Genomic DNA, 56,678 nt, shown 5'->3' on the forward strand with positions numbered 1-56,678 from the left:
AGGGCGGCCAGCACCGCGCGGTCCAGCAGGTCGGCGGCAAGGCATTCGATGCCCCAGGATTCCATCCGTGCGCGCAGCGCGGGCTCCGACCAGCGCGCCACGGCGATGACGCGCCGGGCCGGGTCGGCCCGCTTCGCCTGGCGGCACAGCGTCGGGCCCATCTTGCCGGCGGCGCCGAGCACGAGAATGTCGCCCGGCACGCTGGCGAGATCGGCGGCCAGCACTGGATCGGGGCGCGAAAGCACCTCCTCGAGCGCAGCTTCGTCGGCGATGGTCGGGTGCGGCACGTCGGTTCCTCCTGCCGGCATCCTTGCGCCGGGCAGGAAGCGTGTCCATCGAAGGGGGGCTCAGCGTGCCGCGGCGGCAACCGGTGCGGCGGCGCCCGTCTGGGGGTCCGGCGCGACCGCGACCTCCGTCTGTCGGGGCAGCAGCACATAGACCTCGGCATCGTCGCGCATACGGCCGGCGCGTTCGCCCGCCTCGTTTCCCCAGCCCCAGAAGAAGTCGGTGCGCGCCGGGCCACGGATCGCCCCGCCGGTGTCCTGGGCAACGACCAGCCTGCCGGCCGATGGAGCATCGCGCCGTGCCATCGGGTCGCGCACGGTGACGAACATCGGGGCGCCGAGCGGGATGAAGGCGCGATCCACTGCGACGCTGCGCCGCGGCGTCAGCGGCACACCGAGCGCGCCGATCGGCCCCTGTTCTGGCGTCAGGTTATCGACCAGTCGAAAGAACACATAGGACGGGTTGCTGCGCAGCACCTCGGCGGCGCTGTCATGGCCGGCGCCGGCCAGCCAAGCGCGGATCGCCTGCATCGACATCTGGTCTCGCGTCAACGCGCCGCGTTCGATCAGCACCCGGCCGATCGGCACATAGGACCGCCCGTTCTGCCCGGCATAGCCGACGCGGAGCAGCCGTCCGTCCGGGAGCACCACGCGGCCCGAGCCCTGGATGTGGAGGAAGAATGCATCCGCCGCATCGTCCACCCAGACCAGTTCCAGCCCCCGTCCCGCCAGCGCGCCGGTGTCGATCGCCGTGCGGTCGAAGAAGGGTTCGAGCTTGCCCTCAACCATCATCCCGTAGCGCCGCCGCAGCGGATTGCCGGGGACGGACTGTTCCACCAGTTCCGGCGGGCGCGCGAGGAGCGGGGTTCGGAAGGCCTCGCTCGGTTCGGCTGAACCTCGCAGGATCGGTTCGTAATAACCGGTCATCGTCCCGGTGCCGGCGGCGAAGGGTTCGAAGCGGGTCTCGAGAAAGGTGCGGACGGTGGCGTTATTGGTGGCTCGCCAGGCATTCATGCGGCGTTCGAAGGCCGGGCCGGGGCGGGCATTGCCGATCAGGCGGGGCGCGCGCGGCAGGCTGCGGCTCAGGTCACGGAGATCGGGACAGACCGCGAGCCAGGCAGACGCCGTCCCGGCCCGGAGCGCTGCCTCGCCGTCGCCGCCGAGCACCGCGTCGGGGCGCATCGGCCGCATCGCGGCGCAGGACGCGAGCAGGGCGGGCAGTATCTCGGCATGGGCGTCCGCCTGCCAGCCGGGCAAATCGGCGAAGGTTACCGCGCGGAGAAGCGGTGGCGGTGGGGGTTCCTCCGGACGGGGGGCATCGGCTTGAGGTGACGAGGCGGGCTGCTGCTGCGCTGGTGCCGGCCCGCACAGCAGCAGGCCCATCAGCAGAGGCAGCGCCGCGGACCAGGCCGCGCGGCCGTGTCGGCCCTTCCGGTGCATGGCGGATGTATACTCCGGCCCGGCCGGCGCCGCGACTCTCCGGGGGCTAGAATGGAGGAGTCGCCGGCGCCCCGGTCCCGGGCTAGGCGGACCGGGTTCCCACCAGCTTCCAGGTGGGATCGGATGCCCGAATATCCCGCTGGAACGTCCAGAGGTCGGTGATTTCAGTCACAGCCTCGGCGCCCGCGCTGATCGAGCCGTCCTTGGCGGTGGTCATGTTCACCTGGTCCGAAACGATACGCACGGTGATGTCGGCGACGCTGCCGCGAAGTTCGGCGCTTTCGATGGCGAGGTCGTTGATGGCGCGGAGCTCGGTGCGCTGCGTTTCACCCGCGATCTCGCGCGCCGAGATCGCCTGGTCGAAGCCGGCGAAGGATTCCTCCGACAGCAGGTCCTTCAGCGTCTGGCGGTCGCCAGCGGCGAAGGCCTGGACGATCATCCGGAAGGCGCCCTCGGCGCCGCCCAGGAAGGCGGCCGGGTCGAAGGACGGGTCCATACCTCGGATATTCACCAGCGCCTGGCCGGCCGGCGAGCGCGGATCGGGCAGCGCGCGGGCGGGCAGACCGGCCTGTGCTGGCGGCTGCTCGGCCTCCCGCGCCGGCACGGGCTGGGCCACGCCGGGTGGTGTCTCGCCCTGCGGCCGCTCGAAGCCGGTGCGGCGGCCCAGCACGCTGCGCAGGCGCAGCACCAGGAATGCCGCGACCATCGCGAACAGGATCAGATCGATCGGCAGGCCGGTACTCATGATCACTCTCCTCGGACCCATTCACTTAGGGCTGACGGGTGCCAGCCGCAACATCGCCGAGGCCAGGTTGCCGGCGGCCCTACGGGAAGCTACGCCTTGGTAAGTCAGCAGGGACGCGCCGAATGATCCTCCTTCGCCACGGACAGAGCGAGTTCAACCTGCTCTTCACCCAGAGGAGAAAGGATCCCGGGATCGTGGACCCGGTGCTGACGCCGCTGGGTCATGAACAGGCGGCGGGCGCGGCGGTTGCGCTGGCGGCGGAGGATATCCGGCGGATCGTCGTCTCGCCCTATCGCCGCGCGATCCAGACGGCGATGCCGGTGGCGCTCCGGCTGGGCCTGAAGCTGACCGTCACCCCGGTGGTCCGGGAACGGTACGCCTTCACCTGCGATGTCGGCAGCCCGCGGACGGCGCTGGTGGAGGCCTTCCCCGAGGTGGACTTCGCCCATATCGAGGAAGTCTGGTGGCCGCCCCAGGAGGAGCCTGCCGACCAGGTGGAAGGCCGCGCCGGGTTGTTCCGGGCGGAAATGGCGGCGCTCGACGACTGGAAGCACACGCTGGTGGTGTCCCATTGGGGATTCATCATGGCGATGACGGGCCAGAGTGTGACCAACGGCCAGATGCTGCGGGTGGACCCGACGGCACCGGGGCCGGCCCTGGTGCCGTGGAAGCATCACTGACGGCCTCATTCGGCGCGTACGACGGCCAGCTTAACGATCGCCCGTGGAGCAACGGCTGGGCGGACATGGCTCAGGCTCTGGCGAGCCACCTTGATGGCCCAGCGTCCTTACGCCCAGGGATTGCGGCGCTCGCCGTTGCTCCAGGGGCCGGGCGCGGGTTGCGGCGCCGGCGCCGACCGCCCGCCGCCCCGGCCCATCCGCCCTGCCAGTTCCTGTAGCGCCGCGACGCGGTTCTCGGTGCGCGGATGGGTCGAGAACAGGTTGTCCATCCGCGCCCCTGACAGCGGGTTGATGATGAACATGTGCGCGGCGGCCGGGTTGGCCTCCGCACCGTAGTTCTGGATCTGGTGCGCGTAGCCCTCCAGCCGCTGCAGCGCCGATGCCAGGCCGAGCGGATTGCCTGTGATCTCGGCACCCACGCGGTCGGCTTCATATTCGCGGGACCGGCTGATCGCCATCTGCACCACGGCGGCGGCGAGGGGGGCGAGGATCAGCATCAGGATCATGGCGATCGGGCCGAAGGGGCTACCGTTGCGCTCCCGATTCGCGCCGCCGAAGATCATGCCGAAATTGGCGAGCATCGAGATCGCGCCGGCGACGGTCGCCGTCACCGTCATGATCAGCGTGTCGCGGTTCTTGATGTGCGCGAGTTCGTGCGCGATGACCCCGGCCACCTCCTCCTCGCTCATCAGGTTCAGCAGGCCCGTGTTCACCGCGACCGCCGCATTGGCGGGGCTGCGGCCGGTGGCGAAGGCGTTCGGCTGGTCCTCATGAATCACGTAGAGCGCAGGCATGGGGAGGCCGGCGCGCTGCGCGAGCTGCCCGGTGATTTCATACAGCCGCGGCGCATCATGCGGCCCGATCGGCTGGGCATTCTGCATTCGCAGCACCATCCGGTCGCTGTTCCACCAAGCGAACAGGTTCATCGCGCCGGCGAACAGCAACGCCAGGATCATGCCTTGCTGCCCGGCGATGGCGAAGCCGAGCCCGCCGAACACCGCCGTCAGCGCCGCCAGCAGCACCGCCGTGCGAAAGTAACCGCTCATTCGTCCACCCCCACCTGCTGCACCCGAGGCCGCGACAGACTACATGGTCCCGCATCATGACCGAGACGACCCCCGACGACACCCGCCCCGCGCCCGCCACCGCGCCTGTGACCGATGCGACGCCCCCGAGGCCCACCGCCCCGAAGCTGCCGAAGGAAATCGGTGGTCCCGCCGGGCCCGAGCCCACCCGCTTCGGCGACTGGGAACGGAAGGGCCGGGTCAGCGACTTCTGATGCCGCCGCTCGACGAAGGAGCCGTTCGCGGTTTGCCGCCACGCCCACAGGCGCGCAACGTGTTGGGCGGGGCGTTGCTGCCCTGTTCGGTAGCGCCGCTGACAGGCTTCTTTCGCGACGGCTGCTGCAACACGGGTTCCGGCGACCACGGCCTGCATGTGGTTTGCGTCGAGGTCACCACCGCCTTCCTTGCCTTCAGCCGGTCGGTCGGCAACGACCTGTCCACGCCTCGGCCGGAATACGGCTTCGCCGGGCTACGATCGGGCGATCGCTGGTGCCTCTGCGCCGACCGGTGGGAGGAAGCGCGCCGCGCCGGGATGGCGCCGCCCGTGCTCCTGGAGGCGACGCATGAGGTCGCGCTGGAGCGCTGCCGGCGGGAGGATCTTGTGGCGCACGCGTTGACGGACGGCGACTGACAGGATCTCGAGGGACGTGGAGTTCCTCGCGGCCGCCCCGGCGCTCCCCGATGGGGTTCAGTTCCGCGTCGTCAGCGCGACCCGGTGGCTGGCCCGCCATGGCGTCGTCGCCATGGGTCGGCTGCGCTGCGCGATCGCCGTGATGCGCCCGAGCACCAGATCCACGTCGTAAGGCTTTCCGATCAGTTCGAATTCGCCGGCCCCGCCGTGCTTTGCCAGCGCTTCCGCTGCATAGCCCGACGCCAGCAGGATCCCCACGGCGGGGCGGAGCTTGCGCGCCTCTCGCGCCAAATCAACGCCGCTCATGCCACCGGGCATCACCACGTCCGAGAAGATGACGTCCGCCGGCACGCCTTCCCGCAGCAATTGCAGCGCGGTCGGCCCATCCGACGCGGCGAGGACCGAGAAGCCTGCATCGGTAAGCATCTCGACCGCCACGCCGCGGACGGCGGGTTCATCCTCCACCACCAGCACCGAGACGCCGGCGCCGGAGACGGGCGTGGCAGCGGCGGCCGGTGGCGGGTTGCGGCTGGCTGCGGCGGTCGCTTCGACCTCGGATCCCAGGGGCAAGTAGAGTGTGACCGTCGTGCCGCGCCGAGGCGCGGACTGGATCGCCACATGCCCGCCGATCTGGCGCATGAAACCGAACACCTGGGACAGGCCGAGGCCCGTGCCCTGGCCGTCCTGCTTCGTGGTGAAGAAGGGCTCGAAAGCCCGCTCGCGCACCTCGGGCGGCATGCCCTCGCCGTTGTCACGCACCTCGATCGCCACATAGGGGCCGGGTTGTGCTTCCAGATTGCCGGCGAGGGCCTGTTCCTGCAGCCAGGCGCGGCGGGTGACGATGCGGATGGTCCCGCCGCGCGGCATCGCGTCCCGCGCATTGATGACGAGATTCAGAAGCGCCGCCTCGAGCTGCGCGGCGTCAGCCCGGCAGACCGGCAACTTCTGGTCCAGCGTCAGGTCAAGCACGACCGATTCGTCGAGCGCGCGGCGCAATAGGGGACGAAAGTCCCGCAGCAGCTTGTTGGCGTCGACGGTGGCCAGCACCAGTGGTTGCCGACGGGCGAAGGCCAGCAGGCTGGCATTCAGCCGGGCCCCCCGCTCGACGGCGGCGCCGGCGGCGCTGAGCAGCCTCCGTGTACGGTCGTCGGCACCCTGCCCGAGATGCCGTTCGAGGGCCCGTACCGTACCCAGGATCGCCGTCAGCAAGTTGTTGAAGTCATGCGCGACGCCGCCTGTCAGGCGCCCGAGGCCCTCCATGCGCTGCGCGTTGCGCAGCCCATCCTCCGCAACCTCTCGCCGGGCGATCTCGGCATGCAGGTCGGCGGCGTTCGCTTCGAGCCGCGCGAAGGTCTTCAGGTCCTGCCGCTGCTGCCGACGGTTGGCGAAGGCGACGAGGGCCAGCAGCACGCCGCCCACGGCGCACCCGATTCCGATCACTGTCGCCCGGACGAACGAACCGTTCTCCTCCTTCAGCGCCGGCGCGGTGTAGACGATGCTGAGCGGCAGCGAGTCGAGCCGGCGCCAGGAGACGTATTGCGGCTCCGGGTCGCCGAAGGGATCGGAGGCGCGCCAGGCGGCGCGGCTCGGCTGTGCCACCAGGGCGCTGCCTAGCGTGTCGCCCGGCGGCAGCACGATGGGCCTGCCCGGCGGCGCACCCTCGCGTAGCAGCACCGTCCCGTCGTCTCGTACCAGCGCGAAGCGGGCGCCCGGCCGGCGGCTCTCCCGCGTCCAGGCGGCGAAGAAGGCCTCGGCCCGCAGCGCGGCGACCACGACGCCGTCGGCGGGCCGCCCCTCACCGGCGCGGCCGCGGGCGACGAGGAAGCCGACGCCCTGCGCGGCGAGGTCTTGCGGCGCCGGCTTGAAGGTGACGGTGCTACTCGCTTCCCGCGCAATGATCGGCACCGCGAAACCGCCGGGTTCACCTCCAGGCGCGGGATCCGGGCCGCCGGCGACAGCCACGCGACCATCGGGCCGGATTCCGGCGAGGAAGGCGATGGCCGCCGGCGGCGCCGCCTCGATCCGCCGCAAATCGGTGTGGATGGTGGCGCGGCGCGACTGGACGTGTGGCCAGCTCAGGCCGGCCATGGCGTCCTCCGCGCGATCCAGCGCGCGAATCGCGCCGTCCAGGATGCGCAGCGTCTGTTCGCCGGCAATCAGGGTGGCGGTCGTGCCTTCGTTGCGCAGGGCGGCGCGCCGGTGCTCCTGGTCGACATGCATCAGCCCGGCGAACAGCAGGCCGGGCAGGATGATGGCAGCGGCGAGGATCGCCCCCGGCGCCACCGGGCGGCTCACCAGTCGCGTCTTGACGGGTCGGCTCACCAAACGACCAATCCCCTGCGTGATCCGTCGGCCGTGCGGCCATCCGGCGCGCGGCTCCCCCTCGGGCAGCGCATTATGACACGTCTGTGCTTCACGCGCAGGTGAAGACCGCGATCACTCCGCCGGGGCGGCGGCCGCCACCGCGCGGCGCCGGCGCAGGCGCCATTCCTGCGCGAGTGCCATCACCGCGGTCATGAGCATGAAGGAAGCGGCGGCGAAGAAGATCAGCATCGGGCGGCCGCCGTCGAGCATCCAGCCATAGAGCAGCGGGGCCGCCATGCCGCCGATGTTGAACCCGGTCGAGACGATGCCGAACACCGCCCCCGCCTGGCCGGGGGGCGCGGCCGCCCGCACCAGCATGTCGCGTGACGGCATGATCATGCCCGACATGAACCCGGCGAGCGCCATGACAGGCACCAGCAGGAATGCAGGGAGGGCCAAGCTGCCCACCAGCAGTACCAGCGCCGCCGCCGAGCCGACGCCAAAGGCTGCGACCAGCCCATGGTTGCGCGTGCGGTCGGCGATTACGCCACCGGCGAGGACGCCGAAGGCGCTCGCGAACAGGAAGAAGGTCAGTGCCAGATTGGCCACGGTAAGCGAGAAACCCTGGCCATCGACCCAGGCGGCAACCGCGAAGTTCTGGATACCGCCATTCGACATGGCGAGGCTGATGAAGAACAGCATCATCGCCAGCACGGCCGGGGACAGCACTGCGAGAGCACGGCTGCCGGAGGGGCCGGCGGCCGGCTTCGCGGCAACGGTCCGTGGCGCGGCCTCCGGCGCACGGGCGAACAGCAACGGCGCGGCCGCAAGCGGCCCAAGCAGACCTGCGGCGATCAGCGCAGCGCCCACGCCGAGCCAGGCGCCGATGCCGAGCACGAAGGCCGGCGCAATTGCCCCACCCATGAAACCGGCGAAGGTGTGGATGGAGAACGCGCGCCCGACCCGTTCTTCCGCCATCGAGGCGCCGAGGATCGCGTAATCCGCCGGGTGGTAGACGCTGTTCGCGAGCCCCGCCAAGGCGGCGGCGGCGATCAGCCAGGCATAGGTGCCGGTCAGCCCCAGCATGATGAAGGCGAAGCCGCCCAGCATCAGCGCCGCGACGAGCATCCGTCGCGGTCCGGCGCGGTCGACGATGAAGCCCATCGGCGCCTGGGTGAAGGCGGAGACGACGTTGAAGGCGGTCAGCGCCAGGCCGAGCTCGATATAGGAGACGCCGAGCGAATCCCGCAGCAGCGGGAACAGCGGCGGGATCGTCAGGATATGGACGTGGCTGACGAAATGGGCGCCGCAGATCTGCGCCAGGGTGCGGCGTTCCTGCGCCGTCCAGCCAGCAGCCATGGTCAGTGGGCCTCGGCCCAGGAATGGCCGGTGCCGATCTCGACCGACAGCGGCACGCGCAGGGTCGCGACCGATTCCATGATGTCCTTCACGATGGCGGAGGTGGCGGCGATCTCGGCGTCCGGCACCTCGAAGACCAGTTCGTCATGCACCTGGAGGAGCATCCGGGTCTTCAGCCCCGCCTGTTGCAGCGCGCGGGGCAGGCGGACCATGGCGCGCTTGATGATCTCGGCCGCACCGCCCTGGAAAGGGGCGTTGATGGCGGCGCGCTCGGCGCCGGCGCGGCGCACCGGGTCCTTGGTCGCGATGTCCGGGATCCAGAGCTTGCGGCCGAAGGGCGTGCGGACGAAGCCGTGAATGCGGGCTTCCTCCTTGCAGCGCTCCATCTCCTGACGGATGCCGGGGTATTGCGCGAAATAGGCGTCGATGATGCTGCGGCCTTCCGCCGGCGGGATGCCGAGGCGCGCCGCCAGGCCGAAGGCCGACATGCCGTAGATGATGCCGAAATTGATCGTCTTGGCGCGCCGGCGGGCTTCCTTGTCCACCTTGCCCGGTTCCAGGTGGAAGATTTCGGCCGCGGTCCGCGCGTGGATGTCTTCCCCATTTGCGAAGGCCTCGCGCAGCGTCGGCACCTCGGCGAGATGGGCGAGCAGGCGGAGCTCGATCTGCGAATAGTCGGCCGAGAGCAAAACGTGCCCCGGTTCGGCGACGAAGGCGCGGCGGATGCGCAGCCCTTCCTCGGAGCGCACAGGGATGTTCTGCAGGTTCGGGTCGTTAGAGGACAGCCGGCCGGTCGAGGTGCCCGCCATCCCGTAGGAGGTGTGGACGCGCCGGTCGATCGGATCGATCTGCGAGGCCAGCGCCTCGACATAGGTCGATTTCAGCTTGGCGAGCTGGCGCCAGTCGAGCACGCGTCGGGCGAGGTCGATGCCCTGGTTCGCCATCTCCTCCAGCACCGAGGCATCGGTGGAATAGGCGCCGGTCTTGCCCTTGCGCCCGCCGGGCAGCTTCATCTCGTCGAACAGGATCTCGCCGAGCTGCTTGGGCGACCCGACATTGAAGGCGCGGCCGGCGAGGCCGTGTATCTGCTGTTCCAGCACCACGAGGCGGGAGGCGAAATCCTCCCCGATACGGGCGAGTTCCGCGCCGTCCACCTTGATGCCCGCGGCTTCCATGCCGCGGAGCGTGCCGACCATGCGGCGTTCGACCTGCTCATACAGCGCGAGCGAGCCTTCCTCTCGCAGTCGTGGGTGCAGCAGTAGCCACAGGCGCAGCGTGACGTCGGCATCCTCGGCGGCGTAGGCGGTCGCCTTGTCGAGCGGCACGCGACCAAAGGGGATGCGCGCCTTGCCGGTGCCCGTCACCTCGTCGAACTTGATCGGCTGGTGGTTGAGATGCGCCACGCACAACTCATCCATGCCATGGCCGCGACGACCCGCCTCCATAGCGTAGGAGATCATCATCGTGTCGTCGATCGGGGCGATCGTGGCGAAGCCGCCATTCTCGGCGCGGGCGAAGACTTCCAGATCGTACTTCGCGTGCTGGAACACCTTCAGCACGGTCGGGTCTTCCAGCAGCGGGCGCAGCAGGGCGAAGGCGCGTTCAGGGGCGATCTGCACGGGCGCCGGCTCGGCGAGCATGTCGCCCTCGCTGCCGTGGTGCAGCGGCACGTAGCAGGCCTTGCCCGGAGCGGTCGCCAGCGAGAAGCCCACCATCGTCGCGCGGCGGGCGTCGAGGCTGTCCGTCTCGGTATCCATCGCCACGACGCCGGCAGCCGTCGCCGCGGTGATCCATGCGGCGAGCGCCGGCTCGGTCGTCACCGTCTCGTAGGACCCGAAGGGCGCGGCGAGGTCGGGGGGGACCGGGCCCGGCGCCGGCGCATGGGTGATGGCGGCCGGGACGCCGACGCGGCGCGGCGCTTCAGCGCCGTCCCCGAGCTTGCCGAGCCGCGCGAGCAGCGACCGGAAGCCCATGGCCTTGAGGAAGCCTTCCAGTCTGCCATCCGGCGGCGGCTTCGCCGCCATGTCCGCGATCGGGCAGGGCATGGGGGCCGCATCGTCGAGCGTCACCAGCCGCCGGGAGACCCGCGCCTGCTCGGCATTCTGGATCAGCGCCTCGCGCCGCTTCGGCTGCTTGATCTTCTCGGCATTGGCCAGGAGCGATTCGAGGTCGCCATACTCGGTGATGAGCTGCGCCGCGGTCTTGATGCCGATACCCGGCACGCCAGGGACGTTATCCGTCGAATCGCCGGCCAGCGCCTGAACCTCTATCACCTTGTCCGGCGTCACGCCGAACTTCTCGAAGACCTCTGGCTCGCGGATCGGCTTCTGCTTGATCGGATCGAGGAGCTGCACACCCGGGCGCACGAGCTGCATCAGGTCCTTGTCAGAGGAAACGATCGTGACCCGCCCGGGGCCTTCTTCCAGGAATGCCTTGGCATAGGCGGCGATCAGGTCGTCGGCCTCGAAGCCCTCGGACTGGGCGCGGCAGACGCCGAGCGCATCCGTCGCATCGCGGATCAGCGCGAACTGCGGAATCAGATCCTCGGGCGGGTCGGGGCGATGCGCCTTGTAGTCAGGGTAGAAATCGTTGCGGAAGTTAAGTCGCGCGGCATCGAACACCACCGCGATGTGGCTCCCGGCATGGCGCGTGAGGAACTGCGACAGCATGGAAGTGAAGCCGTAGACGGCGTTCACCGGAACCCCTTCCGGGTTCGTCATCGGTGGCAGCGCGTGATAGGCGCGGAAGATGTAGCCCGAGCCGTCGACCAGGATCAGGTGGCGCTCGCCGGGCGGCACCGTGGGCAGCGCCTCCCCGCCGGCCGCCGCATCCGCCGCCGCCGTGCCCCGCGGCCTGCCGGCCTCGGGGGGGCGGGTCGAATCAGTGTCCATGATCCTCGCCCGCACCCTCGGCGAGCACATAGGTGATGGAGCAATAGGGGCAGCAGACCTCACGGTCCTCGATGGTCATCCAGATTCGCGGATGGCCGAGCGAACCCGCCGCCTCGCCATCGCAGGCGACCTTGCGGGACTGCACCTCAATGCGCTGGTCCGGCGTCACGCCGGCCACGGGCGTCGGGGTGTATCCGGTCATCAGGGGATCGCGCATCGCAGGCCTCGTCTTGCTGGCGCCAGCATAGTCGGGACGGCCGGGCCCGGCCAGGGGCGGGCCGGTCCGAGGCTGGAACGCGCCGCGGCAAACGCGCCTCAGCCCTGCGTCAGGGAGGCGTCGATCAGCAGCGCGGTGGTGCGGCGCAGAGCATCGGCGGCGCGCTGTTCGCCAAGATAGCTGCGCGTGGCGATGGCGCCCTCGATGGCGAGCGCCAGATCATCCGCCAACTCGCCAGGATTGCGCGCGCCAGCTTCTTCGGCGAGGCCGCGAATGCGCTCACGGCAGCCACGCTTGAAGTCCGTCACGACCTTATAGGTCGGGTGCTCCGGGTCGCGGAATTCCGCCTGCGCCAGTAGCATCGGGCAGCCGCAGACGCCGGGCTCCGCCACATCCACCGCCGTCACCTCGATCATCGCGGTGAGCTTGGCGGCCGGGGTTTCGGCAGCCGCGAGGGCTTCGTCGATCCAGGCATCATACTCGGCGGCGTCGTCGGCCAAGATCGCCGCCACCAGCGCGTCCTTGCTGGGGTACGCGCGGTAGAGGCTCATTTTTGTGGCGCCCGCCACGCGGCAGACCTCCTCGACACCGGTGGCGCGGATGCCCTGGCGCTCGAACAACTCGCGCGCGGCCTCCTGGATCCGCTCGGCAGCCTTCGGTTTCGCGACGACGTCGCCCGGCATGGTGGTTGACCTCCTTCACGCAACTGGTGCGGTGCAGAAAAAAACCGCTTGATGATACCGACCGGTCACTCTATTTGGCGGCGAGACGAACCGGTCGGTAACATCGCTACCAGGAGATAGGCCATGCCCTCCCCCTCGCGCAAGGCTTCCGAACAGACCGAAGGCCTCTGGACGTCATGGCTGGCCCGCTTCCAGGGCGCGGCCGTCGGCGTCGCACTCACCGCCGTTGCCCCCGCTGCCATGGCCCAGCCGGCCCCGCCGCCTGTGACGGTTGCGGCGCCGCTCGCCCGGCCGGTGACGGAATGGCAGGAACATACCGGCCGGGTGGAGCCCTCGGCCCGGGTCGATATCCGCGCACGGGTTTCGGGCCAGGTCGATGCGGTGCATTTCACCGATGGCGCCATCGTGCGGCAGGGCGATCTGCTGTTCACGATCGATCAACGGCCTTTCAGCATCGCCCTGGATACGGCGCGCGCCGACGTCGCGCGCAATGAGGCACGCTTGCTGCTCGCCGAGCAGCAGGTGGCCCGTTACGAGCCGCTCGCCGCCAGCCGGATCGCGCCGCAGGCGGAACTCGACGCAAGGCGGTCGGCGCTGCGCGAGGCCCAGGCCGGCCTTGCCGCAGCCCGCGCTGCGGAGCAGCAGGCGGCGCTCGACCTCGAATTCACGGAGATCCGCGCGACGCGCGCCGGGCGCATCAGCGACCGCCGCGTCGATGCCGGCAATCTGGTCCAGGCCGGCCAGACGCTGCTGACGACGCTGGTGGCACTGGACCCCGTCTACGTCACCTTCGACGCCAGTGAGGCGGAGTACCTTCGCCAGGCCCGCGCCGCCCAGGGCCGGTTGCGCAACGGCCGCCTGCCAGTGCAGCTCCGCCTGCTGGACGAGGCCGACTTTTCCCGCGAGGGCCATGTCGACTTCGTGGACAGCGTCTTCGACCCGCGCAGCGGCACCATCCGCGCCCGCGCCGTGGTGCCGAACGCCGACCTGTTCCTGACGCCGGGCAGCTTCGCGCGCGTCCGCCTGTCGACCGGCGAGGCGCCGGCGCTGCTGGTGCCGGACGCCGCGGTGATGGCCGACCAGACCGGGCGGATGGTGCTGACGGTCGGTGCTGACGGCACCGTCATGCCGCGCCAGGTCCGGCTCGGTCCGCTCAGCGAGGGGCTGCGCGTCGTCCGAAGCGGCCTGACGCCCGAGGACCGGGTCATCATCGGCGGCCTGCACCGCGCCCGGCCCGGTGGGCGAGTGACCGCCGAACAGGGCCGCATCGGCCCGAGTCCGATCGCCTCGGCCGACTAAGGCCAGGCACTCCTTTCCGTCCCCTCAGGCTGCGCGCATCGCGCGCGGCGAAGCCGAAGGCTTGCCACGATGCGCCTCGCCCGCTTCTTCATTGATCGCCCGGTCTTCGCCGCGGTGATCTCGATCGCCATCACGCTGGTCGGCGCCATCGCCGCCTTCCGGCTGCCGATCTCGGAATACCCGCAGATCGCGCCGCCCAGCGTCACGATCACCGCGCTCTATCCCGGTGCCTCGGCCGAGACCATCGCCGAGACGGTCGCCGGTCCGATCGAGCAGGAGGTGAACGGCGTCGAGGGGATGCTCTACGTCTCATCCCAATCGACCGGTGACGGTCGCCTGACGGTGACGGTGGTGTTCCGCCAGGGGGTCGACGCCGACCAGGCGCAGGTGCTGGTGCAGAACCGCGTCGCCGTGGCTGAGCCGCGGTTGCCCGAAGAGGTCCGCCGCCTGGGCATCACCGTGCGCAAGGCGAGCCCCGACTTCCTCATGGTGGTGCACATCACATCCCCGGACGGCAGTCGGGACCATGAATACATCTCCAACTACGCAACGCTGAACATCAAGGACCGCATCGCGCGCATCGACGGCATCGGCGACGTCCAGGTGTTCGGCGCGCGCGATTATGCGATGCGCGTCTGGCTCGACCCCGATCGTATCGCTGCGCGCGGGCTGACGGCGGGCGAAGTGGTGGATGCGCTGCGCCGCGCCAATGTGCAGGTCGCCGCCGGCGCGTTGGGCCAGGCGCCGCGCACGGATGCGGCCGGTGCCTTCGAATTCTCCGTGCTCACACAGGGTCGTCTCGCGTCGCCCGAGCAGTTCGGCGACCAGATCATCGCAACGGGCGAGCACGGCGCGCCGCTGCGCCTGCGGGACGTGGCGCGCGTCGAGATCGGCGCGGCGGATTATTCGGTCAATGCGTTGCTGAACAATCAGCTCGCCACCGCGATCGGCGTGTTCCAGCGGCCGGGCAGCAACGCGCTGGAAACCGCCGCGGCGGTGCGCGCCACGATGGAGGAGGCGGCGCGCAGCTTCCCGCCGGGCATTGGCTACAGCCTGGTCTATGACCCCACCCGCTTCATTGCCCAGAGCATGGAGGCGGTGTTGATGACCTTCATCGAGGCCGTGGTGCTCGTCGTCCTCGTCGTCATCCTGTTCCTGCAGAATTGGCGCGCGGCGGTGATCCCGCTGCTCGCCATCCCGGTCTCCATCATCGGCACCTTCGCGATCCTGCTCGCCCTCGGCTTCACGTTGAACACGCTGACCATGTTCGGCCTGATCCTGGCGATCGGCATCGTCGTGGACGATGCCATCGTGGTGGTGGAGAACGCCGAACGACACATGGCCAATGGGTTGTCGCCGCTCGAGGCCGCCCGCAAGACCATGGACGAGGTCGGCTTTGCGCTGATCGCCATCGCCCTGGTGCTGGTCGCGGTCTTCGTGCCGACGGCCTTCATTCCGGGCATCTCGGGTGCGTTCTATCAGCAGTTTGCCGTGACGATCTCGGTGGCGACGCTGCTTTCGGCGCTGGTATCGCTGACACTGTCGCCAGCGCTCGCCGCCATGATGCTGAAGCCGCACGGGCACGACCATGGCAGGCGACCGCTGCTGCTGCGGCCCTTCGGCGCCTTCGCGCGCGGCTTCAACTGGTTGTTCGACCGGCTGTCCATCGGCTACGGCGGTATGACGCGGCGGCTGATCCGTATCCCCGTGCTGCTGATGCTGATCTATGGCGGGCTGCTGGCGGCGACGGGCTGGACCGTGACCTCGACGCCGACGGGGCTGATCCCGCCGCTCGACCGCGGGTACGTCATCGCGGCGTTCCAGCTGCCGCCGGGGGCGAATCTCAGCCGCACCGACGCGGTTGTCCGCCGTGCCTCCGACGCCATTCTCGCGACGCCGGGCGTCGAGGCGTCGGTCGCTTTCGTCGGCTTCGACGGCGCCACCTTCACCAACGCGCCCAATGCCGGCGTGATCTTCGCGACGCTGCAACCCTTCGAGGATCGCACGGCGCAGGGGCTGACGCTGGCCGGCATCCTGGGCGACCTCCAGGGGCGGCTGATGGGCGATCCGGACGCGATGGTCTTCGTGCTGTCGCCTCCCTCCGTCCCTGGCATCGGCACCGGCGGCGGCTTCAAGCTGATGATCCAGGATCGCGCCGGCCGCGGCCCGCAGGAGATGGAGCGCGCCATGCAGGCCGTGATGATCGCGGCCAACCAGATGCCCGGCATCGCCTTCGCCTTCAGCCTGTTCAACACGGCGACACCGCAGGTCCACACCGCGATCGACCGGTCGCGCGCGGAGATGCTCGGCGTACCGGTCAGCCGCGTGCACGAGGCGATGGGCGTCTACCTCGGCTCCGCCTTCGTGAACGACTTCAATCTGTTGGGCCGTACCTGGCGCGTCACCGCGCAGGCCGACGCCCCCTTCCGCACGAATGTGGAGGACATTGCCCGGCTGCGCACCCGCAGCGACAGCGGCGCGATGGTGCCGCTCGGCAGCATCGCGACCTTCCAGGAGACGTCGGGTCCGTACCGCATGCCGCGCTACAACCTGTTCCCAGCGGTCGAGCTGCAGGGCGAGGCGCTGCCGGGTGTGTCGACGGGCCAGGCCATCGCGATCATGGAACGCGTGCTGGCGGAGAACCTGCCCGAGGGCTTCAGCTACGAATGGACCGAGATTGCGCTGCAGGAGAAGATGGTCGGCAACACCGCGCCGATCGCCTTCGGGCTGGCGGTGGTCTTCGTCTTCCTTGTGCTGGCGGCGATGTATGAAAGCTGGCTGCTGCCGCTCGCCATTGTGTTGATCGCACCGATGTCGGTGCTCGCGGCATTGCTCGGCGTGCGGTGGGCGGGGCTCGACAACAACGTGCTGGTGCAGGTTGGGCTGGTGGTCCTTGTCGGCCTTGCGGCGAAGAACGCGATCCTGATCGTGGAATTCGCTCGCGCGGCTGAGGAGGAAGGTGCGTCGCGTTGGGATGCCGCGGTCGCCGCCGCGCGTACACGGCTGCGGCCAATCCTGATGACCAGCCTGGCCTTCATCCTCGGCGTCCTGCCGCTGACCATCGCGACGGGGGCGGGGGCGGAGATGCGGCAGAGCCTGGGCGTGGCCGTGTTCTACGGCATGCTCGGCGTGACGCTCTTCGGGTTGCTGTTCACGCCGGTGTTCTATGTGGTCGCCCGCGCCCTGGCGCGGAAGCGGCGGGCGGCCGAGCCGGTCGCGCATGCGGCGGGGCCGGCGGGTGGATAAGGCGTGCGCCGGGGCGGGGCTTTGCCTCCTCCCCGGGCAGATGCGCAGCACGGCATTGCACCCCTGTCGCCCCTACTTCCGCCCTGCTCATGACCGGCGCAGACTGCGCCCCGCAGCCCGAGGGGTCTGCCAAGCAGGAGGAAGGGCATGGCATCCAGCCGCAAGATCGCTCTCGCGATCCTTGTTCAACCGACCGGATACCATGCGGCGTCCTGGCTTCACCCGAGCACCGACCTCGCCTCGGCGACCAGCATCGAATGGTATCGCGACGCGGCGCTGACCGCGGAGAAGGGCCTGTTCGACCTGTTCTTTATCGCCGACACCCCGGCCGCGCGGACGGCGCAGCTCGAAGCCTACAGCCGCTTCCCGATGTTCATGAACGTGTTCGAGCCGATCACCCTGCTGTCGGCGCTGGCGGGCATGACGACGCGCATCGGCCTGGGCGGCACGGCGAGCACAAGCTTTTCTGAACCCTACAATATAGCGCGGCAGTTCGCCTCGCTCGATCACCTCAGCCATGGCCGGGCCGCGTGGAACGTCGTCACCTCGGCAAATGATTTCGCGGCCCGCAACTTCGGGCATGAGAAACTGCCGCCCCATGCCCTGCGGTATGAGCGAGCGAGCGAGTTCGTCGACGTGGTGCAGAAGCTCTGGGACACCTGGGAGGACGATGCATGGATCCGCGACCGCGCGCGCGGTCAGGTGTTCGAACCGTCCAAGCAGCATGTGACCGCCCACGAGGGCCAGTTCTTCAAGGTTCACGGTGCGCTGAACATCGAGCGCACGCCGCAGGGCCAGCCTGTCATCATCCAGGCCGGCGCGTCGGATACGGGCCGCGACTTCGCGGCGAGCGTAGCCGAGGTGGTCTTCGCCTCCGACAGCACGGTGGAGAAAGCGAAAGCGTCGTACGAGGATCTCAAGGGCCGCATGGCGAAGTTCGGTCGCGACCGCGACGAGATGAAAGTGCTGGCCGGCAAGCCGAACCTGCTGGCGCACAGCGCGCAGGAAGCGGAGGACATGTACCGGACGCTGCAGGAGATGATCCATCCGGTCGTCGGCAAGATGCGCCTCGGCATGGACCTCGAGGCGGATCTGTCGGACCTCGATCCCGACCAGCCGATCCCGGAAGACCGGATTCCGCAGAGCGCCAATTTCCACCAGGCCTACTACCATCACATCATCGGCCTGATCCGGCAGGGCCTGACGCTGCGCCAGCTCTGGCAGCGCTACGAACGCGGGCACGAGACCTTCCGCGGCACGGCCGAGCAGATGGCCGACCACATGGAGGAGTGGTTCTCCGCCGAGGCCTGCGATGGCTTCATGATGACGTTCAGCCTGATGCCCGGTGGCCTCGCCTTCTTCGTCGATCATGTCGTGCCGATCCTGCAGAGGCGGGGACTCTATCGCACGGAGTACACGGGCCGGACGCTGCGGGAGCATCTCGGCCTGAAGCGGCCCCCGAACAGACACGTCGCAGCCAGCCCGCTCGCTGCCGCACAGTAGGTCGGCTGACGGAGACGGGCGTGCGCGGCCGATCAGCGGCCGCAAGGACCCTGGCGCATCCGCTGCGGCACACCAACTGGATGGCACGTCACCCCCATGGAGCCCATCCGATGAGTGCTGCCGAGTATGAGCCGCCGAAGGTCTGGACCTGGAACAAGGCCAATGGCGGCCGCTTCGCGAACATCAACCGACCCGTCGCCGGCCCGACGCATGAGAAGGAACTGCCGGTCGGACGCCACCCGCTGCAGCTCTATTCGCTCGCCACGCCGAATGGGGTGAAGGTGACGATCATGCTCGAGGAACTGCTCGCCCTCGGCCATGCCGGCGCGGAGTACGACGCCTGGCTGATCCGCATCGGCGAGGGCGACCAGTTCGGCAGCGGCTTCGTCGCCGTCAATCCGAACTCGAAGATTCCCGCGCTGCTCGACCGCAGCGGACCGACTCCGGTGCGGGTCTTCGAATCGGGCGCGATCCTGCTGCACCTTGCGGAGAAGTTCGGCGCCTTCCTGCCGAAAGACGGCCCAGCCCGTGCCGAGACGCTGTCCTGGCTGTTCTGGCAGATGGGCAGCGCGCCCTATCTTGGCGGCGGCTTCGGGCATTTCTACGCCTATGCGCCGACCAAGATGGAATACCCCATCGATCGCTTTGCGATGGAAGCCAAGCGCCAGCTCGACGTGCTTGACCGGCGCCTGGCCGAGTCCGAGTTCATCGCGGGGGCCGACTACACCATCGCCGACATGGCGATCTGGCCTTGGTATGGTGGGCTGGTGAAGGGCTGGATCTACGGCGCGGCCGAATTCCTCGACGTCCAGTCCTATTCCCACGTCCAGCGCTGGGCGGACCTCATCGCCGAACGCCCGGCAGTGAAACGCGGCCGCATGGTCAATCGCATGCAGGGCGATCCATCCGGGCAGCTTCGCGAGCGGCACGCCGCAAGCGATTTCGAGGAACGGACGCAGGATAAGCTCGATGCCGCGGACTGAGAGTTTCGTTTTGTTGCGACGCAGCAAATTCGCTTGACCGCGGATTGGAAACTCGTCAGTTTCGAAGCCTAAGAAACTGACGCGTTTCCATTCGAGGTCATCATGCCGGTTTTTGCCGATCGTTGGGTGCGTGGCCGCCGCGCGACCCTGCTCACGGCCGTGCTCTTCATCCTGCCGCTACTGTCTGCCTGCGATGATGGGCCGAGCCATCCGGCCCAGGCGGCGTCCGCGCCGGCGAGACCGGTCGACGTGACCGTAACGACGCTGCGCCAGCAGCCGGCGCCGGTCAGTATTGTGCTGCCGGGCCGGACCACGGCATCCCAGGTCGCGGAGGTCCGGCCCCAGGTCGGCGGCGTGCTGCGGGAGCGGCTGTTCACCGAAGGTGAGACGGTCAACGCCGGCCAGCCGCTGTTCCGGATCGATCCCGCGCCGTACCAGGCGGCGCTGGACACGGCCGAGGCGGCGCTCGCGCGCGCCCAGGCGACGGCGGGGTCCGCCGAGATCACCGTTAACCGCTATCGCCCGCTGGTGCGCGCCCGTGCCGTCAGCCAGCAGGACCTCGACACGGCGGAGGCGACGCTGCGGCAGGCTCAGGCGGACATTGCCTCGGCCGAGGCGGCAGTCGACACGGCGCGCATCAACCTCGGCTACACGGTGGTGAATTCCCCGATCGCCGGGCGGACGGGCCGTGCTTCGGTCACCGTTGGCGCGCTGGTCACTGCCAACCAGGCGAGTACGCTGGTCACCGTCACGCAGCTCAACCCGATCTACGTCGACATGACGCAGCCGAGCGCGGCCCTGCTGCGCCAGCGCCGCGACATCGCCGAAGGCGTGTTGCGCCGCGAATCGACGGACCGCGCCGCGGCTGTGCTGATTCTCGAGGACGGCACGGAATATCCGCAGCGCGGAGAGATCCAGTTCTCCGAGGTCATCGTCGACCAGGGCACCGGCTCGGTCACGCTGCGCGCCGTCTTCCCGAACCCGGACGGGCTGCTGATGCCCGGCATGTTCGTGCGCGCCCGCGTCGAGGAAGGCACGATCGACCGCGCCCTGCTGGTCCCGCAGCAGGCCGTCAGCCGCACCCCGCGTGGCGAGCCCATGGCCTATGTCGTCAACGCCGAAGGCGTGGTGGAACAGCGCGTGCTGCAGACCAGCCGCGCCATCGGCACCAACTGGCTGGTGACGGCGGGGCTCAGCCCCGGCGACCGCGTCGTGATGGAAGGCATCCAGCGCATCCGCCCCGGCGCGAAGGTCAACGCGACCGAAGCGCCGGCGGCGCCGGCGGCGACCGCCGCAGCCACCCCCGCCCGCACCGGCGGCTGAGCCCAGGCATCCTCCCATGGCCCGTTTCTTCATCGACCGCCCGGTCTTCGCCTGGGTGATCGCGATCGCGATCATGATGGCCGGCGTGATCTCGCTGCGCTCCCTGCCGGTCGCGCAATATCCCTCCATCGCGCCGCCAGCCATCTCGATCCAGGTGAGCTACCCGGGCGCTTCGGCGGAAACGGTGCAGTCCACCGTCGTGCAGGTGATCGAGCAGCAGCTTAGCGGCATCGACAACCTGCTGTACTTCTCCTCGAACGCGGCCAAGGATGGCAGCGCGACCATCACCCTGACCTTCGCGCAGGGCACCAACCCTGACACCGCGCAGGTGCAGGTGCAGAACAAGGTGCAGCTTGCCGTGCCGCGCCTGCCGCTGACCGTCCAGCAGCAGGGCATCCGCGTCCAGAAGGCCACCAACAACTTCCTGCTGGTGGTGGGCTTCGTCTCCACCGACGGGCGGATGACCAATTCCGATATCTCGGACTTCGTCGTCACCAACGTGCAGGATCCGGTCAGCCGTACGCCGGGCGTCGGCGACTACCAGGTGTTCGGCTCGCAGTACGCGATGCGCATCTGGCTGGATCCGGCGAAGCTCGTCACTTACCAGCTTACCCCGGGCGACGTCGCCAACGCGATCCGCGCGCAGAATGTGCAGATTGCGAGCGGCGAGATGGGCGCGCTGCCCTCGGTGCAGGGCCAGCAGCTCAACGCCACTGTCATCGGCCCGTCCTACCTGACGACGCCGGAGGCCTTCGGCGCCATCCTGTTGCGCGTGCAGCAGGATGGGTCGCAGGTCCGGCTGCGCGATGTCGCGCGGGTCGAGATCGGCAACGAGAACTACGCCTTCAGCACGCTGTACAACGGCCAGCCGGCCGCGGGCATCGGCATCCGGCTCGCCTCGGGCGCCAACGCGCTCGACGCGGCCAACGCGGTGCGCGCCACCATCGACAATGTCCGTCCGTTGCTGCCCCCGGGGCTCGAGGTGGTCTATCCCTACGACACGACGCCCTTCGTGCGCCTGTCGATTGAAAGCGTGGTGCACACTCTGATCGAGGCGATCGTCCTCGTCTTCTTCGTCATGCTGCTGTTCCTGCAGAACCTCCGCGCAACGCTGATCCCGACGATCGCCGTGCCGGTGGTCCTGCTGGGCACCTTTGCGGTGCTGCAGGCGGCGGGATTCACGATCAACACGCTGACGATGTTCGGTTTGGTGCTGGCGATCGGCCTGCTGGTCGACGACGCCATCGTCGTCGTCGAGAACGTCGAGCGCGTGATGGCCGAGGAGCACCTCTCGCCCCTCGAAGCCACGCGCAAGTCGATGGACCAGATCACCGGTGCGCTCATCGGCATCGGCATGGTCCTGTCCGCCGTGTTCCTGCCCATGGCGTTCTTCGGCGGATCGACGGGCGTCATCTACCGGCAGTTCTCGATCACCATTGCCACGGCCATGGCGCTGTCGGTCTTCACGGCGATCTTCTTCACCCCGGCGCTCTGCGCGACGCTGCTGAAGCCGCACAAGCCGGATCAGGGCAAGAAGGGCTTCGCCGGCTGGTTCAACCGGAACTTCGACCGCCTGAACAACCGCTACACTGGCTTCGTGAAGGGCAGCCTCCGTCGCCCAGTGCGAATGTTGCTCATCTACGGACTGCTGCTCGGCGCCCTCGTCACCGGCTTCCTTCGCCTGCCGGGCGGCTTCCTGCCGGATGAGGATCAGGGCATCGCCTTCGTCCAGGTGATCGCCCCGCCGGGCGCGACCTCCGACCGCACCCAGCGCGCACTTGAGGAGGTCCGCAACTATCTGCTGCAGGAGGAAGGCGAGACCGTTGCCTCGGTCTTCACCATCAATGGCTTCAACTTCAGCGGCCGTGGCCAGAATGCCGGCATGGCTTTCGTGCGCCTGCGCGACTGGTCCGAGCGGCCCGATGCCGCGCATCGCGTGCAGGCGCTGACCGGGCGCATCATGGCCCGCTTTGCCGGCTACCGCGACGCCATGATCTTCGGCTTTGCGCCGCCCGCCATCACCGAGCTTGGCAATGCGACAGGCTTCACCTTCCAGCTGCTCGACCAGGGCGGGCGCGGCCATGCGGCGCTGATGGCGGCGCGCGACCAGTTGCTCGGTCTTGCCGCGCAGAGCCCCATCCTGGCGGCGGTGCGCCCGAATGGGCTGAACGATGAGGCGCAGTTCCGCCTGATCGTCGACTGGGAACGCGCGAGTGCCCTCGGCCTGTCGGTGAGCGACATCAACACGACCCTCGCCACCGCCTGGGGCGCGACCTACGTCAACGACTTCATGGACCGCGGCCGTGTGAAGCGCGTCTATCTGCAGGGCCAGGCGGATTCACGCATGCTGCCCGGCGACCTGGACCGTTGGTTCGTGCGCAACGCGCAAGGTCAGATGGTGCCGTTCTCCGCCTTCGGGCGCACGGAATGGATCCATGGTTCGCCGCGCCTCGAACGCTTCAACGGTATCGCTTCCCGCGAGATCGCCGGCGCGCCCGCGCCCGGCCACACGACGGGTGAAGCAATGGCGGAGATGGAACGGCTGGTGGCCCAGCTGCCGCCCGGCTTCGGCCATACCTGGTCGGGCCTGTCCTACGAGGAACGGCAGGCCTCCGGCCAGGCGGGCGCGCTCTACATGATCTCGCTGCTCGTGGTCTTCCTCTGCCTTGCGGCGCTGTACGAGAGCTGGTCGATCCCGGCATCGGTGATGATGGTGGTACCGCTCGGCGTCCTCGGCGCGGTCGCGGCATCCATCGCGCGCGGCCTGTCGAACGACGTGTATTTCCAGGTGGGCCTGCTGACGACGATCGGCCTGTCTGCCAAGAACGCGATCCTGATCGTCGAGTTCGCCAAGGAGAACTTCGACCGAGGGATGGAACTCGTCGACGCGGCGGCGGACGCGGCGCGTCAGCGTCTGCGCCCGATCATCATGACGTCGCTGGCCTTCGGGCTCGGCGTCGTGCCGCTGGCCATCGCGAGCGGTGCCGGCGCGGGCGGCCAGAACGCTATCGGCATCGGCGTGCTGGGCGGCGTCGCGGCCGGCACGGTGCTGGCCATCACCTTTGTCCCGCTGTTCTTCCTGGTGGTGCTGCGCCTGTTCCGTACGCGGCGCAGGCCGCCCGCCTCCCACAACCCGGCCCCGGCCTCGGTCCACCAGCCGCAGGCGGGAGAGTGACCATGACGCGATTACCCGCCCTTTCGTTCGCCGCGCTTTTGCTCGCCGGGTGCAGCCTGATCCCCGACCGACCCTCGACCGACCCGACGGTGCAGGCCGCCTGGCCGGAGGGCCCGGCCTATCGCGCCACCGCTGCGCCGCAGTCGGCGCCGATCGACGCAACGCTGGAAGCAGACGCCATCGGCTGGCGTGACGTCTTCACTGACCAGCGCCTGCAGCGCGCCATCGAGACGGCGATTGCGAACAACCGCGATCTGCGCATTGCGGTTCTGAACGTCTCGCTGGCCGAGGCCCAGTATCGCGTTCAGCATGGCGAGCTTTTTCCGAATGTCGGGGCCAGCGCCGATCTCAGCGCCTCGCGCTCGCCGCTCGGCGTCGTCGGCTCCGGCGCGCCCGCCAACGGCACGGCCGGCGTGACGCGTCGGATCTGGGGCGCCGGCGTCGGCATCAGCACTTATGAGATCGACCTTTTCGGCCGGGTGCAAAGCCTTAGCGAGGCGGCGTTCCAGCGCTATCTTGGTTATGCCGAGACGCGACGGGCGGCGCAGATCAGCCTGATCGGACAGGTCGCCGAGGCATGGCTTGCCATCGCCGCGGACCAGGAGGCGATCGACCTCACCCGCCGGACGCTGGCGAACCAGCAGGAAGCCTTCGCCATCACCCGCGCCGCCTATCAGGGCGGCACGGCGACTGAGCTCGCGCTGCGCCAGGCGCAGACCTCGGTCGAGACGGCGCGTGCCAGCCTCGAACGCTATACGCGGTTCAAGGCGCAGAACGAGAATGGGCTGGCGTTGCTGCTCGGCCGGCCAGTGCCGCAGGACATGCTGCCGAGTTCATTGTCCGATCTTGGACGCCCGGTGTCGGATGTGCCGGCGGGCGTCTCCTCTGCCATCCTGCTCCGCCGGCCGGACGTGCTGGCGGCCGAGCGCAACCTGGTTGCCGCCAATGCGGAGATCGGCGCAGCGCGTGCCGCGTTCTTTCCGAGCATCACGCTGACGGCAAGCGCCGGCACGGCGAGCGCCAGCCTGTCCAACCTGTTCGGCGCCGGCAGTGGCACCTGGAGTTTTGCTCCCCAGATCAACCTGCCAATCTTTACCGGCGGTACGCTGCAGGGCAGCCTGGATGCGGCGAAGATCCGAACCGACATCCAGGTCGCGACCTATGAGCGGGCGGTGCAGACGGCCTTTCGGGAGGTGGCCGATTCGCTCGCCGCCCGCGGGACCTTCGACCGTCAGATCGCGGCGCAGCGCGCCCTGGTCGGCGCCTATCAGGGCGCCTATGGCGTCGCCCTGACACGCTTCCGCAGCGGGCTGGACAACTATCAGGCCGCGCTCGATGCCCAGCGCCAGCTCTTCACCGCGCAGCAGGAACTGATCGCCCAGGAATTGCTTCGCCAGCAGAACCGCGTTTCGCTGTATCGTGCCCTCGGGGGCGGTTGGCAGGAACGGAGCGGTCAGATGGCGCAGACGCGTCCGGCGGCACCATGAGCATCGCGACAGAGGCGCCGCCGCGGCGCCGCCTCGGCGAGGCGGATCGCCTGCGCCTGCTGCGCGAGGCAGCCGAGGACGTCTTCCTGCGTGACGGTTATGCTGCCGCCCGGATGGACGATGTTGCCGCACTGGCCGGCATGTCGAAGCGCACGCTGTATCAGCACTTCCCATCGAAGGCAGAGCTGTTCGGGGCAGTCATGAAGGACTGCTTCGGTCCTGTCGCAATCGATCCCGCGCTGGAAAGCGAACCGGAACTCGCGGCGGCGCTGTGCGGGATGCTGGTCGCGCTGACGCACCACATCTTCGAACCGCGGCAGGTCGCGATCCTCCGCCTGGTCATCGGCGAAGTGAAGCGATCACCGGAACTCGCGGACGCCTTCAACCGTGCCGTGCTCGATAAGGGGGCGAATGCGTTGGAACGCCGCTTGGCCGCCGAGGTCGCGAAAGGCCGACTTTCTCTCACCGATCCGGTCGAAGGCGCGCACATGCTGTTCGGCATGGCAATCGGCGCGGCCCACATGTTCTTGCTGCTCGGCCTGCAAGGGCCGCCAACCGAGGCGGAGATGCATCGGTTGACGCGCGATGCGGTCGACGTGTTCCTGCGCGGGGCGCTGCGGTCGGCCGACGGCTAGGCTATCCGCAGGCGGCGCAGGTCATGAGGCCGCGCTGCTCGCGCGCCGACTCCACGACGTAGCCGCAACGCAAACAGTTCATGCCGTCATCGGCGGTGTCAAACGGGTCGGCGACGCGCCGCACTGCTGCGGGCCGGCCGCGCTTCCGGGCCATGGGGGCGGGGCGCGGCGGCTCGGGAGGCGAGGGCTCGGGTTCCACCGGCGCGGGTTCCCACATCGGCATGATATGCGCGACCGGTTCGGCCGGCCCGGTTTGGATCGGCTCGGCCGGCAACGGCAAAGGCGGCGTGGCCGACCGGGCCGGGAAGCCGTGTTCCCAGGTTTCCGAGTGGCTGCCGTATCCTGGCCGGCGAACGGGAGCGCGTCCCGGCGGGGCGTCGCCTGCGCGCACATGCACCACCTCGACGACCCGTCGGCCGGCCGAGCCGTCCTTGCGTGGAATGGTCAGCAATTCACGCCTGTCGCCCGACGAAGGCTTCGTTGGGCCGAGGCGCGAAAACACGTAGTCCTTGTCTGACATTGGCTCTCATGCATTGCGCAGCATCGCGGGGCGATGCGCGGCGTATCGGGAAAGCGGGTCTTGAGCGAAGTTGGTGCGGGCGTAGGCCGCAACAATCCGAACGTCGAGTATTGGCAGGCGGTTGCCAGTAAATTCAGCGTCAGGTCAATAGAGCGCGCAACGATAACCCCGCCGCGCTGGCCCGCAGCCGCCGAAGGGAGAAGGCAGGATGCATCTCGATCGGCGTCTGCTGCTGAGCGGCCTTGCGGCGCTCGCCGCTTGCCGAACCGGTGACGCTTACGGGCCCGAAGCAAGCACGGCGGGCCGGGCGCTCACGCGGTTGGTGTCGAGCTACCCCGACCACCTCGTGAGGGTTGAGAGCGATTCGCTCGTCTGGGCCGACGGCACGCGCATGCCGACGGGTGAGGGACAAGCCGCACGTCCCTTCGAGGTGATGCTGCGTGACGCTACGATCGCGGACCAGCTCCGTCAGACCTATGAGCCCGGGCCGGTTTGGCGACAACCGCCGCCGCGTGATCACAGCCCCGGCAGGCTGCGCCACACCCCGTTTTTCTTGAAGATGTATGGGGAATGCCGGGAGGGCCCATCGCGGCGGCGGCAGGTGCAATGGATGCCGCGCACCAGGCCGCAGATGCTGCCCGTTACGACGGTCAACGATGTCGCCGGTCGGCTCGACCGAGTGATCGACCGGCTGGAGGATCTGCCCGACCGGCTGAAGGCCTGGCTCGTGCCCTCGGCTGGCACCTCCAATTGTCGGGTCGTCGCCGATACCGGGCTGCCCAGCATGCATGCCTTCGGCGCGGCCATCGATATCGCCGTGCAGCACTCCGACTATTGGGCGTGGGCGCGTTCGCGCGGCGAACCGGTCTATCGCAACCGCATCCCGCCGGAGATCGTCGAGATCTTCGAGGCGGAGCGATTCATCTGGGGTGGCAAATGGTACCACTACGACACGATGCACTTCGAATACCGGCCGGAGCTCTTCGCCTAGTCAGGATTACGGTGTGCTGGGCAGGTTCGCGCGGTCGGCGAGGATCAGCATGAACTGAGGCCGGCCGGATGGCGCCTGCAGAACGCGGCCGGTCTGGTCGCTCGGGAAGCGGCGCCGGGCCACCAGGCCACGGACATTGCCGCCGATGGCATCGATGGTGCCGCGCGCGGTGCTGACCACCACATCGCAATGCATGGGCCGCGGCCGCCCGCGATCCGCCAGCCGCTCCGACCAATGCACCAGCGGTTCGTAGGAACGGTCGGCGCAGATCAGGTCGCCCGGCGATGGCGCATACTCCTCGGGTGCGCGCGGCAGGAAGCGGGCACCGTTCGGCTCCGCGAAGGACCTTGCGATCATCGCGTCGACGTACCGCGCATGGCGGGAGGAGGAGGGCAGGTCGCTCTCCGGCAGGGCCGCCAGCCGCGCGATGGCGGAGATGAAGGCCGCCGACCAGGCCGGGTTCGCGTAGAAGCTCATATCGTCGATTGCGGCGACCGCGGGGCGGGCACCGTCCATGCCGTCGCCCTCCTCCGTCTCCGTGCCGATCCGCTGCTCCATGGCAATGATGCCGACGCGCAGATCGGCATGCCTCTGTGCGATCCGCCAGCCGCCGGGCAGCGAGGACCAATACTCGTTCAGGCGGCTTAGGCGATCGGGCGTCGCGGCGCTGTCGGCCGGCGGTTCGTCGGGCCAGCCGACGATGACGACCCGACCCCAGGCCTGCCATTCCATGATGGCGGCACGCGCCAAAGGGGAGGCGGGCAGGACCTCGGTCGTCGGCAGGCGCGATCCGGCGCAGGCCGACAGGCCCAAGGCGAGCAGGACAAGTCTGAGGGAAAGCATCGCCGACCACTAATACTTGCCGCCACCGGTCCTGCACAGTCTCGACGACGTGACATTGTGGGGAGTCAGGCGGGCTTCGCGGCGGCCAGCGCCAGTTCGACCAGGGTGCCCAGCAGAGGCCCGCCGCCGCGCTTGCGGTACGCCAAGAAGATGCCGGACATCGCGGCGGGGCTTGCGATCGGCAGCACGCGCAGTTCCGGCAGGCTCAGCCGGCAGAGCGAACGCGGCAGGATCGAGATGCCGAGGCCGGTGCCGATGAGTGCGAGGATCGAGCCATTCTGGTTCGCCTCCTGCTCGATGCGTGGCTCGAACCCTGCGGTCGCGCAAAGGGCGGCGACATGCTCGTGCATCCCGCTGTCGGAACGCGGCGAAAAATGGATGAATGGCTCCTGCGCCAGTTCTTCCAGCGGCACTGGCGGCTCGTGCGTAGCCAGCCGGTGGTCCTGATGGACCACGAGCATCATCGGCTCGCGCATCACCTCGGTCAGGGCGAAGCCAGGCGGCACCTCCGGCGGCGTGGCGTAGCGCAGGAAGGCGATCTCCAACGTGCCGCCAGCCATGTCCCGTACCGCCGCATAGACAGCGCGTTCCCGCAGTTCCAGCCGCGCGCGCGGATGCTTGCGCCGGAAGGCGAGGATTGCGGATGCGACGGGTTCCGCCAACAGCGCCGAGGGGTACAGCCCGACGGTCAGCTCACCGATCTCCCCGCGATGCGCGCGCGCCGCCGTCTGTCGCGCGCGGTCGGCCTGGTCGAGCGTCGCCCGCGCCTCGGCCAGGAACAGCCGGCCGGCCGCGGTGAGTTCGACGCTGCGGCTGGTGCGGTCGAGCAACCGGACCTGGAGATCCTCCTCCAGGGCGCGGATCTGCTGGCTCAGCGGCGGCTGCGAAATGCCGAGCCGATCCGCCGCGCGGCTGAAGTGCAGTTCCTCGGCCAGGACGACGAAATAGCGGAGGTGACGCAGTTCCATGTTCAGCGGACCGCGGCGGCGTCCCGCATCGCCTGCCATAGCCGGCCCGGGGTAGCAGGCATGTCGATCGTCTCAATGCCGAGTGGCGCCAGCGCGTCCAGCACGGCGTTCATCACCGTCTGCGGCGCGCCGATGCAGCCGGCCTGGCCAGATCCCTTCACGCCTAGCCGGTTCGACGCGGTCGGCACCTCGATGCACGTCACCTCCAGTGGCGGGAGGTCCTCTGCCCGCGGCAGGCAGTAGTCCATCAGCGAGGCGGTCAGGATCTGACCGGAGTCCTGATCATAGGCGATCTCCTCGAACAGCGCTTGGCCGATGCCCTGGGCGAGGCCGCCCTGCACCTGGCCGATGGTCAGCATCGGATTGACCAGCCGCCCGTAGTCGTCGATCGCGACATAGCGTTCCAGGCTGAGCTTCCCCGTTTCACGGTCAATCTCTACCTCCGCCACTTGGCAGCCGTTGGGAAACGTGACGAGGTCGAGGTCGCTGTCCACCTCGGCATCGAGCGGCGCGCCGGCTTCACGCGCCGCCCGCGCCAGTTCGAGCAACCCGATGCCGCTGCCCGACGGATCGCCCTCGACGCTGAAGCGACCCCCGGCGAAGTGCAGCGAGGCTTCCGGGGATTGCAGGAGCTGCGCCGCCAAGCCACGGCCCTTCACCAGCACGACGTCGATCGCGCGTACCAGGGCTTCCCCGCCCATGTGCAGGGACCGCGCGCCGCCATGGCCGTGGCCCCGCGTCACATGGCGCGTATCGGCCTGCACCAGGCGAAAGGTATCGACGGGCAGGCCGAGCAGGTCGGCGGCGACCTGCGGAAAACTCGTCTCGTGTCCCTGGCCGTTGGATTGAGTGCCAATGGCAAGCGCGACGCGCTCATCCGCCTCGAAACGCACCGCCGCCCATTCACCGGGCGCGCCGCGCGATGTCTCGAGGAAGCAAGCGACGCCGAGGCCGCGCAGCATGCCCCGCGCGCGCGAAGCCTCGCGCCGGGCGGCGAAGCCGGCGACGTTCGCGGCAGCGAGGGCGCGGTCGAGATTGGCATGAAACTCGCCGACGTCGATCGTCATTCCCATCGCCGTCTTGTGCGGGAAGTCGGCGATCAGGTTCCGCCGGCGCAGCTCCGTCGCACTATGGCCGGTGCGATGCGCGGCGAGGTCGATCAGTCGCTCGATGATGTAGTTCGCCTCGGGCTTGCCGGCCCCGCGATAGGCGTCGATCGGCACCGTGTTAGTGAAGGCACCACGTACATCCATGTGGACGGCGGGAATGGCGTAAAGCCCACCCATCGCCGTCCCCGGCGCGTTCGTTGAACTGCCCGGGCCGCTGCTCGACAGGTAGGCGCCGAGATTGGCAATCGTCTCGACTTGAAGACCGAGGAAGCGGCCTTCAGCGTCCAACCCGAGCCGTGCGCGTGTGCGATTGTCGCGGCCCTGGGCGGTGCTGAGGAAGTCCTCCGTCCGGTCGGAGACCCAGCGCACGGGCCGGCCGAGGCGGCGCGCTGCAAGCAGCAACAGGACATATTCAGGGAACAGGAAATTCTTGGCACCGAAGCCGCCGCCGACATCCGGCGCCACCACCTGCATTCTTTCGCGCGGCACGCGGAAGACCGTGTCGGCGAGCTGGTCGCGGATGCCATGCACGGCCTGGCCACTCACTTCCAGCAAGTAATCGCCGGTCGCCGCGTCGAAGCTGCCGATCGCCGTGCGCGGCTCCATTGGTGCGGCAGTGACGCGGTTGTTGACGAGGTCCAGCTCGACGATGGTGGTTGCCGCGGCGAAGGCTGCTTCGACCGCCGCGGCGTCGCCCTTCCGGAAGCGGAAGCAGAGATTGCCCGCTGCCTCCGGCCATAGCTGCGGCGCCCCCTGCGCCAGAGCCGCCTCGCCGTCCGTTACCGCAGGCAGAGGGTCATACTCGACCAGGATCGCCTCTGCCGCGTCGCGCGCCTGCGCGGGCGTTTCGGCGATGACGAAGGCGACCGCATCGCCGACATGCCGGACGAGGCCGTCGGCCAGGGCCGGGCGGACGGGAATGATCAGGGGTTCGACCGTCGCGACCTTGGCGATGCAGGGCAGGGGGCCGATGCCGTCGGCCCGCAGTTCCGCAGTGGTGAGAACGGCGCGGACCCCGGGCATGACTGCCGCGGCAGCGGTGTCGATGGACAGGATGCGCGCATGGGCGTGCGGGGACCGCAGCGCGGCGCCATGCAGGGCGCCGGGCGTTGCGATGTCGTCCACGAAGCGGCCGGTGCCGCGCAGGAAGCGGTCATCTTCGATGCGCCGGCGCGACGTGCCGCGTTCCATGCCGTGTTCCCCCATCGTGCCCTCCAGCTGGAACACGCAGCTTCGCATGCCGCGCGCGGGTGCGCGAGGAAGACAAGGCGTGGAAACTGCCGCACAGTCCGCATGGAACCTTAGCCGGGGCGTAGCTGCATGCGGCGCATCGTCATCATCGGCGGCGGCATCATGGGGTCCGCCATCGCCTATTCCCTCGCCCGCGCGGGGGCAGTTGCCGAGGTGACGGTGGTCGAACCCGACCCGACCTACGATCGACTGGATCGACACGGTGCCGAACATGATTCTCTGGGCTGGCTTCTCGGGGCACGGGCTGCAGCACGCGCCGGCGGTCGGCCGCGCGGTGAAGGAGATGATCGTCGATGGCGGCTTCCGTTCCATCGACCTGTCCCGCTTTTCCTGGCGCAGGATGGTGGAGGGTAAGCCGATTCCGGATGACGGCCCGAAGGCGTAACGGCACCCCGGCTGGACGCGCGGCGCGTAGCGGGCATGAATGTCCGCGTTCCTGAAGGAGACGCGCCAGCCATGACCGCCTATTCGCCCAGCACCTTCCGCGGGCTCACCTTCCACGACGCCACGCCGCGATTCGCCGATGGCTCGGACACGCCGCGCGCCTATCTGGAACGCTGCCTGGAGACGATTGCCGCGCGCGAGCCGACCGTCCGCGCCTGGGTGGTGATGAACCAGCAGGGCGCGCGCGAGGCGGCCGATGCCAGCACCGCACGGTGGAAGGCGGGGAAGCCGCTCTCGGCCATCGACGGCATGCCGGTGGGCATCAAGGACCTGCTCGAGACGCGCGACATGCCGACGCAGATGGGCTGCGTGGGGTATCGCGGGAATTTCCCGAAGCGGGACAATGCGGCCGTCTGGGCGCTACGCCAGGCCGGCACGGTGGTGCTCGGCAAGACCGTGACGACCGAGCTCGGCGGCGCGCATCCCGGCCCGACGACCAACCCCTTCGATTCCGGGCGCACGCCGGGCGGATCTTCGTCGGGTTCTGCGGCCGCTGTCGGGGCATGCATGGTGCCGGCGGCGATCGGCTCGCAGGTCGGCGGGTCGATCATCCGCCCCGCCAGCTATTGCGGAAACTACGCGCTGAAGCCGACGCAGGGCGGCATCAACCGCGGTGAGCGGCAGGCGACCAGCATGAGCACCCATGGCCCGCATGCCGGCTCCATCGAGGATATGTGGCTGGTCGCCATCGAGATCGCGAAGCGGGCGGGGGGCGATCCGGGCCGGCTGGGCCTGTTCGGCCCGGATGCGCCGCCGGCGGCGCGCCGCCCGGCGACCGTCGCGGTGATGGAGGCCGAGGGCTGGCGCCTGCTGGACGATGCCAGCCGCGCGGCCTTCGAGGCGATCGTGGACGCCTTGCGCGCGCAGGGCGTGACGGTGCTGCGCCGCGCCGACCATCCGGCCATCGAGCGCTTCGAACAGGCGATCCAGGGCGTGCAGGCACTGACCAACGTCATCACCGGCTGGGAGAACCACTGGAACTTCCGCAACCTGGTCGCGCAGGACCCGAACAACATCAGCGATCGGGCCAAGTCGGTCCTCGCCGGGGCCGAGAAGCAGAGCATCGAGGATTATCGCGCCGCCATCCTGAAGCGTGAGGAAATGCGCCGCGCGCATGAGGCGATCGGGCCGGTGGTCGATGCGCTGATCGCGCCGGCCTCGCCCGGCCCCGCGCCGGTATGGACGGGCGACGTGCCGGGCCAGCCGCAGATCAAGCGGCCGACCGGCGATGCCGTCTACAACACGCCGAGTTCGGCGCTTGGCGCGCCCGTGGTGACGGTGCCGCTGATGTCGGTTGGCGGGATGCCGATGGGCGTGCAGGTGATGGGCCAGTCCCACACCGATGCGGCAATGACCGCGATCGCGCGGTGGATGGCGGAATCCGTTCCGCCCGTCGCAGCCTGAAGCGGCCAGGGGAGGAAACGAGAATGGACAACAACACCACTTACCTCTGCACTACCGACGAGACCTCCATCACCATCCGCGGCAAGGATCTGGTGACGGAGCTCGTCGGGCATCTGACTTATACGGAGATGGTGTTCTTCCTGCTGCGGAACCGGGTTCCCACCCCGGCCGAGACGCGGGCGCTCGACGCCTGCCTGGTGATCCTGATGGAGCACGGGCTGACGCTGAACACGCTGACGGCGCGCTTCGTCGCCAGCGCCGTGCCCGACCAGATCCAGGTGGCGATGGGTGCGAGCCTGATGACGATCGGCGACACCTTCATGGGCACGATGGAAGGCTGCGCGCGCATCCTCCAGGCCGGGGTGAAGGCCGGCGGCGATCCGCGCGCCTATTGCGCCGAGGTGGCCGCGAAGCACCGCGCCGAGAAGAAGGCGGTGCCCGGCTTCGGCCACCGCTTCCACAAGCCGGACGATCCGCGGTCGGCCCGGCTGTTCGAGGTCGCCGAACAGGCCGGCGCGGCCGGCCCGCACATCGCCATGCTGCGCATCCTGGCGGAGGAGGTTGACCGCGCCGCCGGCAAGCACATCACCATCAATGCGACCGGGGCGATCGGCGCCGCCTTCTCCGACATCGGCTTCGGTCCTGAGGTGATGCGCGGCCTCGCCGTCGTGTCCCGCAGCGGCGGGCTGGTCGCGCATATTGCCGAGGAGCGTCAGAGTGGATCGGCCCGGCTGATCGAGAAGCTGGCCAAGCAGAACGTCCAGTACCGCGACCCGCCGAAGGTCTGATCAATTCGTCCAGCATATTAATATCGTCGGAAATCATATTGGCCGGTCGCTTCGGGCCAGCCCACACTTCCGTCATCGCCCTGACGCATGACCGGATGGATGTGATGCCCGAAGCGCCGCCAGCTTCCGCGCTGGACCCAATTACCCTCGAAATCTACTGGAACCGCCTGATCTCGGCGGCGGACGAGGCGGCCACCGGGCTGCTCCGCACCGCCTTCTCCACCATCGTGCGCGAGTCGAACGACTTCGCCACGGTGCTGATGGACCGGGATGGCAACAGCGTGTCGGAGAACACGGGCGGCCTCGCCTCCTTCTCCTGCATCCTGCCCAAGACGACGAAGGACTTCCTGAAGCGTTATCCGGCCGAGACCTGGAAGCCGGGCGACGTGGTCGTGACCAACGACCCGTGGCTTGCGACCGGCCACCTTCCGGACTTCACCGTCACCACGGGCATCTTCCATCGCGGCAAGCTGGTGGGCTTCTCGGGCTCGATCTCGCATTCGCCGGATGTCGGGGGGTCGCTGTGGTCGGCTGACTGCCGCGAGATCTTCGAGGAAGGCATCCGCATCCCGCCGTCGCGCCTGCTGCGCGAAGGGAAGTGGAACGAGCAGTTGCTCGACATCCTGCTCGGCAATGTCCGCGTGCCGCGCCAGGTGCTGGGCGATCTGCAGGCGCAGGTTGTCGCGGCCGAGGTCGGCGCGCGCCGCGTCGCGGAATTTCTGGAAGACACCGGCCTGCCCGATTTGCAGGAATTGTCGGGCGCGCTGAGCGAGCGCGCAGACCGCGCGCTGCGCCGCGCCATCGCCGCCGTGCCGGATGGTTCCTGGTCCTCCGTCATCACTGCCGACGGCTTCGACGACAAGCACACGCGCATCGCCTGCACCGTCACGGTGAAGGGCGAGACGATGCATATCGACTATGCCGGCACCTCGCCGCAGATCGATCGCGGCATCAACTGCGTGATGAACTACACGCACGCTTACTCGGTCTATCCGGTGAAGTGCGCGCTCGATCCCTTCACGCCGCGCAATGAGGGCTCGTACCAGGCCGTCACGGTCTCGGCGCCGGAGCGGTCGATCCTGAACCCCGTCTATCCCGCGCCGGTCAGCGCGCGGCAGCTCACGGGCCACCTGCTGGCAGGCGCGATCTACCAGGCGCTGGCGCAGGTCATCCCGGACAAGGTGATCGCCGATTGCGGTGGCGCGCCGACCATGCGCGCGCTGTTCAGCGGCACCAAGGCGGATGGCGACAGCTTCTCCCAGGTGCTGTTCGCCTCCGGCGGCATGGGCGCCTGCCCGCACAAGGACGGCATGTCGGCGACGGCCTTCCCGACCAATGTCGGCGCGGGCTCCATCGAGGCCTATGAATCCGTCGCGCCGATCATCGTGCGCAAGAAGCGCCTGCGCGTGGATTCCGGCGGCGCCGGCACCTTCCGCGGTGGTCTGGGCCAGGAGATCGAACTGGAGCTCGACAGCGAACAGGCCGCGCGCCTGTCGCTGCTGTCCGACCGCCACAAGAACCCGGCGGGCGGCATCCTCGGCGGCCTGCATGGTGCGCCCTCGGTTATCGAGTTCGGCGACGGCACCAAGCCGCATCCGAAGTCGCGCACCTCGATCGACCCGAAGCAGTCGGTGCTGCTGCTTTATGCCGGCGGCGGCGGGTATGGCGACCCGAAGAAGCGCGCCCCTGAATCGGTGAAGGAAGACCTTCGCCACGGCTACATCTCGGCCGAGGCGGCCAAGACCATCTACGGCGTGGAGTGACGCGCATGACCACCACTTCCACCGCCCGCGTCGGGGTCGATGTCGGCGGCACCTTCACCGACCTGGTGCTGCACGACCCGGTGCGCAACATCGTCCGTACCGGCAAGCTGCTGACCACGCCGGACGATCCCTCCGAGGCCATCCTGAACGGCATCGCGCGCATCCTGCGCGAGGCCGACCTGAAGCCCGAGGACCTGCACAGCGTCATCCACGGCACGACGCTGGTGACCAACACCATCATCGAGCGGACGGGCGCGACGGTCGGCCTGCTCTGCACCGATGGTTTCCGCGACAGCATCGAGATCGGGCGCGAAACGCGCTACGACCTGTACGACTTGTTCCTGGAAACCCCAGCGATCCTGGTGCCACGCGCGCTGCGCCTGGAAATCCCCGAGCGCATCGCCAATGACGGCCGCGTGCTGAAGCCGCTCGACGAAGCGGCCGTGGCGACGGCTGCAAAGCAACTGGTGGAAGGCGAGGGCGCCGAGGCGATCGCGGTCGGCTTCCTGCATTCCTACCACGCGCCGCAGCATGAAAAGCGCGCGGGCGAGATCATCCGCAGCCTGTATCCGAAGGTGCCGGTTTCGCTCTCGGCCGAGGTGGCGCCGGAAATCCGCGAGTTCGAACGCACCTCGACCGCCTGCGCCAACGCCTATGTGCAGCCGCTGATGGCGCGGTATCTCGATCGCGTGCAGTCCTCGCTGGAGGCCACCGGCTTCCGTGGCAATCTCTATATCATGCTGTCGGGTGGCGGCATCACCACCGTCCGCGAGGCGAAGGACTTCCCGATCCGCCTGATCGAATCCGGCCCGGCGGCCGGCGCGATGGCGGCGGCCTTCATCTCGCGCCTCGCGGGGCTCGAGCATGTCGTGTCCTACGACATGGGCGGCACCACCGCGAAGATGTGCCTGGTCGATCACTTCGAGCCGAACCACAAGTTCGACTTCGAGGCCGGCCGCGTGCGCCGCTTCCAGAAGGGGTCTGGCCTGCCGCTGAAGGTCTCGGTGGTGGACATGATCGAGATCGGCGCGGGCGGCGGGTCGCTCGCGCGCATCGATCCGGGCTCGGGGCTGATGAAGGTCGGGCCGCGCAGCGCCGGCGCGAAGCCGGGGCCGGTCTGCTACGGCCGCGGCGGCGTCGAACCCGCCGTGACCGATGCGGACCTCGTGCTTGGCCGTCTCGACCCCGCCTACTTCCTCGGCGGCGAGATGGCGCTGAACCTCGACCCGGTGCGCAAGGCCTTCGAGACGCGCATCTCGGCCGAGACCGGCATCGGCGTCGATGAGGCGGCCCTCGGCGTGCAGCGCATCGTCGACGAGACGATGGCGTCCGCGACGCGCATGCATCTGGCCGAGAAGGGCAAGGATCCGCGCCGCTACACCATGATCGCCTTCGGTGGTGCGGGCCCGGTGCATGCCTGGAACCTCGCGCGGCTGCTGAAGATCAAGACGCTGGTGGTACCGCTGGGTGCGGGCGTGGCCTCGGCGCTCGGCTTCCTCGTCGCACCACCGGCGACGGACATGGTGCGGTCCTACGTTGCGCGGCTGGAGCGCATCGACTGGGCGCGGGTGAACGGCTTGTTCGCCGAGATGAAGGCGATCGGCACGCAATTGCTGACCGAGGCGGGTGCGAAGGCTGACGCCATCACCTTCCGCCCGGTCGCCGAGATGCGCCATGTCGGCCAGGGCTTCGAGATCCCGGTCGCGCTGCCGAGCCTGGAACTCTCGGACGCCGATGTCCCGGCGATCCGCAGCACCTTCTTCGAAACCTATCGCGACCGCTTCGAGCGCGTGGTCGAGGAAAGCCCGATCGAGGCGCTGTCCTGGCGCCTGTCCTGCTCCGCGCCGGGCTGGACGATCGACCTCGCTGGTGCGGTGCCGAAAGGCGATGCGCCCGCCCAGCCGACGCCGCGCACCACGCGCCGCGTGTTGTTCGAGGGCGCTGGGTGGCTCGAATGCCCGGTCTATGACCGCTATGCGCTGCGTTCCGGCGCGACGCTGAGCGGCCCGGCGCTGATCGAGGAGCGTGAATCCACCTGCGTCGTCGGGCCGGACAGCACGATCGCGGTCGATAACTTCCTCAACCTGGTTATCGAGCTGCCCTGACGGGAACAGCGCCGGCCATCACGTCTTCGACTCTGATGGCCGGCACGCCCGCGTCGCCCGGGCCGGGAGCTCGGATTTGCCTGAACGACCCCCGACCAGACAGTTATCGGGCCGCTCATTCGGCCCGGATATTCTGCTCGCGGATCAGGCGGCCCCACATCTCAGTCTCCTCTGCCAACATGCGGCGCAGGGCCTCGGCGTCACCGCTGACCAGGGCCACGCCCTGCGCAGCCATGCGGGTGGTCAGGTCCGGATCGGTGGTCGCTTCCCGTAGTGCCGCGCCGGCGCGCGCGACGATCGGCGCCGGCAGCCCGGCCGGGCCGAACAGTCCCTGCCAGAACACGCCGTCGAAGCCCGGCAGCACATCGGCGATCGGTGGCAGGTCCGGCACGGCTGCAGCGCGATCCTTCGACGAAATGGCGATCCCACGCGTAGCACCGGCCTGCACCGCGGGCAGGGCTTCCTGCACTGCGTTGAACATGCCCTGGATGCGGTTCTCGCGCAGGTCCAGCAACGCGGCGGGCCCGCCGCGATAGGGAACATGCACTACGTCGATGCCGGCGCGGGCGCGGAACAGTTCCAGGCACAGATGGTTCACCGCGCCGGTGCCGGACGACCCGAAATTCAGCTTCCCCGGATTGGCCTTGGCATAGGCAATCAACTCCGCCGTTGAGCGTACCGGCAGCGACGGATGCACATGGAGCACGAAGGCGGTGCGGAATACCGTGCCGATCGGCGTCAGCGCCGTCTGCGGATCACGCGGGGTCAGCGTCGGCTGTAGTGCCGGGTTGATGGCGAGCGTCGAGGTGCCCATCAGCAGCGTGTAGCCATCGGGTCGCGCCTGCGCTGCCGCGGTGTTGGCGACCGCCGTTGCCGCTCCCGGCCGATTCTCCAGCACCAGGGTCTGGCCGAGCGCCCGCCCCATACGCTCGGTCACCGCCCGCGCCGCGAAATCCGTGACGCCGCCGGGCGGATACCCGAGCAGAACGGCGACTGCGCGGCTCGGCCACCCCTCCTGCGCGGCGACGGAGCGCGGCACGGCGGGCAGGGCGATGGATGCGGCGATCAGAGCGCGGCGGCTGGTCATGGAGGTCCTCCGTATGTTTGGACGCAGCCTGCCGCTTCGCAACAGCTCTGTCACTCTGACGTCATCGGGTGGTCACCTCGCGCTGCTACGCCGCGCCGCATCGGGGATGCTGTGGGACGATGCTGGAAATCGAGGGCCTGACGCGCCGCTTTGGCGCGAAGACAGCTGTGGACGGCGTCAGCCTGCGCATCCCTGCCGGGCAGATGGTCGGCGTGATTGGCCGTTCCGGGGCCGGCAAGTCGACGATGCTGCGCATGCTGAACCGGCTGACTGATCCGTCCGAAGGGCGCATCCGGTTCGACGGCACCGACATCACTGCGCTGAAGGCGAAGGCGCTGCGGGACTGGCGCATGCGCTGCGCGATGATCTTCCAGCAGTTCAACCTTGTGCAGCGGCTCGATGTACTGACCAACGTGCTGGTCGGGCGGCTGAACCGGCGGCCACTGATCTCATCCTTGCTTCGGATGTTCACCGCTGAGGAGCGAGCCATGGCGCTCGCAGCCCTGGATCGCTTCGACCTCGCCGAGGCGGCGCTGCAGCGCGCGGAAACGCTCTCGGGCGGCCAGCAGCAGCGCGTCGCGATCGCCCGCGCCATGCTGCAGGAGCCGCGCATCATCCTGGCGGATGAACCGATCGCGAGTCTCGATCCGCGCAATTCGCGCATCGTCATGGATGCGCTGCGCGGCGTGAACCGGGATGGGATTACCGTCCTGGTCAACCTGCATGACCTCGCAACCGCCCGCGAGTACTGCGATCGCATCGTGGCGCTGAACGCCGGGCGCCTCGTCTTCGACGGCGCGCCCATCGACCTCACCGCGCAACGAATCCGCGAGATCTACGGCGTGAGCGAGGAGGAGTTCGCCGAGCAGGCCGCCGCGGCCGTCGGCGCTACGCCGCGCCAGCCCGTCACCGCCTGACACTGCTTCATAGGAGAAGCGCCATGATCACCCGTCGTACTCTTGCCGGCCTGACCGCCGGCGCGCTGATCGCGCCTGGCATCGCCGCCGCGCAGCAACAGCAGGCGCAGCCGACGATGCGTCGCACGCTCGACGCCAATACGACGATGCCGACTGCCGGCCGCCGCCCGTGGGTGGACCAGGTCCCGCAGCTGCGCGTCGGCCTGCTCGGCGGCGAGAACGAGGCTGATCGCCTTGGTCGCTTCGGCGCCTATCGTGAACTGCTCGAGACGACCTTCGGCGTGCCGACGCGCCTGTTCCCGGCGAGCGACTACGCCGGCGTGCTGCAGGCATTCTCGGCGGGCCAGATCGAGATGTCGAGCATGGGCTCCTCCGGCTATGCCGGCGCTTGGCTCGACACGAACGGCGGTGTGCAGCCGCTGGTGGTGCCCGAGGAGAATGACGGCTCTATCGCCTATGTCGCCGTGCTGGTCGTCCGCGCGGATAGCGGCATCACCAATCTGGAGCAGATGCGCGGCAAGTCGCTCGCCTGGGCCGATCCGAACTCGACCTCCGGCTACCTGATTCCGCGGTTCGCGCTGCGCCGCTCGGGCATCGGCGTGGAGAGCGGCCAGTACTTCTCGCGCACCGGCTTCGCCGGGGGGCATGAGCAGGGCGTCGTCGCGGTGCTGCAGCGCCAGTACGACGGTGCGGTGACCTGGGCCTCGGGCCAGGGTGACGTCGCGCAGGGCTACAGCCGCGGCAATCTGCGCGCCATGGTGGAGAAGGGCATGCTGAACATGGCCGATCTCCGGATCGTTTGGACCTCAGACCCGATCCCGAACGGCCCGCTCGTTGTTCGCAGCGCGCTGCCGGACGCGTTCAAGGAAGACATGACGCGCTTTCACCTGGCGCTGCCCAAGTCGCATCCCGAGATCTACCAGCAGATCGAGCGCGGCGGCGGCATGGGCTATCGCGAAGTCACGCACGAGACTTTCGCGATGATCGTCGACCTGCGGCGCGAGGAAGCCGCCGCCCGTCGCCGGCGTTCGTGAGCGCCTCCTACGCTACCGGCCTCCCCGCGGTGATCCGCGGGGAGGAAGCCTATCAGACCGCCCACCGGGAGAAGCGCCGCCAGGCGCTGCTCGGTGCGGCGATCCTGTTCCTCTGTCTGCTTGTCGCCGGCTGGGTCAGCGAGGCGTACCCCGCCACGCTCTGGGCCGGGCTGCCGCGTATCGGCGAGTATTTCGGTCGAATCCTTCCCGACCTGCGCTGGGCGACGCTGTTCTCGGACGCGGAGACGGAGGGCTCGATCGCCTTCTGGATGTACCGCCTGCCCGAGTGGTCGCTGCTGATCCTCGAGACGGCCAACATGGCCGCGCTGGCGACGCTGATGGGCTCAGTGGCCGCGCTGCTGCTGGCCTTTCCCGCGGCGCGGAACATCGCGCCCTCGTCGCTCACCTACCAGTTGGCGCGGCGCTCGCTCGAGGCGCTCCGCACCGTGCCCGAGATCGTCTACGCGCTGATCTTCGTCTGGGCCTTCGGTGTCGGGCCGCTTGCCGGCATTCTGGCCATCGCGCTGCATTCCGCCGGCGCCAATGGCAAGTTGTTCGCCGAGGCCATCGAGAACGCCGACCTAAAGGCGTGGGAAGGTGTGCAAAGCACCGGGGGGTCGTGGTTCCACGCCTGTCGCTTCGCTGTGCTGCCGCAGGTGTTGCCGAACATCATCTCCTACCTGCTGCTGCGCTTTGAGGTGAACATCCGCTCCGCGAGCGTTATCGGTTTCGTAGGCGCCGGCGGCATCGGCGAGGAACTCTACAAGGTGATCTCCTTCAACTATTATGAGGAGATCAGCGCCATCGTGCTGCTGATCATCCTGACCGTGTCCTGCGTGGACCTGCTGTCGGAGCGCCTGCGCCACGCGGCCATCGGGCGACTGGAGACGACGCGATGAGCCCGGATGTCGCGTTGTGGCGGGACCGCGTGCCTGCGGCCTTCGGTGCGACGAGGGGGCGGCGGGTCCTTCGTGCGGTCGGCTGGTCCCTGTTCCTCGCTTGGCTGGCCGGTGCCCTTTGGGGGTTCGGCTTCACGCCGCAGCGGCTGTGGAACGGGCTGTCGGGCCTTGGCACCATCGTTGTGCTGATGATCCCGCCTTCGCCCGGCGAGCTGTGGGTGGACATCCTCAAGGGCATGGCGGAATCGGTCGCCATGGCCTTCCTCGGCACCTTCATGGCGGCAATCGTCGCGGTGCCGCTGGGCTTCCTCGGCGCGCGTAACATCGTCACCAGCGTGCTGTTCCGCTTTTCGCTGCGCCGCGTGCTGGATGGCTTCCGCGGCGTTGACCAACTCATCTGGGCGCTGGCCTATGTGCGCGCGGTGGGGCTTGGGCCTTTGGCGGGCGTGCTCGCCATCTTCACGGCGGATATCGCGGTGCTGGCGAAGCTCTATGCCGAAGCCATCGAGAATGCCGAGAAGAGGCAGGCCGAGGGGATCGTCGCCGCCGGCGGCGGACGCCTGGCGGCCATCCGCTTTGGAGTGCTGCCCCAGGTGGCGCCGGTGATGCTTGCCCAGGCGCTGTACTTCTTTGAGAGCAACACGCGCTCGGCGACGATCCTCGGCGTCGTCGGCGCCGGCGGCATCGGCCTGCAGATCGCCGAGCGCATCCGTGTGCGCCATTGGGACGAGGTCGCCTTCATCATCCTTCTGATGATCGTGACGGTGGCTGCGATCGACTGGATCTCCGGGCGCATCCGGCGGCGACTGATTGGCGGTGTCCTTCGCGTCGAGGCTTGATCGGGCTGACGGAAAAGCCGCGCTTCGCTGGTCCGCGCCGGTGGCACCGCATGGGGCCACGGTCAGGCCGGCTCATCGCAGTTAAGCGATGAACCTGATCCGCACCCGATCCCTGACGTATCAGGAAAAGTTGGGGCTCATTCCTCGCGGTCGCGCTGCTGCGCCTGGGACTGCGCGGCAAGCGCCCGCGCCATCTGGCTCAGCGCTTCCTGATGCTTGTCATTGTCGATCAGGGCAAAGTTGCGCGCCAGTTCCAGGAACATCCGCTGGCGGGACGAGATGGGTGGCGTCTCCACACCCGGCTGCAATCCCTCGAAGAAATAGGAGACCGGGACGTTGAGCACCTGCGCGATCTCGAACAGGCGACCGGCCGAGATCCGATTCAGCCCCCGCTCATACTTGTGAGCCTGCTGGTACGTGACGCCGATCATCTTCGCGAGCTGTTGCTGCGATAGGCCGAGCATGGTCCGCCGCTCGCGTATGCGGGCGCCGACGTGATGATCAACCAAGCTGGCGCGCTGCGTCGACGCGTCGTCCACGCTGATCTCGATATCGGCCGAGGGAGGGATCGAATTCATCGTCATGGCAATGGCCTTACCATAGCGCGGATTGCGTGTGCCAGCAAGGTTACTTCTCTACTCTCGCGCGTATCGCGCAGTCGTGATGGAAACGGTCAGCCGCTCTTTTCTGCATCCTTAAGGCTGGCGAGCTGACGGCGCAGTGTTTCGATCTCAGCCTTCAGCGCGTCGACTTCCGCCGGTGCATCTTCGCGGCGCCCGAAGGGGGCGAACAGGCTCATGGCGCGCTCCATCATCGCCATGTTCTGCTTGCCGAGCTCCTCGATATTCGGAAAAGGCATGAAGCCGCCCACCATGGTGTGCTCCATGGTCCGGCGCATCTGGTCCTGCTGCCGGCCGAAGGAAGCCATGGCGAACTCCAGGTAGCGCGGCACCAAGCCCTGGAGGTTGTCGCCGTAATAGCCGATCAGCTGCCGGAGAAAGGCCGTTGGCAACAGGTTCTGGCCGCCCTTGCTCTCCTCCTCGACGATGATCTGCGTCAGCACCGACCGCGTGATGTCATCCCCGGACTTGGCATCGTAGACCACGAAGTCGCGCCCGTGGCGCACCATCTTCGCCAGGTCGTCCAGGGTGACGTATGTCGAGGCCTCAGTGTTGTAGAGCCGCCGATTGGCGTATTTCTTGACCACCACCGGCGGTGCCGCCGCCGTTTCATTGCCTTGCGCTCCGCTTGCCGCCGCTGCACTGCCGGCCATCGACATCACGCCTCGCCCCTGGTCGTTTGGAGCGGTAGCGTAGACGCTCAATGCGGTGCAGCGAAAGCAGCAAATTCCGTGCGTTCCTTCGGCCGGGCTCTGCCGCTATGGTCCGCCGCGCGAGGAACCCCTATGGAACCGCCTGAGGATATCGACAGCCTCGCGGAGGACTGGATCGCGCTGTGGCAGAGCGAGATCGCCGGACTGGCCGCCGATCCGGAACTGGCCGAGCAATGGGCCGCCTGGGCTGCGCTTGGCGCGGCGTGGATGCGCGCGGCCACCGCCATGGCGCCGCGCTATCGGCCCGGCGGCGGCCATGACGGCACCGCTTCGCCGCCGTGGACCGCGCCCCCTGCCGCTGCATCTGGGCCTCGCGGGCCTGCGGGCGATGGCGGCGGCGACCAGCCTGCCCGCAATGCCATGGCCGAACGCCTGGCCGAACTCGAGCGCCGCCTGGCCGATCTCGAAGGCGGGGCTGGTGGAACGGGACCGGATCCTCGCGGCCCTCGCGGCCGGCGGCCACGCGGCTGAGGCCTTTGGCGCCGCCGTCCTGATGCGGCTCGCCCGGGCCGACCGGGCGATGATCGCGGGCCTTGCCGCTTATCGCCGCCATCCCTGGATGCGGGAGATGGCCGACCCGCCCGCCATCTGGGCCGAGGGCGGGTCCCGCCTGCTCGACTTCGGCGGGGAGGGGCCGGCGGTGCTGTTCGTGCCGTCCCTCGTCAACCGTGCCTATGTGCTGGACCTGACGCCCGAACGGTCATTGATGCGCTGGCTGCCGGGGCAGGGCTTCCGGACGCTCCTGCTCGACTGGGGCTGGCCGGGCGAGGCGGAACGCCACTTCACCCTGACCGACTACGTCGCCGGGCGCCTGGAACGAGCGCTCGCGGCTGCCCCTGGCCCGGTCGTGCTGGCGGGCTACTGCATGGGCGGGCTGCTGGCGCTCGCCGCGGCGCTGCGCCGGCCGGACCGGGTACGGGCGCTCGCCCTACTCGCGACACCCTGGGATTTCCACGCCGGCCCGGACGGGCCGCGCCGGGCGCGCACCGCCGCCGCCCTGGTGCCGGGGCTCGAGACGCTGATGGAGCCGACCGGCGCCCTGCCGGTCGATACCATCCAGTCGCTGTTCGCGATGCTCGATCCCTTCGGCATCGCGCAGAAATTCCGCGCCTTTGCGCGGCTGAAGCCGGAATCGGCCCGTGCCGCGCTGTTCGTCGCGCTGGAGGACTGGCTGAATGACGGCGTGCCGCTGCCCGCGCCGGTCGCGCGGCAATGCCTCGCCGGCTGGTACGGGCGCAATGAGCCCGGACGGCTCGGCTGGCGCATCGCTGGGCAGGTGATCGACCCGGCGGCCTGGGACGGTCCGGCCTTCGCCGGCATCCCGGAGCGTGACCGCATCGTGCCGCCCGAATCCGCCGCCGCAGCCGCCACACGGCTACGGCACGCGCATACCCACATTGCCGCCGGCGGCCACATCGGCATGGTCGCCGGCACCGGGGCGGAAGCCGCGCTGTGGCGCCCGCTATGCGCCTGGCTGGGAAGCCTGACGTAGCGCGGCCGCGACCTCCGGCCGGTCCAACAGCTTGTCGATCGCCTCGTTCATCGTGCGCAGCATCAACGCGTGCAACTCGTCCGTCGAAGCGAGGACCCCGCCGTCCAGCGCGAAGATGCTGCCGCTGAGGTTGTAGACGCGCTCTGCCCCCTGCCAAAGAACGCGGCCCGTGCCGCGTTGGCGCAGCGTGAGTTCGATGTCCGCCGTCGCCTCCAGCCGCGCGAAGCGGTTGGCGTCGAACTGGCGGATGGTCACCAGCACGTCGACGCGCGGGTCTTGCGGCGCCAGCCAGCCGCGCGCCGCCAAGGCGTCGTCCACCGCGCTGCGGACGACCTCGCTCACCGGCCTGTCGGCTTCGAGGGTCTTCAGCGGATTGCCATAGCCGCCGCGGATCGCGCCGATCCACCGGTCGTTCTCGCGCCCCGTCCGGCGCGTGTTCTGCACCTCTGTCACGCGGGCGACCGGTCCGGGCGCCCGGTTACCCGTGATTCCCGCGGGTGCAGCATAAGGCATGGGGTGCTGCGTTGTGCCACAGGCCCCAAGGCCGAGCAGCAGCAAGCCAAACAGCTTCTTCATGTGATCTCCCGACTTCGTGAGTCTAGTGTCGTCCCGTATAGCCAGCCAATCAACCTCGGGTTGGGTGTCACGGCGGCGTGCTTGTAGCGCCCGGCCCAGCGGCGCATGTTTCGGGTCAATACCCTGCCAACGGAGAGCAGCCAGTCATGACCGAAATCGTCATCGCCTCCGCCGCCCGCACCCCGGTCGGTTCGTTCAACGGGGCCTTCGCCTCGCTGCCCGCTCATGTCCTTGGCACCGCCGCGATCAAGGCCGCGATGGAGCGCGCCAAGATCGAAGGCGGCGACGTGGACGAAGTCATCATGGGCCAGATCCTGGCCGCCGGCTCCGGCCAGAACCCCGCTCGCCAGGCGAGCGTGAATGCCGGCATCCCGGTCGAGCACACCGCCTTCGGCATCAACCAGCTCTGCGGTTCCGGCCTCCGCGCCGTGGCCCTCGCCGCCCAGCAGATCGCGACGGGCGACGCCCGCATCGTCGTCGCCGGTGGGCAGGAGAGCATGACCCAGGCCCCGCACGCTCAGCAGCTCCGCGCCGGGCAGAAGATGGGTGACCTCGCGCTGATCGACACCATGCTGCGCGACGGGCTGATGGATGCCTTCCACGGGTACCACATGGGCAACACCGCCGAGAACGTGGCCCAGAAGTTCCAGATCACCCGCGCCGAGCAGGACGAGTTCGCCTTCAACAGCCAGCGCAAGGCTGGCGAGGCGATGAAGTCCGGCCGCTTCAAGGACGAGATCATCCCGGTCACCGTGAAGGGCCGCAAGGGCGATGTCGTCGTCAGCGATGACGAATACCCGAAGCCCGAGACCACTATGGAAGTGCTGGCGAAGCTGCGCGCTGCCTTCAACAAGGACGGCACGGTGACGGCGGGCAATGCCTCCGGCATCAACGACGGCGCCGCGGCAATCGTGGTGATGACGGCCGATGAGGCGGCGAAGCGCGGCATCACGCCGATGGCGCGTATCGTGTCCTGGGCCACCGCCGGCGTCGATCCGTCGATCATGGGCACCGGGCCGATTCCGGCGTCGCGCAAGGCGCTGGCGAAGGCCGGCTGGAAGCACGAGGACCTCGACCTGATCGAAGCCAACGAGGCCTTCGCGGCGCAGGCGCTCGCGGTGAACAAGGACCTCGGCTGGGACACGTCGAAGGTGAACGTGAATGGCGGCGCGATCGCGTTGGGCCATCCGATCGGGGCGTCCGGCGCCCGCGTGCTGACGACCCTGCTGTTCGAGATGCAGAAGCGTGACGCCAAGAAGGGCCTGGCGACGCTGTGCATCGGCGGCGGGATGGGCGTTGCGATGTGCCTGGAGCGGTAATCAGAATCGGGGAAGGGCGTCGGCTCCTCTCCAAGCCAGCCGGAGATCGTTGAACCTCTGGTGCACGACGATCTGCTTGCGGGGGGCCTACCCGCCTCCCGCCATGCAGCGCGCCGCAATCAGGCCGAAGGTCAGGCCTGACGCCAACGAGTAGCCGGTCTGGTATCCTGACCCTGTTTCCGTCCTTGCTGCCGCGTTGCCGACGGCGAACAGGCCGGGGATCGGATGGCCGCGGAGATGCGTCACGCGCGCCTCCGCATCGGCCAGCAGCCCCGCCGAGGACAACGCGGTCGGATGAAGCTGGATGCCGTAGAACGGCGCGGCCTCCAGTGGACCCAGCGTGCTGCGCGGATCGTAGCGATTCAGCCCCCAGGCGGAATGCCCCCGGCCGAAGCCGCGATCGACACCGTTCCGCGCATCGGCATTGAAGGTTCGGACGGTCTCCGCAAGACCGTCGGCATCGATGCCGAGCTGCCGGCCCAGCGTCGGAATGTCGGGCGCCTGGTGGACCCAGCGAGGGATCTCGGCGCCCGGCGGCCGACCGCCAAAGGAAGAATGGTCGGCGAATTGCTGGTCGAAGATCAGCCAGCACGGCAGGTTCGGCTGCGTGCGTGCCACGACGTCGAAGTGGCGCAGGGCAGGCGCCATCGCCTGGAAGAACGATTCGTCGGCGAAGCGCCGCCCGTGACGGTTTACCGTGATGGTGTGCGGCGCAGGCAGTTCCTGCGTGCCGGACAGGCGGCATAGGGCAACGCCATCCGGCGCCTCATCCGGGTTACGAAAGCCGAGGAATAGAGACAGGTTGTTGCCGATCACCTGCGTGGCCGCACCGCATTCCATGGCCATCACCATTCCGTCGCCGGCGATGCTGTCGGGGAACATGGACTGCCAGTCCGGCAAGGCCTCGTAGCGCTGTACGAGCGTGGGGCTCGATTCGTAGCCACCCGACGCAATCACCACGCCACGCCGCGCTGTGATTGTGACGCCGCCCACCGTTACGACGCCGCTAATGCGCCCATCCGCCATGGTCAGGCGCTCGACCGCGGCGTTCGTCCGCAGGGTGACGCCGCGCTCGGCGGCGACCTTCACGAGCCAGGTGATCAGTCCGGCGCCGCTGGCGCGCAGGCCGGGCTGCTCGCGCGCTGCCTGCTCGGCGGCAGCCCAGAAGGCGGGGGAGTTAGCCCCGCCGGGCAGTGTCGATCCGGCCAGGCGGAACAGCGGGCCGGCGGGTAGCAGAACCTGCCCGCCTTGGTCCCCCAGCAAGGCCGCGTCGATTGGTGGCGTATCGACGATGCGCCCGCCGGCCATTGCACCCGGCGCGGCGCCGTAATGGTCGATACGTGGGCTGACGCGGAAGGGGATGCCCGCCGACTCGAAGAAGCGCAGCGCGCGCGGTGCTTCCTTGATGAAGGCGGCCATCCGGGCCTCGTCGATGCCGTCTGCGCCGACGTAACGAAGATACGCCGCTACCGCCTCCGGCGTGTCAGTGCCGCCGGCCGCCGCGTGAAGATGGTTGGCCCCAACCCACAGATAGCCGCTCGAGATCGCGCTCCCGCCGCCGAACGTCGCCGCCTTCTCCAGCACGATGCAGTCGAGGTCCATGCTTCGCGCCGCTATGGCGGTGGCGAGGCCGGCGCAGCCCGCGCCGATCACTACGACGTCGCAAGCGCGCTGCGTCATTGCGGCTGAATGCCTGCGGCTTCGACCACACGGCGCCAGCGTACCGTTTCCTCGGCCATGAGGCGTTCCACCTCGGCGGGCGGCGCGCCACCGGGCAGGCAGGCAATGGAGGCGAAGAAGTCCAGCACGTCCTGTGTCTGGAGCGCGCGGGCCGTCTCGGTGTAGAGCCGCTCGATGATCTCGGGCGGCGTGCCGCGCGGGGCGCCGAGGCCGGACCAGTGCGTGACGGAGTAGCCCGGCAGCCCCGCCTCGGCGAAGGTCGGGGCCTCCGGCAGTGCGGGCATGCGTGCGTTGCCGCTGATCGCCAGCGGCCGCAGCACCGCGGTGGCGCCGCCGACGGCTGAGCCGGGCGAGGCGAAGACGACGTCCACCTGCTTCGAAAGCACGGCCGTCACTGCCTCCCCGCCGCCGCGATAGGGCACGTGGAACAGCTTCACCCCGGCTTCGAGCTCATAGGCGGCCGTGGCGAAATGCACGGAACTGCCGACCCCACCGCTGCCATAGGTAATCTTCTCAGGATTCTGCCGCGCCGCGTCCGTCAGGTCCTGCAGCGTCCGGTACGGCGAATCGCGATGCACAGCGACCATCACCGGCGTGAAGGCGGTGATGGTGATGACCCGGAAAGCCTCCGCATGATTGAAGGACAGCCGACTGTGAAGGAAGGGCATCATTCCGTAGGTGCTGTCGATCGCCAGCAGCGTGTAGCCATCGGGGGCGGCACGGGCGACCTCGGCAGCCCCGATCGTGCCGGAGCCGCCGGAGCGGTTCTCGATCACAAAGGGCTGGCCCATCTGGTCTGACAGCTTCTGCCCGATCTTGCGGGCCACTGTGTCGATCGACCCGGTCGGCGCCCAGGCGACGACGAGCCTGATCGGGCGCGTTGGATAGGAATGCTGTGCGTGCCCCGGGCGAGGCGAAAGGACCGGGGAAGCTGCGGCTGCGGCCAACAGGGTGCGACGCGGAAATGCCATGTGGCCGTCCCTTCATCTTGTTTCTGAGTTCCGGGAACCGGCGGCGGCTTCCGGGCGTTCCTGGCGCCAGGAGGCTGTCGGCGCTTTTCCGGCCTGTCAACGCGGCGGATTGCCTCAAGGATTCCATATTTGCAAATGAGACTGAATCGCAGAAATGCGCTATCATCGCTTGTTCCGACGCGGATCGCGGCGCGGAATCGATGAACGGGTGCTTCCGGTGAAGGGAGAATGATGGGTGACTGACGATGCGATGACTGCGGCTCGACCCGCCAACACCCAGCAGAGTTTCGGTACCGCGGGCGTTGCCCCCATGGAGCGGCCGAGCCGCGTCACCCGCTTCTTCATGGCGATGGTGGCGATGGCCGAGCGATTGAACCTTCGCTACTCCAAGGTCGGCAACCCGCCCGTTTACGACACCGCGTCCTTTCCCTGGGCGCGCGAGATCGAGAAGGACTGGCACCGGATCCGCGCTGAATTGGAACCGTTGCTGGTGCGCCAGAAGGATCTGCCGAGCTTTCACGAATTGTCGGGCGACGTGAAGACGATCAGCGCGGACAGCGCGTGGAAGACGTTCTTCCTGACCGGCTACGGCCTCTCCTCCGAGCGCAACATCGCTCAATGCCCTGACACCTGGCGCATCATGCAGCGCATCCCGGGCCTCAAGACGGCGATGTTCTCGATCTTCGAGCCCGGCAAGCACCTGCCGCCGCATCGCGGTCCGTACAACGGCGTATTGCGGCTGCATCTCGGCCTGATCGTGCCGCAAGCGCCGGCGGAGAAGCTCGCAATCCGCGTCGACCGGCAGACTTGCCAGTGGGAGGAAGGCAAGGTCCTGATCTTCGACGACGCCTACGAACACGAGGCCTGGAACCACACCGACAGGACGCGCGTGGTGCTGTTCGTCGATTTCGTGAAGCCGCTGCGTTTCCCGGCCCGGCTGGTCAACTGGTTGCTGCTGAACCTCGCCGTCTTCACCCCCTTCATCCGCGAGGGCGCCGACAACCAGAAGGCATGGGAAAAGCGCTTCTACGAGCAGGCAGAGGCCCTACGGAACCGGCGTGGGTAAATGATTGGCGGATTGGCGCGTTGGCCGGGCGAAGCTTTGTTTTTCCGCGGCGGTCCTCTCCAATCTCGCGATGTGTCCGGTCCTTCTCGTCGCCATGCGACGCAGCTTCGTTTGGCCGCGCAGTCTGAGCGCCCCAGACGTCAGTCATGGGTCTCGGCGTCGCTCCGCGGAGGCGGGATCGATCCCGCCTCCGTCGCGATGGTCAGGCGCTGGCCGGGATCACCTTCCGGCCGAGTAGCTTGTTCACGTCGAGCGCAAGGGCGCCGGCGCCGAGACCGGCCTGGACCAGCAGCAGCAGCGTCCAGAAGGCCGGAAACTCCCAACCGCCGCGCGGGGCGCTGAACAGCCAGCCATTGGGGACGTGCAGCAACGTCGCGCCGATCATGATCGGCAGCGCCAGGAGGCTGACCACCCGCACGCCGACACCGGCAATCAGGGCGACGCCCGCCCCGATCTCGGCCGCGATCACGATGGCGCCAAAGACGGGCGGGTAACCCAGCGATCCGAAGTAGCCCATCGTTCCCGCCAGACCAAAGGTTCCGAGCTTGAGCAGTCCGCCATGGGCGAGGAACAGCACGCCCATGCTCACGCGGAGCAGAAGAGCGGCATAGGGGGTTGTGACCTTGGTGTCGGGCATCGTCGTCATCCTTGTCAGGTAAGGCCCAGTCCGGCCTCTCTGGCGCGGACCATGCCCCGGCGCCGCCGGCGGCTTCCAACGCGGCTTCGGAACGTCCATCATCACCGGCGCGAATGGCAGACCTCTCGACCCTCGATCTGAACCTGCTCCGCGTCTTCGACGCGGTGGCGCGCGAGCGCCATGTGACGCGCGCGGCACAACGGCTGAACCTGTCGCAGCCGGCGGTATCCAACGCGCTGTCCCGGCTGCGGGCCACGCTCAACGATGAGCTGTTCCTGCGCCGCCCCGGCGGCGTGGAGCCGACGGAGCTGGCGCTCGCCCTCGCCGGTCCGGTCGCCGAGGTGCTCGATCGCCTCCGCGAGACGCTGAGTGCCAGGGCACCCTTCGACCCTGCAACGTCGGACCGCGTCTTCGTCGTCGCCCTGTCGGAGTACGCCGAGGCTGTGCTTGCCCCGCCGCTGCTGGAGCGCATGGCGCGCGAAGCGCCGGGCTGCCTGCTCGCGGTCCGTCACGCCGACCGCACCAACTGGCAGGACCTGGTGGAACGCTGCGAGGCGGAACTCGCCATCGCCGTGCTGCCGGAGCCGCCCGCCATCTTCACTCGCGTGCGGTTGCTGCCGGAAGGCTTCATGACCCTGATGCGCCGCGATCATCCGTTGGCGAAGGGCGTGCTGACCGAGGACCGGCTGATCACCTTCCCGCATCTGCTGCATTCGCCGAATGGGTCGCGCGACGGGGCGCTGGACGTGGCGCTGGCCACGCGGGGCAGGAAGCGTCGGCTGGGCGCGGTGGTCGCGCATCTGTCCGCCGTGCCTGACATCCTGGCGCGCACGGATATGGTGATGACGCTGTCGGGCCGCCTCGCCAACCTGCTGGCCGAGGCGCATGGCCTGGTGGTGCGGGAATCGCCAGTCGAGATCCGACACACGCGGCTGTCGATGATTTTTCATCGGCGCCTGGAAAGCGATGCCGGCCATGCCTGGCTACGGCGACTGATGCTGGCCGTCGCGCGGGACGTGCCGGCAGTGGAGGCAGGGAGCATCCCGCCGGGCGATGACGACTGACAGCTTCGACCATGTGATCGTCGGCGCCGGCAGCGCCGGCTGCGTGCTGGCAAACCGGCTTTCCGCGGACGGCGCGACCGTCGCTGTCATCGAGGCCGGCGGCAGGGATCGCCACCCCTACATCCACATCCCCGCTGGCTACGCACGCATCCTCGACCATGCGAAGCTGACCTGGGGCTATCGGACGGAACCGGATGCCGCGACGGGCAATCGCGCGCTCGACTATCCGCGCGGGCGGGTGTGGGGCGGGTCGTCCTCGATCAACGGGCTCGGCCACGTGCGGGGCGACCCGTCAGATTACGACCTCTGGGCGCAGAAGGGCTGCGCCGGTTGGGGGTGGGACGATCTGCTGCCCTATTTCATGCGCCACGAATCCTTCGCCGGCGGCGGCGAGGGCCGTGGCACGACAGGCCCGCAACCGATCGAACATCTCGCCGAGCGTCCCGAGCTGCTCGACCGCTTCGCTGCCGCGGCCGAGACGATCGGCCTGCCCGTGAATGCCGACATGAACGGTCCGCGACGCCAGGGCTTCGCCACCTTCCAGCAGACGCGGCGCGGGCAGCGGCGCATCTCGGCGGCGCGCGCCTATCTTGTCCCGGCGTTGTCGCGGCCGAACCTGACGGTGATCGACAACAGCCTCGCGCTGCGCATCGTGATCGCGGATGGCCGCGCCGTGGGCGTGCTGATCCGCCGCGGCGGCGAGGAACGACTGATCCGCGCACGCTTCGGCGTGGTGCTGTCGGCCGGTGCGATCGGGTCGCCGCATCTGCTGATGCGCTCCGGCATCGGCCCGGCGGCGCATCTCGCGCAGCACGGCATCGCGCCGGTGCTCGACGCGCCGGGCGTCGGGCAGAACCTGCAGGACCACTACATCGTCCGTCTGACCTTCCGGCTGACGGATCATCGCTGGTCGGCGAACCGCCGTATCGTCTGGCCGCGGCTCGGGCTTGAAGTGTTGCGCTGGATAACCTCCGGCAAGGGCGTGCTGACCTGGTCGCCGGGGATGATGTCGCTGTTCGCGCGGACGGAATCGGGGCTGGATGCGCCCGATATCCAGATCAATGGCGGGCCGATCTCCTGGCAGGATGGCCGCATCGGCGTGCCGGAGACGGAGCCAGGCTTCACCCTCGGCGTCTGGCAGTGCCGCCCGCACAGCCGCGGCTCCGTTACGCTGAAATCCGCGCGCGCCGAGGATGCACCGGCGATCGCCCCGCGTTTCCTGACGGAACGGGCCGACGAGGCGTGCGTCGTGCGCGGCCTGCGGCTGGCGCGGCGCTGGATGGCGGCCGCGCCCTTGCAGGGTGTCGTCGCTCAGGAGGTCCGGCCCGGCGCCGATGTGCAGAGCGACGAGGACCTGCTCGCGATGGCGAAGGCTACCGGCGGGACCGTCTATCACCCGTCCTGCACGGTGCGGATGGGCGGCGACCCCGCCGCACCGCTCGATGCGCGGTTGCGCTTCCGCGGGATCGAGGGGCTGCGCGTCGCGGATGCCTCGGTCTTCCCGGACATCCCCGTCTGCAACATCAACGCGACCGTCCTGTCGGTGGCCGAGAAGGCCGCCGACCTGATTGCCGCGGATATGCGGGGCTGATCAGCCTTCCGGCGTAAAGTTCAGGGCCACGCCGTTGATGCAGTAGCGCAGTCCAGTCGGCGGCGGTCCATCCTCGAACACATGGCCGAGATGGCTGCCGCAGGTCGCGCAATGCACCTCCGTGCGGACCATGCCGTAGCTGCGGTCGGTCGTGGTCTCGACCGTGCCGGGCAGCGGGTCGTTGAAGCTCGGCCAGCCCGTGCCGCTCTCGAACTTCCGGCCCGAGCGGAAAAGCGGCGTGTCGCAGCCGACGCAGGAGAACACGCCCGCGCGCTTCTCGACCAGCAGGGCACAGGAACCGGGCCGTTCCGTGCCATGCTCGCGCATGATGCGGTACTGTTCCGGCGTCAGCAGCCGACGCCATTCGGCGTCGCTGTGCGTGACGGGGTAGGTCTTCTCCGTCGTCGTCATTCTGATCTCCTGACCGAATGGGCGGCCGCTGTGAGCGAGGAGCGTCATATTGGTCAATGCGGTGCCCGACGCCAGGGCTTCGGATGTTCCGGAGTCCGCCCGCGGGGGTTGTTACGCACCGCCCCCAACCGGGCTGCAGGTGCGGCCGTCGCCCGGCTCGCGCAGCGTTGATATTGCCGACCGCGGGAAGGAGCGGCATGAAACGCGATATCCTGGAACGTGTGCGGTCTGGTTTCAGTCTCTCCAAGCTCCGATTGGTCTGTGGCGCGCCACCTTGCCAGTTGGCACACATCGCGGGATGCCCTGTCCCATGACGAACCCAGACCTGCGCCGCTTCGCCCCCGCCGCCGCGCGCAATCGCGACCCGATCCTCGAGGTCCTTCGCCGCCATCTGCCGCCGACGGGGCTGGTGCTCGAGGTCGCGAGCGGCAGTGGCGAGCATGTGGTCCACTTCGCGGCAGCCCTGCCCGATCTCACGTTCCAGCCCAGTGACCCTGATGCCGACGCCCGCGCCAGCATCGATGCCTGGGTCGCTGAGTCTGGCCTGGCCAATATCCGGTCGGCGCTGCCGGCGGATGCCTCAGCAACGGCGTGGCCGTTGGACGCGGCCGATGCGGTGGTCTGCATCAACATGATCCACATCGCGCCCTGGGCCGCGGCAGAGGGGCTGGTGCGCGGCGCCGCCGCGATCCTGCCGTCCGCTGCGCCTTTGATCCTTTACGGGCCCTACCGGCGCGGCGGGGCGCATACGGCACCATCCAACGCGGCGTTCGACGCTGACCTGCGCGCCCGTAACCCCACCTGGGGCGTGCGGGACCTCGAGGCCGTGGCCGCCCTCGCTGCCTCCTCGGGGTTCGGGCCGCCGGAGGTGACGGCGATGCCCGCCAACAACCTCATCGTCGTGTTCCGTCGTACGTGACGGGGGCGGTGTCGCGGTCCCGGATAAACGCTCTGGCAGGGGTGCTGGCAGCGCGATCGGGCCTCGCCGTGCTCGCGCTGCTGATGCTGGGCTGTGGCTTCGCCTCAATGGTGATGGGTGCGGATCGAGGCTGGGATGCGCAGAACTACCATGTCTATGCACCCTGGCGACTGTTCGTGGACCGGCCGCTCGATCGGCTGGCGGCGGGGATGCAGGGATTTCACAACCCGCTGCCCGACATTCCTTTCGCGCTGCTGCTGTGGAAGCTGAACGACTGGCCGCGCCTCGCCGCTTTCCTGATGGGGATGCCGGCCGGAGCGGTGCTCTGGGTTGCCTGGCGCTGCGCGCGCCACATGCTGGCCGATGCGCCGCGCGCCGAGCTGCTGGCGCTGTTGGCTGCGATCGGCACGGCCGGCGGGGCGGTGTTCCGCAGCCAGGTCGGGACGACGTCCGGCGACGTCGTGACGGGGGGGCTGGTGCTCCTCGGCGTGCTGGCGCTGTTGCGACCGGGGGAGGGGCACCCATGGCGAGCGGGCGCGCTGGCGGGTGTCGCCTGCGGCGCGGCAATCGGACTGAAACTGACCAATGCGCCTTTCGCGCCGGCACTGGCGGCGATGATCGTCGTACGGGTCGGCTGGGACCGGCGCCTTCCGGCGGCGCTGCTGGCCTGCGCGCTGGGCGGGCTGCTCGGCATCGTCGCGACGGGCG

General features: G+C 68.9%; 50 protein-coding genes and 1 pseudogene (2 of these 51 running past the window's edge). 30 read left to right on the forward strand and 21 right to left on the reverse strand.

The features are described from left to right. From GXW78_RS01075 to GXW78_RS01085, 3 genes are all read right to left on the reverse strand, one after another. Nucleotides 1–287 carry the start of an NAD-dependent epimerase/dehydratase family protein gene (locus GXW78_RS01075; protein WP_338147655.1) on the reverse strand. 733 nt of this gene lie to the left of the window's left edge, so only the first 287 of its 1,020 coding nucleotides appear in the window; the start codon lies at nt 285–287; its stop codon lies beyond the left edge, outside the window. A gap of 60 nt (nt 288–347) precedes the next feature. Further along, a complete protein-coding gene (mltA, locus tag GXW78_RS01080) occupies nt 348–1,724 on the reverse strand; it encodes a murein transglycosylase A (protein WP_211865277.1) in 1,377 nt (458 codons plus the stop codon). Between the two features lie 82 nt (nt 1,725–1,806). After that, nucleotides 1,807–2,469 (reverse strand): Tim44/TimA family putative adaptor protein, encoded by a 663-nt coding sequence (locus GXW78_RS01085; RefSeq protein ID WP_211865279.1) that lies wholly within the window; start codon nt 2,467–2,469, stop codon nt 1,807–1,809. Between the two features lie 122 nt (nt 2,470–2,591). Between GXW78_RS01085 and GXW78_RS01090 the strand changes: the two genes are divergently transcribed. Then, nucleotides 2,592–3,149 carry a histidine phosphatase family protein gene (locus GXW78_RS01090; protein ID WP_211865280.1) on the forward strand — a complete coding sequence of 186 codons (558 nt, stop codon included), beginning with the start codon at nt 2,592–2,594 and terminating at the stop codon, nt 3,147–3,149. Between the two features lie 107 nt (nt 3,150–3,256). Here GXW78_RS01090 and htpX read toward each other — a convergent pair whose 3' ends face one another. Beyond that, nucleotides 3,257–4,195 (reverse strand): zinc metalloprotease HtpX, encoded by a 939-nt coding sequence (gene htpX / locus GXW78_RS01095; RefSeq protein WP_211865282.1) that lies wholly within the window; start codon nt 4,193–4,195, stop codon nt 3,257–3,259. Between the two features lie 56 nt (nt 4,196–4,251). On the opposite strand from htpX, the gene GXW78_RS01100 reads away from it, so the two are divergent. Together GXW78_RS01100 and GXW78_RS01105 are read left to right on the forward strand one after the other, a co-directional pair. Then, nucleotides 4,252–4,428 carry a DUF1674 domain-containing protein gene (locus GXW78_RS01100; protein ID WP_211865284.1) on the forward strand — a complete coding sequence of 59 codons (177 nt, stop codon included), beginning with the start codon at nt 4,252–4,254 and terminating at the stop codon, nt 4,426–4,428. A gap of 32 nt (nt 4,429–4,460) precedes the next feature. Further along, the gene (locus GXW78_RS01105; RefSeq protein WP_246521734.1) at nt 4,461–4,844 is read left to right on the forward strand and encodes a DUF2237 family protein; all 384 of its coding nucleotides are present in this window, start codon (nt 4,461–4,463) and stop codon (nt 4,842–4,844) included. A 57-nt stretch (nt 4,845–4,901) separates the two neighbouring features. Here GXW78_RS01105 and GXW78_RS28400 read toward each other — a convergent pair whose 3' ends face one another. The 5 genes from GXW78_RS28400 to GXW78_RS01130 form a co-directional block, all read right to left on the reverse strand. Beyond that, a complete protein-coding gene (locus GXW78_RS28400) occupies nt 4,902–7,166 on the reverse strand; it encodes a hybrid sensor histidine kinase/response regulator (RefSeq protein ID WP_211865288.1) in 2,265 nt (754 codons plus the stop codon). A 114-nt stretch (nt 7,167–7,280) separates the two neighbouring features. Continuing rightward, on the reverse strand, nt 7,281–8,507 hold the full coding sequence (locus GXW78_RS01115) for an MFS transporter (RefSeq protein WP_211865290.1): 1,227 nt from the start codon (nt 8,505–8,507) through the stop codon (nt 7,281–7,283). Nucleotides 8,508–8,509: 2 nt separating this feature from the next. Continuing rightward, nucleotides 8,510–11,398 (reverse strand): DNA polymerase I, encoded by a 2,889-nt coding sequence (polA, locus tag GXW78_RS01120; RefSeq protein ID WP_211865292.1) that lies wholly within the window; start codon nt 11,396–11,398, stop codon nt 8,510–8,512. After that, nucleotides 11,388–11,600, reverse strand: coding sequence for a zinc-finger domain-containing protein (locus GXW78_RS01125; RefSeq protein ID WP_246521735.1), 213 nt, complete (start codon nt 11,598–11,600; stop codon nt 11,388–11,390). Before GXW78_RS01125 ends, polA begins: the two co-directional genes overlap by 11 nt. Nucleotides 11,601–11,713: 113 nt before the next feature. Next, nucleotides 11,714–12,298: a TetR/AcrR family transcriptional regulator gene (locus GXW78_RS01130; RefSeq protein ID WP_211865296.1), complete on the reverse strand. Its 585-nt coding sequence runs from the start codon at nt 12,296–12,298 to the stop codon at nt 11,714–11,716. A gap of 123 nt (nt 12,299–12,421) precedes the next feature. On the opposite strand from GXW78_RS01130, the gene GXW78_RS01135 reads away from it, so the two are divergent. The 8 genes from GXW78_RS01135 to GXW78_RS01170 all read left to right on the forward strand — a co-directional run bounded on the left by GXW78_RS01135 (nt 12,422) and on the right by GXW78_RS01170 (nt 25,949). Continuing rightward, nucleotides 12,422–13,597 carry an efflux RND transporter periplasmic adaptor subunit gene (locus tag GXW78_RS01135; RefSeq protein ID WP_211865298.1) on the forward strand — a complete coding sequence of 392 codons (1,176 nt, stop codon included), beginning with the start codon at nt 12,422–12,424 and terminating at the stop codon, nt 13,595–13,597. Between the two features lie 69 nt (nt 13,598–13,666). Beyond that, nucleotides 13,667–16,843 (forward strand): efflux RND transporter permease subunit, encoded by a 3,177-nt coding sequence (locus GXW78_RS01140; protein ID WP_211865300.1) that lies wholly within the window; start codon nt 13,667–13,669, stop codon nt 16,841–16,843. Between the two features lie 147 nt (nt 16,844–16,990). Then, nucleotides 16,991–18,346, forward strand: coding sequence for an LLM class flavin-dependent oxidoreductase (locus tag GXW78_RS01145; RefSeq protein ID WP_211865302.1), 1,356 nt, complete (start codon nt 16,991–16,993; stop codon nt 18,344–18,346). A gap of 110 nt (nt 18,347–18,456) precedes the next feature. Beyond that, entirely contained in the window at nt 18,457–19,329 is an 873-nt protein-coding gene (gene yghU / locus GXW78_RS01150; protein ID WP_211865304.1) for a glutathione-dependent disulfide-bond oxidoreductase, read from the forward strand. A gap of 102 nt (nt 19,330–19,431) precedes the next feature. Next, nucleotides 19,432–20,652: an efflux RND transporter periplasmic adaptor subunit gene (locus GXW78_RS01155; RefSeq protein WP_211865306.1), complete on the forward strand. Its 1,221-nt coding sequence runs from the start codon at nt 19,432–19,434 to the stop codon at nt 20,650–20,652. Nucleotides 20,653–20,668: 16 nt separating this feature from the next. Further along, on the forward strand, nt 20,669–23,827 hold the full coding sequence (locus tag GXW78_RS01160; protein ID WP_211865307.1) for an efflux RND transporter permease subunit: 3,159 nt from the start codon (nt 20,669–20,671) through the stop codon (nt 23,825–23,827). Nucleotides 23,828–23,829: 2 nt separating this feature from the next. Further along, entirely contained in the window at nt 23,830–25,314 is a 1,485-nt protein-coding gene (locus tag GXW78_RS01165) for an efflux transporter outer membrane subunit (RefSeq protein WP_211865308.1), read from the forward strand. Continuing rightward, the gene (locus GXW78_RS01170; protein ID WP_211865309.1) at nt 25,311–25,949 is read left to right on the forward strand and encodes a TetR/AcrR family transcriptional regulator; all 639 of its coding nucleotides are present in this window, start codon (nt 25,311–25,313) and stop codon (nt 25,947–25,949) included. The genes GXW78_RS01165 and GXW78_RS01170 overlap by 4 nt, the downstream gene beginning before the upstream one ends. 1 nt (nt 25,950) lies before the next feature. Here GXW78_RS01170 and GXW78_RS01175 read toward each other — a convergent pair whose 3' ends face one another. After that, nucleotides 25,951–26,469 carry a hypothetical protein gene (locus GXW78_RS01175; protein WP_211865310.1) on the reverse strand — a complete coding sequence of 173 codons (519 nt, stop codon included), beginning with the start codon at nt 26,467–26,469 and terminating at the stop codon, nt 25,951–25,953. A gap of 208 nt (nt 26,470–26,677) precedes the next feature. Between GXW78_RS01175 and GXW78_RS01180 the strand changes: the two genes are divergently transcribed. After that, complete coding sequence (locus GXW78_RS01180) at nt 26,678–27,460, forward strand: M15 family metallopeptidase (protein WP_211865311.1); 783 nt, start codon at nt 26,678–26,680, stop codon at nt 27,458–27,460. Nucleotides 27,461–27,466: 6 nt separating this feature from the next. Here the strand turns inward: GXW78_RS01180 and GXW78_RS01185 are convergent, their stop codons facing one another. The 3 genes from GXW78_RS01185 to GXW78_RS01195 form a co-directional block, all read right to left on the reverse strand. Next, entirely contained in the window at nt 27,467–28,303 is an 837-nt protein-coding gene (locus GXW78_RS01185; RefSeq protein WP_246521736.1) for a DUF2272 domain-containing protein, read from the reverse strand. 65 nt (nt 28,304–28,368) lie between these two features. Next, nucleotides 28,369–29,271 carry a LysR substrate-binding domain-containing protein gene (locus GXW78_RS01190; protein ID WP_211865312.1) on the reverse strand — a complete coding sequence of 301 codons (903 nt, stop codon included), beginning with the start codon at nt 29,269–29,271 and terminating at the stop codon, nt 28,369–28,371. Nucleotides 29,272–29,273: 2 nt separating this feature from the next. After that, the gene (locus tag GXW78_RS01195; protein WP_338147656.1) at nt 29,274–31,607 is read right to left on the reverse strand and encodes a xanthine dehydrogenase family protein molybdopterin-binding subunit; all 2,334 of its coding nucleotides are present in this window, start codon (nt 31,605–31,607) and stop codon (nt 29,274–29,276) included. A 93-nt stretch (nt 31,608–31,700) separates the two neighbouring features. Between GXW78_RS01195 and GXW78_RS28565 the strand changes: the two are divergent. From GXW78_RS28565 to GXW78_RS01220, 6 genes and pseudogenes are all read left to right on the forward strand, one after another. Next, nucleotides 31,701–31,811 (forward strand): annotated as a pseudogene (locus GXW78_RS28565) (FAD-dependent oxidoreductase); the annotation flags it as partial. Between the two features lie 31 nt (nt 31,812–31,842). After that, a complete protein-coding gene (locus tag GXW78_RS27720; RefSeq protein WP_246521737.1) occupies nt 31,843–32,016 on the forward strand; it encodes a hypothetical protein in 174 nt (57 codons plus the stop codon). 71 nt (nt 32,017–32,087) lie between these two features. Further along, on the forward strand, nt 32,088–33,479 hold the full coding sequence (locus GXW78_RS01205; RefSeq protein WP_211865316.1) for an amidase: 1,392 nt from the start codon (nt 32,088–32,090) through the stop codon (nt 33,477–33,479). Nucleotides 33,480–33,502: 23 nt separating this feature from the next. Beyond that, nucleotides 33,503–34,267, forward strand: coding sequence for a citryl-CoA lyase (locus GXW78_RS01210; RefSeq protein WP_211865318.1), 765 nt, complete (start codon nt 33,503–33,505; stop codon nt 34,265–34,267). A 38-nt stretch (nt 34,268–34,305) separates the two neighbouring features. Next, on the forward strand, nt 34,306–36,030 hold the full coding sequence (locus GXW78_RS01215) for a hydantoinase B/oxoprolinase family protein (RefSeq protein WP_211865320.1): 1,725 nt from the start codon (nt 34,306–34,308) through the stop codon (nt 36,028–36,030). A gap of 5 nt (nt 36,031–36,035) precedes the next feature. Then, nucleotides 36,036–38,135 carry a hydantoinase/oxoprolinase family protein gene (locus GXW78_RS01220; protein ID WP_211865322.1) on the forward strand — a complete coding sequence of 700 codons (2,100 nt, stop codon included), beginning with the start codon at nt 36,036–36,038 and terminating at the stop codon, nt 38,133–38,135. 115 nt (nt 38,136–38,250) lie between these two features. Here the strand turns inward: GXW78_RS01220 and GXW78_RS01225 are convergent, their stop codons facing one another. Next, on the reverse strand, nt 38,251–39,222 hold the full coding sequence (locus GXW78_RS01225) for a Bug family tripartite tricarboxylate transporter substrate binding protein (RefSeq protein WP_211865324.1): 972 nt from the start codon (nt 39,220–39,222) through the stop codon (nt 38,251–38,253). Between the two features lie 119 nt (nt 39,223–39,341). On the opposite strand from GXW78_RS01225, the gene phnC reads away from it, so the two are divergent. The 4 genes from phnC to phnE (GXW78_RS01245) are packed head-to-tail and all read left to right on the forward strand — an operon-like array spanning nt 39,342 to nt 42,911. Continuing rightward, entirely contained in the window at nt 39,342–40,139 is a 798-nt protein-coding gene (phnC, locus tag GXW78_RS01230; RefSeq protein ID WP_211865326.1) for a phosphonate ABC transporter ATP-binding protein, read from the forward strand. Nucleotides 40,140–40,162: 23 nt separating this feature from the next. After that, nucleotides 40,163–41,173 carry a phosphate/phosphite/phosphonate ABC transporter substrate-binding protein gene (gene phnD, locus GXW78_RS01235; RefSeq protein WP_211865328.1) on the forward strand — a complete coding sequence of 337 codons (1,011 nt, stop codon included), beginning with the start codon at nt 40,163–40,165 and terminating at the stop codon, nt 41,171–41,173. Continuing rightward, complete coding sequence (gene phnE, locus GXW78_RS01240; protein ID WP_211865330.1) at nt 41,170–42,072, forward strand: phosphonate ABC transporter, permease protein PhnE; 903 nt, start codon at nt 41,170–41,172, stop codon at nt 42,070–42,072. The genes phnD and phnE (GXW78_RS01240) overlap by 4 nt, the downstream gene beginning before the upstream one ends. After that, nucleotides 42,069–42,911 (forward strand): phosphonate ABC transporter, permease protein PhnE, encoded by an 843-nt coding sequence (gene phnE, locus GXW78_RS01245; RefSeq protein WP_211865332.1) that lies wholly within the window; start codon nt 42,069–42,071, stop codon nt 42,909–42,911. Before phnE (GXW78_RS01240) ends, phnE (GXW78_RS01245) begins: the two co-directional genes overlap by 4 nt. 137 nt (nt 42,912–43,048) lie before the next feature. On the opposite strand, the gene GXW78_RS01250 is transcribed toward phnE (GXW78_RS01245), so the two are convergent. Together GXW78_RS01250 and phaR are read right to left on the reverse strand one after the other, a co-directional pair. Next, complete coding sequence (locus tag GXW78_RS01250; protein ID WP_456307067.1) at nt 43,049–43,495, reverse strand: helix-turn-helix domain-containing protein; 447 nt, start codon at nt 43,493–43,495, stop codon at nt 43,049–43,051. Nucleotides 43,496–43,584: 89 nt separating this feature from the next. Continuing rightward, the gene (gene phaR / locus GXW78_RS01255; RefSeq protein ID WP_211865397.1) at nt 43,585–44,184 is read right to left on the reverse strand and encodes a polyhydroxyalkanoate synthesis repressor PhaR; all 600 of its coding nucleotides are present in this window, start codon (nt 44,182–44,184) and stop codon (nt 43,585–43,587) included. A gap of 132 nt (nt 44,185–44,316) precedes the next feature. On the opposite strand from phaR, the gene GXW78_RS27725 reads away from it, so the two are divergent. Together GXW78_RS27725 and GXW78_RS01260 are read left to right on the forward strand one after the other, a co-directional pair. Beyond that, nucleotides 44,317–44,715, forward strand: coding sequence for a hypothetical protein (locus GXW78_RS27725; protein WP_246521738.1), 399 nt, complete (start codon nt 44,317–44,319; stop codon nt 44,713–44,715). Further along, nucleotides 44,663–45,736: an alpha/beta fold hydrolase gene (locus GXW78_RS01260; RefSeq protein ID WP_338147657.1), complete on the forward strand. Its 1,074-nt coding sequence runs from the start codon at nt 44,663–44,665 to the stop codon at nt 45,734–45,736. The genes GXW78_RS27725 and GXW78_RS01260 overlap by 53 nt, the downstream gene beginning before the upstream one ends. On the opposite strand, the gene GXW78_RS01265 is transcribed toward GXW78_RS01260, so the two are convergent. Further along, entirely contained in the window at nt 45,707–46,294 is a 588-nt protein-coding gene (locus GXW78_RS01265) for a YajG family lipoprotein (protein WP_211865335.1), read from the reverse strand. The two genes, GXW78_RS01260 and GXW78_RS01265, sit on opposite strands and share 30 nt — an antisense overlap. Nucleotides 46,295–46,458: 164 nt before the next feature. Here GXW78_RS01265 and GXW78_RS01270 point away from each other — a divergent pair, with 164 nt between their 5' ends. Then, complete coding sequence (locus GXW78_RS01270) at nt 46,459–47,631, forward strand: acetyl-CoA C-acetyltransferase (protein ID WP_211865337.1); 1,173 nt, start codon at nt 46,459–46,461, stop codon at nt 47,629–47,631. 87 nt (nt 47,632–47,718) lie between these two features. On the opposite strand, the gene GXW78_RS01275 is transcribed toward GXW78_RS01270, so the two are convergent. Together GXW78_RS01275 and GXW78_RS01280 are read right to left on the reverse strand one after the other, a co-directional pair. Next, on the reverse strand, nt 47,719–49,311 hold the full coding sequence (locus tag GXW78_RS01275; protein WP_211865339.1) for an FAD-dependent oxidoreductase: 1,593 nt from the start codon (nt 49,309–49,311) through the stop codon (nt 47,719–47,721). After that, nucleotides 49,308–50,282, reverse strand: a complete 975-nt coding sequence (locus GXW78_RS01280; protein ID WP_211865340.1) for a Bug family tripartite tricarboxylate transporter substrate binding protein — start codon at nt 50,280–50,282, stop codon at nt 49,308–49,310. Before GXW78_RS01280 ends, GXW78_RS01275 begins: the two co-directional genes overlap by 4 nt. Before the next feature lie 310 nt (nt 50,283–50,592). On the opposite strand from GXW78_RS01280, the gene GXW78_RS01285 reads away from it, so the two are divergent. After that, nucleotides 50,593–51,348, forward strand: a complete 756-nt coding sequence (locus tag GXW78_RS01285; protein ID WP_246521739.1) for an ornithine lipid ester-linked acyl 2-hydroxylase OlsC — start codon at nt 50,593–50,595, stop codon at nt 51,346–51,348. A 202-nt stretch (nt 51,349–51,550) separates the two neighbouring features. Here the strand turns inward: GXW78_RS01285 and GXW78_RS01290 are convergent, their stop codons facing one another. Continuing rightward, a complete protein-coding gene (locus GXW78_RS01290) occupies nt 51,551–51,985 on the reverse strand; it encodes a DoxX family protein (RefSeq protein ID WP_211865341.1) in 435 nt (144 codons plus the stop codon). Between the two features lie 113 nt (nt 51,986–52,098). On the opposite strand from GXW78_RS01290, the gene GXW78_RS01295 reads away from it, so the two are divergent. Together GXW78_RS01295 and GXW78_RS01300 are read left to right on the forward strand one after the other, a co-directional pair. Beyond that, nucleotides 52,099–53,049: a LysR family transcriptional regulator gene (locus tag GXW78_RS01295; RefSeq protein WP_211865342.1), complete on the forward strand. Its 951-nt coding sequence runs from the start codon at nt 52,099–52,101 to the stop codon at nt 53,047–53,049. Further along, nucleotides 53,039–54,640, forward strand: a complete 1,602-nt coding sequence (locus tag GXW78_RS01300) for a GMC family oxidoreductase (protein WP_211865343.1) — start codon at nt 53,039–53,041, stop codon at nt 54,638–54,640. Before GXW78_RS01295 ends, GXW78_RS01300 begins: the two co-directional genes overlap by 11 nt. Here the strand turns inward: GXW78_RS01300 and msrB are convergent, their stop codons facing one another. Further along, nucleotides 54,641–55,051, reverse strand: a complete 411-nt coding sequence (gene msrB / locus GXW78_RS01305; RefSeq protein WP_211865344.1) for a peptide-methionine (R)-S-oxide reductase MsrB — start codon at nt 55,049–55,051, stop codon at nt 54,641–54,643. Nucleotides 55,052–55,361: 310 nt separating this feature from the next. Here msrB and GXW78_RS01310 point away from each other — a divergent pair, with 310 nt between their 5' ends. Together GXW78_RS01310 and GXW78_RS01315 are read left to right on the forward strand one after the other, a co-directional pair. After that, nucleotides 55,362–55,970: a DUF938 domain-containing protein gene (locus tag GXW78_RS01310; RefSeq protein ID WP_211865345.1), complete on the forward strand. Its 609-nt coding sequence runs from the start codon at nt 55,362–55,364 to the stop codon at nt 55,968–55,970. 68 nt (nt 55,971–56,038) lie between these two features. Further along, nucleotides 56,039–56,678, forward strand: partial view of a glycosyltransferase 87 family protein gene (locus GXW78_RS01315; protein ID WP_211865347.1) — the 5' end (the start) only. The gene runs 1,142 nt beyond the window's last position; the window shows 640 of its 1,782 coding nt (coding positions 1–640); it begins with the start codon at nt 56,039–56,041; its stop codon lies off the right edge, out of view.

The sequence above is a fragment of the Neoroseomonas terrae genome, from assembly GCF_018129025.1.
Taxonomy (GTDB): Bacteria; Pseudomonadota; Alphaproteobacteria; order Acetobacterales; family Acetobacteraceae; genus Neoroseomonas; species Neoroseomonas terrae.

Bases quoted from the DNA above. Each gene is read 5' to 3' on its own strand.
- mltA (WP_211865277.1), bottom strand. From the start codon at position 1,724: ATGCACCGGAAGGGCCGACACGGCCGCGCGGCCTGGTCCGCGGCGCTG.
- GXW78_RS01085 (WP_211865279.1), bottom strand. From the start codon at position 2,469: ATGAGTACCGGCCTGCCGATCGATCTGATCCTGTTCGCGATGGTCGCG.
- GXW78_RS01090 (WP_211865280.1), top strand. From the start codon at position 2,592: ATGATCCTCCTTCGCCACGGACAGAGCGAGTTCAACCTGCTCTTCACC.
- htpX (WP_211865282.1), bottom strand. From the start codon at position 4,195: ATGAGCGGTTACTTTCGCACGGCGGTGCTGCTGGCGGCGCTGACGGCG.
- GXW78_RS01100 (WP_211865284.1), top strand. From the start codon at position 4,252: ATGACCGAGACGACCCCCGACGACACCCGCCCCGCGCCCGCCACCGCG.
- GXW78_RS01115 (WP_211865290.1), bottom strand. From the start codon at position 8,507: ATGGCTGCTGGCTGGACGGCGCAGGAACGCCGCACCCTGGCGCAGATC.
- polA (WP_211865292.1), bottom strand. From the start codon at position 11,398: ATGGACACTGATTCGACCCGCCCCCCCGAGGCCGGCAGGCCGCGGGGC.
- GXW78_RS01125 (WP_246521735.1), bottom strand. From the start codon at position 11,600: ATGACCGGATACACCCCGACGCCCGTGGCCGGCGTGACGCCGGACCAG.
- GXW78_RS01130 (WP_211865296.1), bottom strand. From the start codon at position 12,298: ATGCCGGGCGACGTCGTCGCGAAACCGAAGGCTGCCGAGCGGATCCAG.
- GXW78_RS01135 (WP_211865298.1), top strand. From the start codon at position 12,422: ATGCCCTCCCCCTCGCGCAAGGCTTCCGAACAGACCGAAGGCCTCTGG.
- GXW78_RS01140 (WP_211865300.1), top strand. From the start codon at position 13,667: ATGCGCCTCGCCCGCTTCTTCATTGATCGCCCGGTCTTCGCCGCGGTG.
- GXW78_RS01145 (WP_211865302.1), top strand. From the start codon at position 16,991: ATGGCATCCAGCCGCAAGATCGCTCTCGCGATCCTTGTTCAACCGACC.
- yghU (WP_211865304.1), top strand. From the start codon at position 18,457: ATGAGTGCTGCCGAGTATGAGCCGCCGAAGGTCTGGACCTGGAACAAG.
- GXW78_RS01155 (WP_211865306.1), top strand. From the start codon at position 19,432: ATGCCGGTTTTTGCCGATCGTTGGGTGCGTGGCCGCCGCGCGACCCTG.
- GXW78_RS01160 (WP_211865307.1), top strand. From the start codon at position 20,669: ATGGCCCGTTTCTTCATCGACCGCCCGGTCTTCGCCTGGGTGATCGCG.
- GXW78_RS01165 (WP_211865308.1), top strand. From the start codon at position 23,830: ATGACGCGATTACCCGCCCTTTCGTTCGCCGCGCTTTTGCTCGCCGGG.
- GXW78_RS01170 (WP_211865309.1), top strand. From the start codon at position 25,311: ATGAGCATCGCGACAGAGGCGCCGCCGCGGCGCCGCCTCGGCGAGGCG.
- GXW78_RS01175 (WP_211865310.1), bottom strand. From the start codon at position 26,469: ATGTCAGACAAGGACTACGTGTTTTCGCGCCTCGGCCCAACGAAGCCT.
- GXW78_RS01180 (WP_211865311.1), top strand. From the start codon at position 26,678: ATGCATCTCGATCGGCGTCTGCTGCTGAGCGGCCTTGCGGCGCTCGCC.
- GXW78_RS01185 (WP_246521736.1), bottom strand. From the start codon at position 28,303: ATGCTTTCCCTCAGACTTGTCCTGCTCGCCTTGGGCCTGTCGGCCTGC.
- GXW78_RS01190 (WP_211865312.1), bottom strand. From the start codon at position 29,271: ATGGAACTGCGTCACCTCCGCTATTTCGTCGTCCTGGCCGAGGAACTG.
- GXW78_RS27720 (WP_246521737.1), top strand. From the start codon at position 31,843: ATGATTCTCTGGGCTGGCTTCTCGGGGCACGGGCTGCAGCACGCGCCG.
- GXW78_RS01205 (WP_211865316.1), top strand. From the start codon at position 32,088: ATGACCGCCTATTCGCCCAGCACCTTCCGCGGGCTCACCTTCCACGAC.
- GXW78_RS01210 (WP_211865318.1), top strand. From the start codon at position 33,503: ATGGACAACAACACCACTTACCTCTGCACTACCGACGAGACCTCCATC.
- GXW78_RS01220 (WP_211865322.1), top strand. From the start codon at position 36,036: ATGACCACCACTTCCACCGCCCGCGTCGGGGTCGATGTCGGCGGCACC.
- GXW78_RS01225 (WP_211865324.1), bottom strand. From the start codon at position 39,222: ATGACCAGCCGCCGCGCTCTGATCGCCGCATCCATCGCCCTGCCCGCC.
- phnC (WP_211865326.1), top strand. From the start codon at position 39,342: ATGCTGGAAATCGAGGGCCTGACGCGCCGCTTTGGCGCGAAGACAGCT.
- phnD (WP_211865328.1), top strand. From the start codon at position 40,163: ATGATCACCCGTCGTACTCTTGCCGGCCTGACCGCCGGCGCGCTGATC.
- phnE (WP_211865332.1), top strand. From the start codon at position 42,069: ATGAGCCCGGATGTCGCGTTGTGGCGGGACCGCGTGCCTGCGGCCTTC.
- GXW78_RS01250 (WP_456307067.1), bottom strand. From the start codon at position 43,495: ATGACGATGAATTCGATCCCTCCCTCGGCCGATATCGAGATCAGCGTG.
- phaR (WP_211865397.1), bottom strand. From the start codon at position 44,184: ATGGCCGGCAGTGCAGCGGCGGCAAGCGGAGCGCAAGGCAATGAAACG.
- GXW78_RS27725 (WP_246521738.1), top strand. From the start codon at position 44,317: ATGGAACCGCCTGAGGATATCGACAGCCTCGCGGAGGACTGGATCGCG.
- GXW78_RS01270 (WP_211865337.1), top strand. From the start codon at position 46,459: ATGACCGAAATCGTCATCGCCTCCGCCGCCCGCACCCCGGTCGGTTCG.
- GXW78_RS01275 (WP_211865339.1), bottom strand. From the start codon at position 49,311: ATGACGCAGCGCGCTTGCGACGTCGTAGTGATCGGCGCGGGCTGCGCC.
- GXW78_RS01280 (WP_211865340.1), bottom strand. From the start codon at position 50,282: ATGGCATTTCCGCGTCGCACCCTGTTGGCCGCAGCCGCAGCTTCCCCG.
- GXW78_RS01285 (WP_246521739.1), top strand. From the start codon at position 50,593: ATGGAGCGGCCGAGCCGCGTCACCCGCTTCTTCATGGCGATGGTGGCG.
- GXW78_RS01290 (WP_211865341.1), bottom strand. From the start codon at position 51,985: ATGCCCGACACCAAGGTCACAACCCCCTATGCCGCTCTTCTGCTCCGC.
- GXW78_RS01295 (WP_211865342.1), top strand. From the start codon at position 52,099: ATGGCAGACCTCTCGACCCTCGATCTGAACCTGCTCCGCGTCTTCGAC.
- GXW78_RS01300 (WP_211865343.1), top strand. From the start codon at position 53,039: ATGACGACTGACAGCTTCGACCATGTGATCGTCGGCGCCGGCAGCGCC.
- msrB (WP_211865344.1), bottom strand. From the start codon at position 55,051: ATGACGACGACGGAGAAGACCTACCCCGTCACGCACAGCGACGCCGAA.
- GXW78_RS01310 (WP_211865345.1), top strand. From the start codon at position 55,362: ATGACGAACCCAGACCTGCGCCGCTTCGCCCCCGCCGCCGCGCGCAAT.